At 66.0% G+C, this 57,164-nt stretch carries 55 protein-coding genes, 1 tRNA gene and 1 other RNA gene (2 of these 57 only partly in view); 28 read left to right on the forward strand and 29 right to left on the reverse strand.

The features are described 5' to 3' along the window. Both cobT and ACWW36_RS26275 read left to right on the forward strand, forming a co-directional pair. Positions 1-47, forward strand: the 3' end of a protein-coding gene (gene cobT, locus ACWW36_RS26270; RefSeq protein ID WP_456138861.1) for a nicotinate-nucleotide--dimethylbenzimidazole phosphoribosyltransferase. It extends 994 nt beyond the left edge of the window; 47 of the gene's 1,041 nt are visible here — the last part of the coding sequence; its start codon lies beyond the left edge, outside the window; it ends in the stop codon at positions 45-47. Then, complete coding sequence (locus tag ACWW36_RS26275; protein ID WP_456138862.1) at positions 44-769, forward strand: adenosylcobinamide-GDP ribazoletransferase; 726 nt, start codon at positions 44-46, stop codon at positions 767-769. The genes cobT and ACWW36_RS26275 overlap by 4 nt, the downstream gene beginning before the upstream one ends. Here the strand turns inward: ACWW36_RS26275 and ACWW36_RS26280 are convergent. Then, entirely contained in the window at positions 762-1,868 is a 1,107-nt protein-coding gene (locus ACWW36_RS26280; protein WP_456138863.1) for a branched-chain amino acid aminotransferase, read from the reverse strand. The genes ACWW36_RS26275 and ACWW36_RS26280 overlap by 8 nt on opposite strands. Positions 1,869-1,890: 22 nt before the next feature. Then, positions 1,891-2,985, reverse strand: a complete 1,095-nt coding sequence (gene gcvT / locus ACWW36_RS26285) for a glycine cleavage system aminomethyltransferase GcvT (protein ID WP_456138864.1) — start codon at positions 2,983-2,985, stop codon at positions 1,891-1,893. A 25-nt stretch (positions 2,986-3,010) separates the two neighbouring features. Between gcvT and ACWW36_RS26290 the strand changes: the two genes are divergently transcribed. Next, a complete protein-coding gene (locus tag ACWW36_RS26290; protein ID WP_456138865.1) occupies positions 3,011-4,525 on the forward strand; it encodes a leucyl aminopeptidase in 1,515 nt (504 codons plus the stop codon). On the opposite strand, the gene ACWW36_RS26295 is transcribed toward ACWW36_RS26290, so the two are convergent. Continuing rightward, a complete protein-coding gene (locus ACWW36_RS26295; RefSeq protein WP_456138866.1) occupies positions 4,526-6,289 on the reverse strand; it encodes an SDR family oxidoreductase in 1,764 nt (587 codons plus the stop codon). A gap of 42 nt (positions 6,290-6,331) precedes the next feature. Then, entirely contained in the window at positions 6,332-6,685 is a 354-nt protein-coding gene (locus ACWW36_RS26300; RefSeq protein ID WP_456138867.1) for an oxidoreductase, read from the reverse strand. 148 nt (positions 6,686-6,833) lie between these two features. Here ACWW36_RS26300 and sucB point away from each other — a divergent pair, with 148 nt between their 5' ends. From sucB to ACWW36_RS26325, 5 genes are read left to right on the forward strand one after another with little or no spacing between them, the layout of a single operon-like run. Further along, entirely contained in the window at positions 6,834-8,630 is a 1,797-nt protein-coding gene (gene sucB, locus ACWW36_RS26305) for a 2-oxoglutarate dehydrogenase, E2 component, dihydrolipoamide succinyltransferase (protein WP_456138868.1), read from the forward strand. 4 nt (positions 8,631-8,634) lie between these two features. Then, positions 8,635-9,543: a TIGR01777 family oxidoreductase gene (locus tag ACWW36_RS26310; protein ID WP_456138869.1), complete on the forward strand. Its 909-nt coding sequence runs from the start codon at positions 8,635-8,637 to the stop codon at positions 9,541-9,543. A 38-nt stretch (positions 9,544-9,581) separates the two neighbouring features. Beyond that, complete coding sequence (gene lipB, locus ACWW36_RS26315; protein ID WP_456138870.1) at positions 9,582-10,253, forward strand: lipoyl(octanoyl) transferase LipB; 672 nt, start codon at positions 9,582-9,584, stop codon at positions 10,251-10,253. Further along, positions 10,253-11,185: a lipoyl synthase gene (gene lipA, locus ACWW36_RS26320; RefSeq protein ID WP_456138871.1), complete on the forward strand. Its 933-nt coding sequence runs from the start codon at positions 10,253-10,255 to the stop codon at positions 11,183-11,185. The genes lipB and lipA overlap by 1 nt, the downstream gene beginning before the upstream one ends. Positions 11,186-11,189: 4 nt before the next feature. After that, positions 11,190-11,942: a DUF4191 domain-containing protein gene (locus tag ACWW36_RS26325; protein ID WP_456138872.1), complete on the forward strand. Its 753-nt coding sequence runs from the start codon at positions 11,190-11,192 to the stop codon at positions 11,940-11,942. Here ACWW36_RS26325 and ACWW36_RS26330 read toward each other — a convergent pair. Beyond that, positions 11,939-12,412, reverse strand: coding sequence for an RDD family protein (locus tag ACWW36_RS26330; protein WP_456138873.1), 474 nt, complete (start codon positions 12,410-12,412; stop codon positions 11,939-11,941). The genes ACWW36_RS26325 and ACWW36_RS26330 overlap by 4 nt on opposite strands. Positions 12,413-12,562: 150 nt before the next feature. Between ACWW36_RS26330 and glnA (ACWW36_RS26335) the strand changes: the two genes are divergently transcribed. Both glnA (ACWW36_RS26335) and ACWW36_RS26340 read left to right on the forward strand, forming a co-directional pair. After that, on the forward strand, positions 12,563-13,999 hold the full coding sequence (gene glnA / locus ACWW36_RS26335; RefSeq protein ID WP_456138874.1) for a type I glutamate--ammonia ligase: 1,437 nt from the start codon (positions 12,563-12,565) through the stop codon (positions 13,997-13,999). Positions 14,000-14,070: 71 nt separating this feature from the next. Then, a complete protein-coding gene (locus tag ACWW36_RS26340; protein ID WP_456138875.1) occupies positions 14,071-14,496 on the forward strand; it encodes a DoxX family protein in 426 nt (141 codons plus the stop codon). A gap of 763 nt (positions 14,497-15,259) precedes the next feature. Here the strand turns inward: ACWW36_RS26340 and ACWW36_RS26345 are convergent. Both ACWW36_RS26345 and ACWW36_RS26350 read right to left on the reverse strand, forming a co-directional pair. Beyond that, entirely contained in the window at positions 15,260-15,586 is a 327-nt protein-coding gene (locus ACWW36_RS26345) for a hypothetical protein (protein WP_456138876.1), read from the reverse strand. 183 nt (positions 15,587-15,769) lie between these two features. Next, entirely contained in the window at positions 15,770-16,108 is a 339-nt protein-coding gene (locus ACWW36_RS26350; RefSeq protein ID WP_456138877.1) for a hypothetical protein, read from the reverse strand. Here ACWW36_RS26350 and ACWW36_RS26355 point away from each other — a divergent pair. Next, complete coding sequence (locus ACWW36_RS26355) at positions 16,080-21,131, forward strand: Ig-like domain-containing protein (protein WP_456138878.1); 5,052 nt, start codon at positions 16,080-16,082, stop codon at positions 21,129-21,131. The two genes, ACWW36_RS26350 and ACWW36_RS26355, sit on opposite strands and share 29 nt — an antisense overlap. Before the next feature lie 3 nt (positions 21,132-21,134). Here ACWW36_RS26355 and ACWW36_RS26360 read toward each other — a convergent pair whose 3' ends face one another. Genes ACWW36_RS26360 through ACWW36_RS26395 form a run of 8 tightly spaced genes read right to left on the reverse strand, consistent with a single transcriptional unit; the run spans position 21,135 to position 32,016 of the window. Continuing rightward, positions 21,135-21,995 carry a TIGR03619 family F420-dependent LLM class oxidoreductase gene (locus ACWW36_RS26360; protein ID WP_456138879.1) on the reverse strand — a complete coding sequence of 287 codons (861 nt, stop codon included), beginning with the start codon at positions 21,993-21,995 and terminating at the stop codon, positions 21,135-21,137. Continuing rightward, a complete protein-coding gene (locus ACWW36_RS26365; RefSeq protein WP_456142634.1) occupies positions 21,992-22,621 on the reverse strand; it encodes a PaaI family thioesterase in 630 nt (209 codons plus the stop codon). The genes ACWW36_RS26360 and ACWW36_RS26365 overlap by 4 nt, the downstream gene beginning before the upstream one ends. A 2-nt stretch (positions 22,622-22,623) precedes the next feature. Continuing rightward, positions 22,624-25,581, reverse strand: coding sequence for a bifunctional [glutamine synthetase] adenylyltransferase/[glutamine synthetase]-adenylyl-L-tyrosine phosphorylase (locus tag ACWW36_RS26370; protein ID WP_456138880.1), 2,958 nt, complete (start codon positions 25,579-25,581; stop codon positions 22,624-22,626). A gap of 53 nt (positions 25,582-25,634) precedes the next feature. Next, a complete protein-coding gene (gene glnA, locus ACWW36_RS26375; protein WP_456138881.1) occupies positions 25,635-26,975 on the reverse strand; it encodes a type I glutamate--ammonia ligase in 1,341 nt (446 codons plus the stop codon). A gap of 51 nt (positions 26,976-27,026) precedes the next feature. After that, complete coding sequence (locus ACWW36_RS26380) at positions 27,027-28,556, reverse strand: alpha/beta hydrolase (RefSeq protein ID WP_456138882.1); 1,530 nt, start codon at positions 28,554-28,556, stop codon at positions 27,027-27,029. Positions 28,557-28,615: 59 nt separating this feature from the next. Beyond that, positions 28,616-29,062 carry an N-acetyltransferase family protein gene (locus ACWW36_RS26385; protein WP_456138883.1) on the reverse strand — a complete coding sequence of 149 codons (447 nt, stop codon included), beginning with the start codon at positions 29,060-29,062 and terminating at the stop codon, positions 28,616-28,618. Next, a complete protein-coding gene (locus ACWW36_RS26390; RefSeq protein WP_456138884.1) occupies positions 29,056-30,579 on the reverse strand; it encodes an alpha/beta hydrolase in 1,524 nt (507 codons plus the stop codon). The genes ACWW36_RS26385 and ACWW36_RS26390 overlap by 7 nt, the downstream gene beginning before the upstream one ends. 45 nt (positions 30,580-30,624) lie before the next feature. Further along, positions 30,625-32,016 carry a WS/DGAT/MGAT family O-acyltransferase gene (locus ACWW36_RS26395; protein WP_456138885.1) on the reverse strand — a complete coding sequence of 464 codons (1,392 nt, stop codon included), beginning with the start codon at positions 32,014-32,016 and terminating at the stop codon, positions 30,625-30,627. Between the two features lie 142 nt (positions 32,017-32,158). Between ACWW36_RS26395 and panB the strand changes: the two genes are divergently transcribed. After that, complete coding sequence (panB, locus tag ACWW36_RS26400; RefSeq protein WP_456138886.1) at positions 32,159-32,995, forward strand: 3-methyl-2-oxobutanoate hydroxymethyltransferase; 837 nt, start codon at positions 32,159-32,161, stop codon at positions 32,993-32,995. Here the strand turns inward: panB and ACWW36_RS26405 are convergent. Continuing rightward, positions 32,992-33,771 (reverse strand): enoyl-CoA hydratase/isomerase family protein, encoded by a 780-nt coding sequence (locus ACWW36_RS26405; RefSeq protein WP_456138887.1) that lies wholly within the window; start codon positions 33,769-33,771, stop codon positions 32,992-32,994. The genes panB and ACWW36_RS26405 overlap by 4 nt on opposite strands. Before the next feature lie 97 nt (positions 33,772-33,868). On the opposite strand from ACWW36_RS26405, the gene ACWW36_RS26410 reads away from it, so the two are divergent. Then, positions 33,869-35,356 carry a CYTH and CHAD domain-containing protein gene (locus ACWW36_RS26410; protein WP_456138888.1) on the forward strand — a complete coding sequence of 496 codons (1,488 nt, stop codon included), beginning with the start codon at positions 33,869-33,871 and terminating at the stop codon, positions 35,354-35,356. A 10-nt stretch (positions 35,357-35,366) separates the two neighbouring features. Here ACWW36_RS26410 and rnpB read toward each other — a convergent pair. Then, positions 35,367-35,793: RNase P RNA component class A (rnpB, locus tag ACWW36_RS26415), an RNA gene on the reverse strand. Between the two features lie 61 nt (positions 35,794-35,854). Between rnpB and ACWW36_RS26420 the strand changes: the two genes are divergently transcribed. The 8 genes from ACWW36_RS26420 (at position 35,855) to ACWW36_RS26455 (ending at position 41,622) form a co-directional block, all read left to right on the forward strand. After that, positions 35,855-36,307, forward strand: coding sequence for a helix-turn-helix transcriptional regulator (locus tag ACWW36_RS26420; RefSeq protein ID WP_456138889.1), 453 nt, complete (start codon positions 35,855-35,857; stop codon positions 36,305-36,307). A gap of 10 nt (positions 36,308-36,317) precedes the next feature. Then, positions 36,318-36,749 carry a VOC family protein gene (locus ACWW36_RS26425; RefSeq protein ID WP_456138890.1) on the forward strand — a complete coding sequence of 144 codons (432 nt, stop codon included), beginning with the start codon at positions 36,318-36,320 and terminating at the stop codon, positions 36,747-36,749. 44 nt (positions 36,750-36,793) lie between these two features. Next, complete coding sequence (locus ACWW36_RS26430) at positions 36,794-37,588, forward strand: TetR/AcrR family transcriptional regulator (RefSeq protein ID WP_456138891.1); 795 nt, start codon at positions 36,794-36,796, stop codon at positions 37,586-37,588. A gap of 3 nt (positions 37,589-37,591) precedes the next feature. Beyond that, the gene (locus ACWW36_RS26435; RefSeq protein WP_456138892.1) at positions 37,592-38,113 is read left to right on the forward strand and encodes a methyltransferase family protein; all 522 of its coding nucleotides are present in this window, start codon (positions 37,592-37,594) and stop codon (positions 38,111-38,113) included. 56 nt (positions 38,114-38,169) lie between these two features. Further along, a complete protein-coding gene (locus ACWW36_RS26440) occupies positions 38,170-38,961 on the forward strand; it encodes a DoxX family protein (protein WP_456138893.1) in 792 nt (263 codons plus the stop codon). Between the two features lie 1,147 nt (positions 38,962-40,108). After that, entirely contained in the window at positions 40,109-40,621 is a 513-nt protein-coding gene (locus ACWW36_RS26445; protein ID WP_456138894.1) for a methylated-DNA--[protein]-cysteine S-methyltransferase, read from the forward strand. Next, on the forward strand, positions 40,621-41,337 hold the full coding sequence (locus ACWW36_RS26450; RefSeq protein ID WP_456138895.1) for a 2OG-Fe(II) oxygenase: 717 nt from the start codon (positions 40,621-40,623) through the stop codon (positions 41,335-41,337). The genes ACWW36_RS26445 and ACWW36_RS26450 overlap by 1 nt, the downstream gene beginning before the upstream one ends. Before the next feature lie 3 nt (positions 41,338-41,340). Continuing rightward, positions 41,341-41,622, forward strand: a complete 282-nt coding sequence (locus tag ACWW36_RS26455; RefSeq protein WP_456138896.1) for an Ada metal-binding domain-containing protein — start codon at positions 41,341-41,343, stop codon at positions 41,620-41,622. Here the strand turns inward: ACWW36_RS26455 and ACWW36_RS26460 are convergent. Continuing rightward, positions 41,588-42,211 carry a class I SAM-dependent methyltransferase gene (locus tag ACWW36_RS26460; protein WP_456138897.1) on the reverse strand — a complete coding sequence of 208 codons (624 nt, stop codon included), beginning with the start codon at positions 42,209-42,211 and terminating at the stop codon, positions 41,588-41,590. The genes ACWW36_RS26455 and ACWW36_RS26460 overlap by 35 nt on opposite strands. Beyond that, complete coding sequence (locus tag ACWW36_RS26465) at positions 42,198-43,157, reverse strand: NAD(P)/FAD-dependent oxidoreductase (RefSeq protein ID WP_456138898.1); 960 nt, start codon at positions 43,155-43,157, stop codon at positions 42,198-42,200. Before ACWW36_RS26465 ends, ACWW36_RS26460 begins: the two co-directional genes overlap by 14 nt. 47 nt (positions 43,158-43,204) lie before the next feature. Between ACWW36_RS26465 and ACWW36_RS26470 the strand changes: the two genes are divergently transcribed. Continuing rightward, positions 43,205-43,786, forward strand: coding sequence for a helix-turn-helix domain-containing protein (locus ACWW36_RS26470; RefSeq protein WP_456138899.1), 582 nt, complete (start codon positions 43,205-43,207; stop codon positions 43,784-43,786). Here the strand turns inward: ACWW36_RS26470 and ACWW36_RS26475 are convergent, their stop codons facing one another. From ACWW36_RS26475 to cobC, 4 genes are read right to left on the reverse strand one after another with little or no spacing between them, the layout of a single operon-like run. Then, positions 43,787-44,875 carry a bifunctional RNase H/acid phosphatase gene (locus ACWW36_RS26475; RefSeq protein WP_456138900.1) on the reverse strand — a complete coding sequence of 363 codons (1,089 nt, stop codon included), beginning with the start codon at positions 44,873-44,875 and terminating at the stop codon, positions 43,787-43,789. It lies immediately after the preceding gene. Next, a complete protein-coding gene (locus ACWW36_RS26480) occupies positions 44,872-45,609 on the reverse strand; it encodes a zinc ribbon domain-containing protein (protein WP_456138901.1) in 738 nt (245 codons plus the stop codon). The genes ACWW36_RS26475 and ACWW36_RS26480 overlap by 4 nt, the downstream gene beginning before the upstream one ends. Further along, positions 45,606-46,733 (reverse strand): Nif3-like dinuclear metal center hexameric protein, encoded by a 1,128-nt coding sequence (locus ACWW36_RS26485; RefSeq protein ID WP_456138902.1) that lies wholly within the window; start codon positions 46,731-46,733, stop codon positions 45,606-45,608. The genes ACWW36_RS26480 and ACWW36_RS26485 overlap by 4 nt, the downstream gene beginning before the upstream one ends. Then, a complete protein-coding gene (cobC, locus tag ACWW36_RS26490; RefSeq protein ID WP_456138903.1) occupies positions 46,730-47,752 on the reverse strand; it encodes an Rv2231c family pyridoxal phosphate-dependent protein CobC in 1,023 nt (340 codons plus the stop codon). Before cobC ends, ACWW36_RS26485 begins: the two co-directional genes overlap by 4 nt. 33 nt (positions 47,753-47,785) lie before the next feature. On the opposite strand from cobC, the gene ACWW36_RS26495 reads away from it, so the two are divergent. The 3 genes from ACWW36_RS26495 to ACWW36_RS26505 are packed head-to-tail and all read left to right on the forward strand — an operon-like array spanning position 47,786 to position 49,811. Then, positions 47,786-48,463: an HAD-IA family hydrolase gene (locus ACWW36_RS26495; protein ID WP_456138904.1), complete on the forward strand. Its 678-nt coding sequence runs from the start codon at positions 47,786-47,788 to the stop codon at positions 48,461-48,463. Next, a complete protein-coding gene (locus ACWW36_RS26500; protein WP_456138905.1) occupies positions 48,456-48,950 on the forward strand; it encodes a low molecular weight protein-tyrosine-phosphatase in 495 nt (164 codons plus the stop codon). The genes ACWW36_RS26495 and ACWW36_RS26500 overlap by 8 nt, the downstream gene beginning before the upstream one ends. A gap of 6 nt (positions 48,951-48,956) precedes the next feature. Beyond that, complete coding sequence (locus ACWW36_RS26505; protein WP_456138906.1) at positions 48,957-49,811, forward strand: SURF1 family cytochrome oxidase biogenesis protein; 855 nt, start codon at positions 48,957-48,959, stop codon at positions 49,809-49,811. On the opposite strand, the gene ACWW36_RS26510 is transcribed toward ACWW36_RS26505, so the two are convergent. Continuing rightward, entirely contained in the window at positions 49,765-50,739 is a 975-nt protein-coding gene (locus tag ACWW36_RS26510; RefSeq protein ID WP_456138907.1) for a cobalamin biosynthesis protein, read from the reverse strand. The two genes, ACWW36_RS26505 and ACWW36_RS26510, sit on opposite strands and share 47 nt — an antisense overlap. A gap of 36 nt (positions 50,740-50,775) precedes the next feature. Between ACWW36_RS26510 and ACWW36_RS26515 the strand changes: the two genes are divergently transcribed. Next, the gene (locus ACWW36_RS26515; RefSeq protein WP_456138908.1) at positions 50,776-51,603 is read left to right on the forward strand and encodes an oxygenase MpaB family protein; all 828 of its coding nucleotides are present in this window, start codon (positions 50,776-50,778) and stop codon (positions 51,601-51,603) included. A gap of 52 nt (positions 51,604-51,655) precedes the next feature. On the opposite strand, the gene ACWW36_RS26520 is transcribed toward ACWW36_RS26515, so the two are convergent. Next, the gene (locus ACWW36_RS26520; protein WP_456138909.1) at positions 51,656-51,850 is read right to left on the reverse strand and encodes a hypothetical protein; all 195 of its coding nucleotides are present in this window, start codon (positions 51,848-51,850) and stop codon (positions 51,656-51,658) included. 324 nt (positions 51,851-52,174) lie between these two features. Here ACWW36_RS26520 and ACWW36_RS26525 point away from each other — a divergent pair, with 324 nt between their 5' ends. Then, positions 52,175-52,570 carry a VOC family protein gene (locus ACWW36_RS26525; protein ID WP_456138910.1) on the forward strand — a complete coding sequence of 132 codons (396 nt, stop codon included), beginning with the start codon at positions 52,175-52,177 and terminating at the stop codon, positions 52,568-52,570. Here the strand turns inward: ACWW36_RS26525 and ACWW36_RS26530 are convergent. The 4 genes from ACWW36_RS26530 to ACWW36_RS26545 form a co-directional block, all read right to left on the reverse strand. Next, a tRNA-Val gene (locus ACWW36_RS26530) sits at positions 52,571-52,645 on the reverse strand. A gap of 45 nt (positions 52,646-52,690) precedes the next feature. Further along, positions 52,691-53,155 carry a peroxiredoxin gene (locus ACWW36_RS26535; protein WP_456138911.1) on the reverse strand — a complete coding sequence of 155 codons (465 nt, stop codon included), beginning with the start codon at positions 53,153-53,155 and terminating at the stop codon, positions 52,691-52,693. Further along, on the reverse strand, positions 53,155-53,580 hold the full coding sequence (locus tag ACWW36_RS26540; RefSeq protein ID WP_456138912.1) for a DUF3052 domain-containing protein: 426 nt from the start codon (positions 53,578-53,580) through the stop codon (positions 53,155-53,157). The genes ACWW36_RS26535 and ACWW36_RS26540 overlap by 1 nt, the downstream gene beginning before the upstream one ends. A 90-nt stretch (positions 53,581-53,670) precedes the next feature. Beyond that, positions 53,671-54,174 carry a hypothetical protein gene (locus ACWW36_RS26545; RefSeq protein WP_456142635.1) on the reverse strand — a complete coding sequence of 168 codons (504 nt, stop codon included), beginning with the start codon at positions 54,172-54,174 and terminating at the stop codon, positions 53,671-53,673. A 223-nt stretch (positions 54,175-54,397) separates the two neighbouring features. Here ACWW36_RS26545 and aceE point away from each other — a divergent pair, with 223 nt between their 5' ends. After that, a protein-coding gene (aceE, locus tag ACWW36_RS26550; protein ID WP_456138913.1) for a pyruvate dehydrogenase (acetyl-transferring), homodimeric type crosses the window boundary here: on the forward strand, positions 54,398-57,164 show its 5' portion. The gene runs 23 nt beyond the window's last position; only the first 2,767 of its 2,790 coding nucleotides appear in the window; the start codon lies at positions 54,398-54,400; the stop codon falls past the right edge of the window.

A 57,164-nucleotide genomic window follows, 5' to 3' on the forward strand; every position in this document is an offset into this window, starting at 1 on the left:
CACTGGCATCGATGGCGACCTTTGACGAGGCCGGCGTCACCACGTGATCCGTTCGGCCACAGGGGCATTCGCGTTCGGAACCATCCTTCCGGTGCGGAGTTCCGCCAGCATAGGCCGGGGCGTCATGACGGCCCTGCCGCTCGTCGGCGCCGCGCTCGGCGCACTTGCCGCCGGGGTCATCACGGCATCAGAGTGGGCGTTCGGCGAGGGCAGCCCACTGGCCGGTGCACTCGCGGTGGCGGTTCTTCTGGTGGCGACGCGGGGCCTGCACATCGACGGGCTTTCGGATACCGCCGACGCGTTGGGTTGTTATGGGCCGCCAGAGCGGGCGCTGGAGGTGATGCGCGACGGCTCGGCTGGCCCGTTCGGCGTGGCCGCGGTGGTCGTCGCGATCTTGCTGCAGTCCCTTGCGTTCGCGCAGTTGAGCGCGGTCGCCGCAATCGTCGCCGTGATGGCCGGCCGGGTGGCTGCGGTCGCGGCGTGCCGGCGATCGGTGCCTGCTGCGGCCGGCAGCACGCTCGGCGCGCGCGTTGCAGGCACACAGCCCGCCGCGACCGTGCTGGCGTGGGTGGTCGCTGTCGCGGGGCTGGCGGTGTTCGCCGACGCCCGTCCATGGCAGGGACCACTCGCCGTCGTCGTCGGGCTGGCGTGCGGCGCCGCGCTCGTGGCGCACTGCGTGCGCCGGTTCGGCGGAATCACGGGCGATGTTTTGGGCTCCGCGATCGAGGTGACGACGACGGTGGCCGCCGTCGGCCTGGCTATCAGCTGAGCCGCGCCATCCAGCCGTGCGTGTCGGCGAAGGTGCCTCGCTGGATTCCGGTCAACGTATCCCGCAGGGCCATCGTGATCTCGCCGGGTCCGCCGTCGGCGATGGTGAACTCGCCGTCGGCGTGCCTGACCTTGGCGACGGGCGTGATGACGGCCGCCGTGCCGCAGGCGAACACCTCGGTGATCTCCCCCGCCGCGACCTTCTTCTGCCATTCGTCGACGTCGATCTTGCGCTCCTCGACGGCGAATCCGGCATCAGTTGCCAACTGCAGCAAGGAATCTCGCGTGACGCCGGGCAGGATAGACCCGGACAGCTCCGGCGTGACGAGCCTGGCGGTGCCGCCGCTGCCGAACACGAAGAACAGGTTCATCCCGCCCATTTCTTCGACGTAGCGGCGCTCGGTGGCGTCGAGCCACACCACCTGATCGCAGTCGTTCTCGGCGGCTTGGGCCTGCGCCAACAGCGATGCGGCGTAGTTGCCGCCGAACTTGGCCGCGCCGGTACCTCCTGGGCAGGCGCGCACATATTCGTGAGACAGCCACACGCTGACCGGCTTGATGCCGCCCTTGAAGTACGCCCCGGCAGGAGAGGCGATGACCAGGTAGCGGTATTCGGTCGCCGGACGCACACCCAGACCGGGTTCGGTGGCGAAGATGTAGGGCCGCAGATACAGCGACTCCTCGCCCCCGGCCGGCGGCACCCACGGCTCGTCGACAGCGATCAGCTGGCGCAGCGACTCGATGAACGTTTCTTCGGGCAGCTCCGGGATGGCCAGCCGCCGCGCCGAGGTCCGCAGACGCCTGGCGTTGGCCTCCGGCCGGAACGACACGATCGAGCCGTCCGCCCAGCGGTAAGCCTTGAGCCCTTCGAACACCTCTTGCGCGTAGTGCAGGACGATCGCGGACGGATCGAGTTCGATCGGGCCGTACGGCATCACCCGTGCGTTGTGCCAACCCTTGCCTGCGACGTAGTCGATCGACACCATGTGGTCGGTGTGGAATTGACCGAACGGCGGATCGGACAGAATCGACGCCCGTACCTCATCGCTGGCCGCATTCGGGTTGCGCTCAACGGTGAACTCGAGGGGGCCGTCAGTCATGAGGCGATTGTATATCCGCTAGCTACCGGGTTTTTGCCTCGATAAACGGCGGTTTGACCACCTCACACTCCAGTCCGCGGCCGCGGACGTCGACCGAAACGGTCTGCCCGTCCGCGATGTCTTTATCGCTGTCCAGAAGTGCCAGCGCGATACCGACTTTCAAAGTCGGAGAAAAGGTTCCCGACGTCGTCACCCCAATCGGGGTGTCACCGTCGAGCACGGTCAAATCGGGCCGCAACACACCCCGGCCGGTGGCTTTCAGCCCGCGCAGAAGCCGGCGCGGTCCGGATTCCTTTTCTGCCAGCAGCGCTTCGCGGCCCCAGAATGCATCCTTTTTCCACCCGATGGCCCAGCCGCAGCGGGCCTGCAGCGGCGAGATGTCCAGCGACAGCTCGTGACCATGCAAGGGATAACCCATTTCCGTGCGCAACGTGTCACGCGCGCCCAGACCGGCGAGCTCTCCGTCGGCGCCGCCGACCGCGTCGACCAGGGCATCGAAGACCACACCGGCCTCATCCCATGGCGGGAGCAGTTCGTACCCGTGCTCGCCGGTGTAACCCGTGCGGCACACGCGCACCCGAACGCCGCTGAAATCCGCGTCGGCATATCCCATGTAGTCCATATCGGTCGGCAGACCCAAACCGCCGACCACCTCGGCCGATTTGGGGCCCTGCACCGCGAGTACGGCATAAGACCTGTGTTCGTCGGTGATCGTGATGCCCGCGGGTGCGCGCTCTTTCAGCGCGGCGACGACCGCGGGGGTGTTGGCGGCGTTGGGCACCAAGAAGATCTCGTCATCGGAGACGTAGTAGGCGATCAGGTCGTCGACAACACCTCCGGAATCGGTGCAGCACAACGTGTATTGCGCCTTGCCCGGCCCGATACGGCGAAGGTCGTTGGTAAACGCGGAGTTGACGTAGTCGGCCGCTCCGGGCCCTCGCACCAGCGCCTTGCCGAGATGGCTGACATCGAAAAGCCCGACGGTGTTCCGGGTCGCGGTGTGCTCGCTCACGGTGCCCGCATAGCTCACCGGCATCAGCCAGCCGGAAAATTCGGCGAAACTGGCGCCGAGTTGACGATGACGATCCTCGAGAGGCCCATGCAATGCTTCGCTCACGGTTCACACCTTAGGGTGGACGCTCGTGAGCCCCGCAATTCCCGGTTATCAGGCCCCCAGCGTCACCGTCAGCTCGAAACTGCCGAAAGGCGCGACCGACGCCGTGCTGATCGTTCCCGTTGTCAGCGGTGACGATTCGCCGTCCGTCCTGGCCGGCGAGCCGTATCTGGGCGGGGACGCGATCGGTGAGATCGAGTCGGGGCTGCGTGCGATCGGCGCGTCGGGCGGCGAAGGTCAGCTCAACCGGCTGGTGATCGGGTCGCTGCCGGTGGCGAGCGTATTGGCGGTCGGGCTGGGCGCACCGCGCGACGAGTGGCCCGCCGACAAGATCCGGCGGGCGGCGGGCGTGGCCGCGCGGTCGTTGGACAAGACCGAATCCGTCGTGACGACGCTGTCGGTGGTCGATCTCGGCGCGGCCGTCGAGGGGCTGATCCTCGGCGCTTACCGGTTCACCGATTTCCGCAGCGAGAAGACCGCGCCCAAGGACGCCGGCCTGAAGTCGATCACGGTGCTCGCGGCCGACACCAAGGGCCGGACCAAGGCAGAAGCCGCACGTGGGGCGGCGATCGCGGCCGCGGTGGCCACTGCCCGCGATCTGGTCAACACGCCGCCGAGCCACTTGTTCCCCGACGAATTCGCCAAGCGGGCAAAGGCTTTGGGCGAAGAGGCCGGTCTCGAAGTCGAGGTGCTCGACGATAAGGCGCTCACCAAGGCGGGTTACGGCGGCGTGGTCGGTGTGGGCAAGGGCTCGTCACGGCCGCCTCGGCTGGTGCGCCTGGCATATCGCGGCGCCAAACGCGGCGGCAAGACGGTGGCGCTCGTCGGCAAGGGCATCACGTTCGACACGGGCGGCATTTCGATCAAGCCGGCGGCCAACATGCACCACATGACCTCCGACATGGGCGGTGCGGCCGCCGTCATCGCCACCGTCGTACTGGCGGCCAAGCAGAAATTGCCGATCGACGTGATCGCGACCGTGCCGATGGCGGAGAACATGCCGTCCTCGACCGCACAGCGTCCCGGCGACGTGCTGACCCAGTACGGCGGCATCACCGTCGAGGTGCTCAACACCGACGCCGAGGGACGGTTGATCCTGGCCGACGCGATCGTGCGGGCCTGCGAGGACAATCCCGACTATCTGATCGAAACCTCGACGTTGACAGGCGCCCAGACGGTGGCTCTCGGTGCACGCACACCCGGCGTCATGGGCAGCGACGAGTTCCGCGACCGGGTTGCGAAGCTGTCGCAGGACGCCGGCGAGAACGGCTGGCCGATGCCGCTGCCCGAGGAGCTCAAGGACGACCTCAAGTCGACGGTGGCGGACCTGGCCAACGTCAGCGGCTCCCGCTACGCCGGGATGCTCGTGGCCGGCACCTATTTGCGCGAGTTCGTCGCGGACGGAGTGCAGTGGGCGCATATCGACATCGCCGGGCCCGCCTACAACACCGGCGGCCCATGGGGTTACACCGGCAAGGGCGGTACAGGCGTGCCGACCCGCACGATGTTCGCGGTGCTCGAGGATGTCGTCGCGAACGGCTAGCTACATCACGCTGGCGCGCGCGGAACTGCGCATCGCCTGCGGCAGCAGGTGCGCGACGCCGTAGACGAAATACGCCTCCGGCGCCACGGGCCGGATGGGCTTGTTCTTCTTGACGGCCGACACGATCGCCTTGGCCACCTTGTCGGGCCCGTATCTGCGTGCGGCGAAAGCCTTTTCAAGCTGCGCGCGACGCGCCTCCACTTTGGCTTGCATTGCGACAGGAACGTCGAATCTCGTGGTGTGCACGATGTTCGTGTTGATCACGCCGGGACACACAGTTGTGAGCCCAACCCCGGCGCGGTCGAGTTCGGCGCGCAGGCAGTCGCCGAACATGAACACCGCGGCCTTGCTGGTGGAGTACGCATTCATCGACTGCTGCGGCGAGTAGGCGGCCATCGACGAAATGTTGACGATGTGCCCGCCGGTGCCACGGTCGACGAGTCGGCGGCCAAACGACCTGCAGCAGTTGACGACTCCGCCGAAGTTGATCGCGAGGACGCGGTCGAACTCTTCGCGCGGGGTGTCGAGGAACAGCCCTGCGTGGCCGACACCTGCGTTGTTGACCACAATGTCGGGCACGCCGTGGGCGACACTGATCTGCTCGGCGAACTGCTCGACGGCGTCGGCGTCGGCGACGTCCAGCCGGTAGGCGTGCGCGACTCCGCCGCGTGCGGTGATCTGCGCAGCGGTCTCCTTGGCGACGGCCTCATCGATGTCACTGACAACCACCTCTGCGCCCTCACGCGCAAACGCCAGCGCGGTCTCACGGCCGATGCCGCTGCCCGCGCCGGTGACGGAAACCAATGTGTCACCGAAGTATTCACGCGGACGGCCGACCTGCGCCCGCAGCAGCGCACGCGTCGGCGGCTCGCCCTCGAGGAAGTCGACGAGTTCGGTGACCGATGCGGCAAGCACGTGAGGATGCGACATCGGTGACCAGTGGCCCGCTTTGATGTTGCGACGCCACAACCGCGGCACCCATTTGGAGGTGTCGTCGTAGACGTACGGCCGCACATACGGGTCGTTGGTGTTGACGATGACCTGCACCGGCACGTCGACGTAGTGGTCGGTGCGCGCACTGGTCATGGTGCGCAGGTAGTTGGCGCCGTACACCTTCATGCTGTTGGCGGCGTCGATGGCGAAGGTGTCCGAATGATGGATCCTGTCGGCCGGTATGCCGTCGCGCGACCTCAGCATGCGATCCATCAGCCCAGCGCCGAACGCGGCGCGGACCAGAACACGCGGCAGCAGCGGTATCGAGAAGAAACCCATGTAGGTGAAGCGCAGCAGCTGGCTCAGCCCGCGCAGGAACAATCGCGGGCGATATGGCCGCTTGAGGTTTTCGATGATGTAGCGGTTGATGTGGTCGCCACTGGGGCCGGACACCGAGGTGAACGAGGCGATTCGATCGCGGGCGCTTGGCCGCGCCAGGTATTCCCACATCCCCGCCGATCCCCAGTCATGAGCGAGCACATGAACCCGCTCCCCTGGCGCTACCGCATCCACCACGGCGGCGAAGTCGTCGGCGTAACGGCCCATCGTGTACTCCGAAACCGCTTTGGGCACAGACGATTTGCCAACCCCCCGGTTGTCATAGCGCACGATCCTGAACCGGTCGGCCAGCAGCGGCACCACACCGTCCCACAGCACATGCGAATCGGGCCAGCCGTGGACCAGTATCAACGTGGGCCCGTCGGGATTGCCCTCCTCGTAGACCGCGATCCGGACATCGTCACCCGCGTCCACGAAATGCTGCGTTGCCATCGCATACCCTCCACACAATTTAGTGGGACCGCAGGTACCGTATCAGCGCTCCTCGAGCTCCTCGCGGATGGCGCGTTGCCGTTCGATACGACGGCGGGCGTCGTAGTCGCGCATCCGTTGCGGGTAGCCCACCTTCTGCACGTCGTAGACCGGGATGTTGAGGCGCTCCGACAGCCGCCGGGCGCCGGCATCGCCGCCGGCGCGGCGCCGGGTCCATTCGCCGTCGGCGGCAACCAGCACCACCGTGACGTCGGTGACGGTGGTCTTGGGTTCGACGAACGCTTCCACGCCCGTGCGTTGCGCGATCCACTGGCGCAGATAGCGCAGATCCGCTGCCGGATCGTGGCCGTCGGAACCTGCGCCGCCGCGGCCACGGAACCTGTCGAACAGTCCCACCTCGGCCCTACTCCTTTCCGGCTCTACCTCCTTCGATAGTGCCAGAGCCGCGAGACCTCAGGTCTGCGACGAACAGTCGGTCCGGACGTGACAGGATGGAACCGACATTCGACCACCTGCGCCTGATCGTTCGAGGGAGCCCACGCACATGGCCATCTCCGTCCAGATGCCCGCACTCGGTGAGAGCGTCACAGAGGGGACTGTCACCCGCTGGCTCAAGCAAGAGGGCGACACGGTGGAGCAGGACGAGCCATTACTCGAAGTCTCCACCGACAAGGTCGATACCGAGATCCCCTCGCCGGCCGCGGGGGTGTTGCAGAAGATCGTCGCCCAGGAGGACGACACGGTTGAGGTCGGCGGCGAACTCGCAGTGATCGGCGACGCTGGTGAATCCGACGGCGAGCAGCCGGCCAAAGAGGAGCCCGCCGCCGAAGAGAAGCCGGCCGAAGAAGAGAAGCCCGCCGAGGAACCGTCCGCTCAACCCGAACCGGCTTCCGAAGAAGAGGAGCAGCCGGAGCCGGAGACCGAATCCCAGCCTGCCGCACAGTCCTCCGGTTCAGGCGAGGCCACGTCGGTGAAAATGCCCGAGCTGGGTGAGTCGGTCACGGAGGGCACCGTGACCCGGTGGCTGAAGAAGGTCGGCGACAAGGTGGAGGTGGACGAGCCGTTGGTCGAGGTGTCCACCGACAAGGTCGATACCGAGATCCCGTCGCCGGTGGCCGGCACTCTGCTGTCCATCACCGCCGAGGAGGACGACACCGTCGCAGTGGGAGGCGAACTCGCCAAGATCGGCGACGAGGGTGCGGCCCCGGCCGAAGAGCCGCAACCCAAGCCCGAACCGAAACCCGAACCCAAACAAGAAGCGCCCGAAGAAGAAGCGAAACCGGAACCGAAGGCAGAGCCCAAGCCCGAGCCGAAGCCAGAACCCAAGCAAGAGGCAAAGCCTGAGCCCAAGCCGGAGCCGAAGCAAGCCCCCGAACCATCGCCGACGTCGGCCGAAGCCGGTCCATATGTGACCCCACTGGTGCGAAAGCTTGCCGCCGAGAACGACATTGACCTGGCGTCGGTGAAAGGCACCGGTGTCGGGGGCCGCATCCGCAAGCAGGACGTGCTGGCCGCAGCGGAGGCCAAGAAGGCACCTCCGACGCCGGAGCCCTCGAAGGAGGCACCGGCCAAGGCGCCCGCCGCGGCAGCGCCGACGCCCGCTCCCGGCCTGGCGCATCTACGGGGCACCACCCAGAAGGCCAGCCGAATCCGGCAGATCACCGCGAAGAAGACACGCGAATCCCTGCAGGCCACAGCGCAATTGACGCAAACCCACGAGGTCGACATGACCAAGATCGTGGCGCTGCGGGCCAAGGCGAAGACATCGTTCGCCGAACGCGAAGGCGTCAACCTGACGTACCTGCCGTTCATCGCCCGCGCGGTGATCGACGCGCTGAAGATCCATCCGAACGTCAACGCCAGCTACAACGAGGAAACCAAGGAGATCACCTACTACGACGCCGAGCACCTCGGCGTCGCGGTCGACACCGAACAGGGTCTGCTGTCGCCGGTGATCCACAACGCTGGTGATCTGTCGCTTGGCGGTCTGGCTCGCGCGATCGCCGACATCGCAGCGCGGGCCAGGTCCGGTGACCTCAAGCCGGACGAACTGTCCGGCGGCACGTTCACGATCACCAACATCGGTAGCCAGGGAGCGCTGTTCGACACCCCGATCCTCGTTCCGCCACAGGCGGCGATGCTCGGCACGGGCGCGATCGTGAAGCGGCCCCGGGTAATCGTCGACGAGAACGGCAACGAGTCGATTGGTATCAGGTCGGTCAGCTATCTGCCGCTGACCTACGACCACCGGCTGATCGATGGTGCCGACGCCGGCCGCTTCTTGACCACGATCAAGCGTCGTCTCGAAGAAGGCGCGTTCGAGGCAGATCTGGGACTGTAGAGGAGTGGCCAACCCGGTCGTCGCAATTGCCGGTTCGTCCGGTCTGATCGGCTCGGCGTTGGTGTACGCGTTGCGGGCCACCGACCGCAAGGTGCTCCGCATCGTGCGCCGCGCGCCGTCCAATGCCGACGAGGTGTTCTGGAATCCCGACACCGGCGAGTTCGATGCGTCGACGTTGCGTGGAGTCGATGCTGTTGTGAATCTTTGCGGCGTCAACGTGGGCGAGAAGCGCTGGTCGGGCGCGTTCAAGCAGAGCCTGCGGGACAGCCGTATCGGACCGACCGAGGTGTTGTCGGCCGCGGTGGTCGAGGCCGGGGTGCCGGCGCTGATCAACGCCAGCGCGGTCGGCTATTACGGCGACACCCGCGGCCGCACCACCGACGAGACCGCGCCGCCTGGCGAGGGCTTTCTCCCGCAGCTGTGCCAGGACTGGGAGGCCGCGACGGCCCCCGCCCGGTTGGACGGGGCCCGGGTGGTGCTGGTGCGCACCGGGCTGGTGCTCGCGCCCGCGGGCGGCATCCTGTCCCGCATCAAGCCACTGTTCTCGTTGGGCCTCGGCGCACGGCTGGGCAACGGCCGCCAGTACATGCCGTGGATCAGCATCGAGGACGAGGTCCGCGCGTTGCTGTTCGCGATTTCGCACGACGAACTGTCGGGCCCGGTCAACCTGACCGGGCCCGCACCGGTGACGAACGCCGAGTTCACCGCCGCGCTCGGCCGTGCCGTGAACCGGCCGACTCCGTTGATGGTCCCCGGTTTCGCGCTGCGCACGCTGTTTGGCGAGTTCGCCGACGAGGGCCTGCTCGGCGGACAGCGCGCCATTCCGGCGGCCTTGGAGCGCGCGGGTTTCACCTTCCACCACAACACCATCGGCGAGGCGCTGGCGTTCGCGACCGCTAAGAACGTTTCATGACTGGGGTCCCCGCGCAGCTGGGGAGTAGCGTTTTGCCTATGGCGGCATCCATCCGGTCGGCCACCTCGCCCGTCGAGGTACGGCGGCTCGGCACCGTCGACTATCAGGCGGCCTGGAAGCTTCAGCGTGAGCTGGCAGACGCGCGGGTCGCCAGCGGACCCGACACCCTCCTCCTACTCGAGCACCCCTCCGTGTACACCGCCGGCCGTCGCACACTTCCGCAGGAGCGTCCCGTCGACGACACCCCGGTCGTCGACACCGATCGCGGCGGCAAGATCACCTGGCACGGGCCCGGACAGCTGGTCGGCTATCCGATCATCGGTCTGGCTGAACCGTTGGATGTGGTGAATTTCGTTCGCCGCCTTGAGGAATCAATGATCAAGGTGTGCGCGCAGTTGGGGCTCGAGGTGGGACGCGTCGAGGGCCGCTCCGGCGTCTGGGTGCCCTCCGATGGTGTGCGCCCGGCGCGCAAGGTCGGCGCCATCGGCATCCGGGTGTCCCGCGCTACGACGCTGCACGGGTTCGCTCTCAACTGCGACTGCGACCTGAGCGCGTTCTCCGCAATCGTGCCGTGCGGGATTGCGGACGCAGGCGTGACATCGTTGACCGCCGAACTAGGCCGCCGCGTCGGCGTGCAGGACGTCACGACGCAAGTGGCCGAAGCCGTGTGTGACGCGCTCGACGGCCGCCTATCAGTAGCATTGACATAGTGACAGTCACTCCGGAAGGTCGCAAACTCCTGCGTCTCGAGGTGCGCAACGCCGAGACGCCGATCGAGCGCAAGCCGCCGTGGATCAAGACCCGAGCCAAGATGGGCCCGGAGTACAAGGAACTCAAAGCGCTGGTGCGCCGCGAAGGTCTGCACACCGTGTGCGAAGAGGCCGGTTGCCCCAACATCTTCGAATGCTGGGAAGACCGCGAGGCGACGTTCCTGATCGGCGGTGAACAGTGCACCCGTCGCTGTGACTTCTGCCAGATAGACACCGGTAAGCCAACCGAGCTCGACCGTGACGAACCGAGGCGCGTCGCCGAGAGCGTCCAGGCCATGGGGCTGCGCTACTCGACCGTCACGGGGGTGGCCCGCGACGACCTGCCCGACGGCGGCGCGTGGCTGTACGCCGAAACCGTGCGCGCCATCCGCCGGCTCAACCCGAACACCGGTGTCGAGTTGCTGATACCGGACTTCAACGGCGAACCGGCGTTGCTTGAGCAGGTTTTCGAATCGCGGCCAGAAGTGTTGGCCCACAACGTCGAAACCGTGCCACGCATCTTCAAGCGGATCCGCCCCGCGTTCCGCTACGACCGCAGCCTTGCGGTGCTGACCGCCGCCCGTGAATCCGGACTCGTCACCAAGAGCAACCTGATCCTGGGTATGGGTGAGACGCCCGACGAGGTGCGCACGGCGCTGACGGATCTGCATGACGCCGGCTGCGACATCGTCACGATCACGCAGTATCTGCGGCCGTCGGTGCGGCATCACCCGGTGGAGCGGTGGGTCAAGCCCGAAGAGTTCGTCGAACACGAGCAGTTCGCCTTGGCGCTTGGCTTCGCCGGGGTGCTCGCCGGGCCGCTGGTCCGATCCTCGTATCGCGCGGGCAGGCTGTACGCCAAGGCCGTCGCGTCTCGTCCGGCCGTATCCTGACGTAATGGCGAAATCCAGCAATCCTGCACAGGCGAAGGCCGCCAAGGCCGAGGCCAAGGCGGCGCGCAAGGCGGCCTCCAAGCAGCGGCGCAGCCAGCTGTGGCAGGCGTTTCAGATACAGCGCAAAGAGGACAAGCGGCTGCTGCCTTACATGATCGGCGCGTTCGTGCTGATCGTGGCGGCGTCGGTGGTCTTCGGGACCGTCGCCGGCGGCTTCACCGGTTGGATGATGATCCCGCTGGGCGTCGTGCTCGGCGCCCTCGTGGCGTTCGTCATCTTCGGCCGCCGCGCGCAGAAGTCCGTCTACCGCAAGGCCGAGGGCCAGACCGGAGCAGCGGCTTGGGCGCTGGACAACATGCGCGGCAAGTGGCGCGTCACTCCTGGCGTGGCCGCGACCGGCCACTTCGACGCGGTCCACCGGGTGATCGGCCGACCGGGTGTGATCCTGGTCGGCGAAGGGTCGCCGACACGCGTCAAACCGCTGCTGGCTCAGGAGAAGAAGCGCACCGCCCGCCTGGTCGGCGACATCCCGATCTACGACATCGTGGTCGGCAACGGCGAGGGCGAAATTCCGCTGGCCAAGCTGGAACGCCATATGACGAAGCTGCCCGCCAACATCACGGCCAAGCAGATGGATTCGTTGGAGTCGCGGCTCGCCGCGCTGGGCACCAAGGTCGGCCCGGCCGCGATGCCGAAGGGCCCGCTGCCGACGCAGGCCAAGATGCGCGGCGTGCAACGCACTGTGCGCAGGCGCTAGCGTCTGACGACCGCGGTGTTGGTTACCCGATCCTGCAGCCCACGCAGGTCGCGGTCGGTGATCAACGGCGGAATGACGATAGCGATCAGCACTCCTCGCGCGAGTGCCCGGCCGAAGCCAACGTGCAAGCGGCCGTCGACGGGCACCACCATCAGGCCCAGTGCAAGCTGGCCGGGGGTGAATCCGAACAACCGCACCGACACCGCACCCAACACGAACCAGATCACCAGCACGGCGGTGGACAGCGTCGAGATCGACACCAAGCCGAACGACATCGCCAACGCAGCGAGCCCGTAGGCGATCAGCCAGTCGACAAACAGGGCGGCGATGCGACGTCCCATCCGGGCCAGTGATCGCGGGCCTGTCTGCGGCAAACCGAGCCGCTGGCCCGGATAGTCATTGGGTGCTTGGTCCGGGCTGTCAGAGCCCGGTTCGGGACCCGACAACCAGGACCCAATCGAGCGGACCATACTGTCAGGATAAGCGGGGCCTTTTCGGCCCCGACTGCCGCCGCTGCAGCTAGATTGCGTAACTTCGGCGCAACATGCGGTTGACGACGGTGCAACATCGTGTCCATAGCGTCAACCCGCGGGTTTACCAGATATAAGGAGAGTACTTACGTGGCAGAAAAGACCGCCGACGACATCATCAAGCAGATAAAGGACGAAGACGTTCAATACGTCGACATCCGGTTCTGCGATCTGCCCGGTGTCGTCCAGCACTTCTCGGTCCCGGCTTCGGTGTTCGACGAGAGCGTCTTTGAAGACGGGCTGGCGTTCGACGGCTCGTCGGTGCGCGGCTTCCAGTCGATCCACGAGTCCGACATGATGCTGCTGCCCGATCCCGACACGGCGCGCATCGACCCGTTCCGCGAAGCCAAGACGCTGAACCTCAACTTCTTCGTGCACGACCCGTTCACTCGCGAGGCGTACTCCCGCGATCCGCGTAACGTGGCCCGCAAGGCGGAGAACTATCTGGCCAGCACCGGCATCGCCGACACTGCTTACTTCGGCGCCGAGGCCGAGTTCTACATCTTCGACTCGGTGTCCTTCGACTCGCGGATGAACGGCACCTTCTACGAGATCGACTCGGAGTCCGGCTGGTGGAACACCGGCGAACCGGTCGAGTCCGACGGCAGCGCCAACCGCGGCTACAAGGTCCGCCCCAAGGGCGGTTACTTCCCCGTCGCACCGTACGACCACTACGTCGACCTGCGCGACCAGATGTGCACCAACCTGCAGAACGCAGGCTTCGTGCTGGAGCGCGGTCACCACGAGGTGGGCACCGCGGGGCAGGCCGAGATCAACTACAAGTTCAACACGCTGCTGCACGCCGCCGATGACTTGCTGCTGTTCAAGTACATCATCAAGAACACCGCGTGGCAGGCGGGCAAGACGGTGACGTTCATGCCCAAGCCGCTGTTCGGCGACAACGGCTCCGGCATGCACTGTCACCAGTCGCTGTGGAAGGACGGCAGCCCGCTGTTCCACGACGAGTCCGGCTACGCGGGCCTGTCCGATACGGCGCGGCACTACATCGGCGGCATCCTGCACCACGCCCCGTCGCTGCTGGCGTTCACCAACCCGACGGTGAACTCCTACAAGCGTCTGGTGCCGGGCTACGAGGCGCCGATCAACCTGGTGTACAGCCAGCGCAACCGTTCCGCGTGTGTGCGTATCCCGATCACCGGCAACAACCCGAAGGCCAAGCGCCTCGAGTTCCGTTGCCCGGACAGCTCGGGCAACCCGTACCTGGCGTTCGCGGCGATGATGATGGCCGGCCTGGACGGCATCAAGAAGAAGATCGAGCCGCAGGCCCCGGTCGACAAGGACCTCTACGAGTTGCCGCCGGACGAGGCCGCCAACATTCCGCAGGCGCCCACGTCGCTCTCGGCGGTGATCGACCGTCTCGAGGAGGACCACGAATACCTCACGGAGGGTGGCGTTTTCACCGAGGACCTGGTCGAGACCTGGATCAGTTACAAGCGGGAGAACGAGATTCTGCCCGTGCAGATCCGTCCGCACCCGTACGAGGTCGCGCTGTACTACGACGTTTAATTCATACGTCGGACAACGCGGGGCGAGGATTCCCTTCGCCCCGCGTTGTTGTTTCGTCGTAAAGTCGGCCCATGACGACCCTGGACGCTCGACTCAACACGTACTCCCCCGCCGTTCTGAGCCTGTTCCGTGCCGTATTCGGTTTCTTCTTCGTAGTTTTCGGCACGTCGAAGCTGTTCGACTGGCCGATCGCTTTTCACGTTCCGACCGGTAGTTGGCCGGTGTGGTACGCCGGCGTGATCGAGCTGGTTACCGGTCTGCTGATCATGGTGGGACTGTTCACGCGCATAGCGGCGTTCATCGCGTCTGGCCATATGGCCGTCGCCTACTTCTGGCAGCACCAGCCGCATGGGCTCTGGCCGATCGTCGGCCCTGAGATGGGTGGCAATGGCGGCCTGCAGGCGATCCTGTTCTGCTTCGCCTTCTTCCTGCTGGTGTTCACCGGACCAGGCGCATACTCGCTCGACACCACGCTCCGCCGCCGCAGGCGCCGCTGATCCGCGACCTCCGCGGTCTGTGACCCGACCCCCGTCGCTGAAGGCCCGGGTGGCAAATCGGTTTACCTGATATGCGTCGACGCCAGCTATTCCGATTGCCATCGGGGGGCCTCTGCGGTCATGCACTGAGCCAATAGCGGCGTGTTCGAGACGCTTCTCTGTTGGTGGAATCGCAATTCGATTCGGCGCCAAGGGAAGTCACGACGATGCAGTCGGCCCCGGAGTTAAGGGGCGACTTCAAGAGCCGGTTGTCGATCGACGGTTGCCGCGACAGCATCAGCGTTGCGCCAAATCGACAGCACCTAGTTGCGAAGGGAAACAAACGCTGCGTCGCTGATACTCGCATTAGCCACGGTGCAGATGGTCGCCGGCACGACCTCCGTGAATCAATATCGACGCCGCGGACGACCCACCCCGTCTGACCCATGACCAGGTTTTTTCGGGCGAATGTCGTCGACCCGGACAACGACAGCGGGACGTGGACGGCGACGCAACCGTGCGTGGTGCCGTTCACCGATTCGCGGTCCGGAAGATGCCGTCTACCACGTGACCATCACGGCCAAGGATGGGCACAGCGCGGCAGTCACCAAGACCGTCCGGCTGACCTCGACCCAAAAAGTTGCCGCCAGCAAACCTCGGGGGATCGAGTTAAGCAAACCTTAGGGTTTCACCCGATATCTTTTTAACAACTCGGGAAATAAGCTGAGTTATGCATTGCCGCCGGGGAGGCGGATCGGGGAGGCACGACAATGGGGTATGCGCGTCACGTCGGACGGGTGGGAGCACTAGCGGTTGCGTTAGGAGTCGGTGCGGCGATCGCGTCGAATCCAGCGACAGCCTTCGCCGACACGACGGATTCCACTTCCTCGTCGGGTACGACAACGTCGGGGACGACAACGTCGACGGGGTCAACGACCACGGGGTCAACGACCACGGGGTCAACGACGACGGGGTCAACGACGAACCCCTCCGGTTCGACGCCGGTCGCCGGCACAGACAGCACGGGCACCACTACACCGTCCACTGATGAGGCCACGGACCCTTCGGCCGAGCCGACGCCGTCACCCACACCGACGACCGGAACGCGCACGACAACCCATAAGTCTTCGCGGTCGGCCGACCATCAGCGAGCATCCGACCTAGGTCCAGGTGGCGGGCGTTCGGACCAGTCAGAACGCAAGACCACTACAACCCCCCGTGCGACCGACCGGTCTGCAGGAGGAGCTTCGGATTCGGATAGGCCTTCGCGCGACAATCGCTCGACGGCGGCTGCTCATACGCCGGCTGCGGATGCCTCGGCTGACTCCTCGTCCGCGACCAGCTCGGTCACCGTGTCCAAGAATGTCGTGACCACACCGGCAGTGGCGGCGATCAAGACCGCTGAGACTCCGGCGACTGTGGCAAGGCCGCTGAACGTCGCGCAGATGATTGCGGGCCTGTTCGGTTGGACCGCGGTGAATCCATTCGCTTCGGATTCGCCGTCAACGCCTGCCGCGCCCGCATCGATGCTTGAACTCGCATGGGCAGCGTCGCGCCGCAATAGCTTGGTCACGAATGACACCACGGCGGCTCGCACCGCCGGTGTGACCACCACCAGCCAGACACTCTCCACGACCCAGACGTTCAGCACGCTCGCCGTCGCCGCCAACAGCGACCCGCAGGTGCAGTCGGTCACCGTCGGGACGCCTGGCGCGACCGATGGCGTGGTGCAGGGGTCAGTGAATGCGACTGATGCTGACGGAGATTCGTTGTCGTACTCGGTGACCACCACCCCGTCAAAGGGTTCGGTGTCGATGACCGGCAATCAGTTCACGTATACGCCGACGTATGCCGCGCGCCATGCCGCAGCGGCCACCACCGCCACCGCTGCTGATAAACAAGACTCGTTTACGGTCACCGTCTCTGACGGGCATGGCGGACAAACCACTACCGCGGTCACCGTGTCGCTGGTGTCGACGCCGGCGCCGGTGGTGGGCTCGACCACGGTGGGGTCTGCGCCGATGGGGGTGGTGTTCAGCCCTGATGGCTCCCGCGCCTATGTGGCCAACTTCGGGTCCAACACCGTTTCGGTGATCAACACCGCCACCAACACCGCCACTGCCACTATCACCGTGGGCGTCCAACCCATTGACGTGGCCGCCGCCCCCGATGGCTCCCGCGCTTATGTGGCCAACTACGGGTCCAACACCGTTTCGGTGATCAACACCGCCACCAACACCGTCACCGGCACCATCACCGTGGGCACCAACCCCGAAAGGGTCACCCTCAACGCCGCCGGCACCCGGTTGTATGTCACCAACACCGGCGCCAACACCGTCTCGGTCATCGACACCGCCACCAACACCGTCACCGCCACCGTGAACGTAGGCGTCGCCCCGGTAGGGGTGGCCATCAGCACCGACGGCACCCGCCTTTACATCGCCAACTACGGCTCTAACACCGTCAGCGTCCTCAACACCACCACCAACACCGTCGCCGCCACCTTCACCACCGGCACCGTCGCACCCATCGCGATCACCGCCAGCCCCGACGGCACCCGCCTTTACATCGCCAACTACCGCTCTAACACCGTCACCGTGGTCAACACCACCACCAACGCCACCACCGCCACCATCTCGGTGCCGGCCCTGCCCTACCGACTGGCCCTCACCCCCGACGGCGCGCGCCTGTTCGTCACCAGCCTCGGCACCGGCGCCGGCACCGGCACCGTCACCGTGCTCGACACCACCACCAACACCACCATCGCCGCCCTGCCCAACAACACCTACAGCTGGGGTGCCGCGGTGGCACCCAATGGCACCTACACCTACCTCACCAACACCAACACCAACACCGTCACCAAAGTCGCCAACACCTCCACCGCCAACCAAAACCCCACCGCCACAACAACCGTGGGCACCCCCAACGCCACCACCGGAGTCGTCCTCGGCACCGTCAACGGCACTGACCCCGACGGCGACACACTGACCTACGCCGTCAGCACCCCCGCCGGCAAAGGGTCCATCACCATGACCAGCCCCGGCCAGTTCACGTATACGCCGACGTATGCCGCGCGCCATGCCGCAGCGGCCACCACCGCCACCGCTGCTGATAAACAAGACTCGTTTACGGTCACCGTCTCTGACGGGCATGGCGGACAAACCACTACCGCGGTCACCGTGTCGCTGGTGTCGACGCCGGCGCCGGTGGTGGGCTCGACCACGGTGGGGTCTGCGCCGATGGGGGTGGTGTTCAGCCCTGATGGCTCCCGCGCCTATGTGGCCAACTTCGGGTCCAACACCGTTTCGGTGATCAACACCGCCACCAACACCGCCACTGCCACTATCACCGTGGGCGTCCAACCCATTGACGTGGCCGCCGCCCCCGATGGCTCCCGCGCTTATGTGGCCAACTACGGGTCCAACACCGTTTCGGTGATCAACACCGCCACCAACACCGTCACCGGCACCATCACCGTGGGCACCAACCCCGAAAGGGTCACCCTCAACGCCGCCGGCACCCGGTTGTATGTCACCAACACCGGCGCCAACACCGTCTCGGTCATCGACACCGCCACCAACACCGTCACCGCCACCGTGAACGTAGGCGTCGCCCCGGTAGGGGTGGCCATCAGCACCGACGGCACCCGCCTTTACATCGCCAACTACGGCTCTAACACCGTCAGCGTCCTCAACACCACCACCAACACCGTCGCCGCCACCTTCACCACCGGCACCGTCGCACCCATCGCGATCACCGCCAGCCCCGACGGCACCCGCCTTTACATCGCCAACTACCGCTCTAACACCGTCACCGTGGTCAACACCACCACCAACGCCACCACCGCCACCATCTCGGTGCCGGCCCTGCCCTACCGACTGGCCCTCACCCCCGACGGCGCGCGCCTGTTCGTCACCAGCCTCGGCACCGGCGCCGGCACCGGCACCGTCACCGTGCTCGACACCACCACCAACACCACCATCGCCGCCCTGCCCAACAACACCTACAGCTGGGGTGCCGCGGTGGCACCCAATGGCACCTACACCTACCTCACCAACACCAACACCAACACCGTCACCAAAGTCGCCAACACCTCCACCGCCAACCAAAACCCCACCGCCACAACAACCGTGGGCACCCCCAACGCCACCACCGGAGTCGTCCTCGGCACCGTCAACGGCACTGACCCCGACGGCGACACACTGATCTACGCTGGCTCAGCCCTCACCAGCAAGGGATCCGTCAGCGTCAACGCCGACGGGTCTTTCGCTTACACTCCAACGGCCACCGCCCGCCACAACGCCTCGGCCACCAACGCCACCGCCGCCGACAAACAAGACACCTTCACCGTCGCCATGAACGACGGCCACGGCGGCATCGTTTCTGTCCCGGTGACGGTCACCATCAGCCCCACCAACACCGCACCGACAGGTGCGACGTCCAACGTGGGTTCGCCGAACCCCACCACCGGCGTCGTCACCGGCACCGTCACCGCCACCGACGCTGACAGCGACACCCTGACTTACGGCGGTTCGACAACCACCACCAAGGGCTCCGTCACCGTCAACTCCAACGGCACCTTCACCTACACCCCGACCGCCGCCGCGCGCCACGCCGCTTCGGCCACCACTGCCACCGCCGCCGACAAACAAGACAGCTTCACCGTCACCGTCAACGACGGCCACGGCGGACAGACCACCACCGCGGTGACCGTGACGATCTCGCCTAAGAACTCCGCGCCGACCGCGACGACCACTGTGGGCACACCCAACGCCAACAGCGGTGTCGTCAACGGCAGCGTCAACGGCACCGATGCCGACGCCGACACGCTGACCTACAGCGGCTCCACGACCACAACCAAGGGCAGCGTGACCGTCAACTCCAACGGCACCTTCACCTACACGCCGACCGCCACCGCCCGCCACAACGCAGCGGCCACCAACGCCACCGCGGCCGACAAACAAGACACCTTCACCGTCGCCATCAACGACGGGCACGGCGGCACGACCAATGTCCCCGTCACCGTGACTATCGGCCCCGCCAACAACGCACCGACGGGGACGGCCCTTGCGGGCATACCCGACGGCACGACCGGAGTCGTCACCGGCACGGTGTTCGCCGTCGACCTCGACTTCGATCCGCTGACCTACACCGGCAGCACCACAACAAAGGGAACGGTGAGCGTCAACTCCAGCGGCGCATTCACCTACACCCCGACGGCCGCCGCGCGGCACGCCGCAGCAGCCGATACCGCTACGGCCGCTGACAAACAGGACACCTTCAACATCACCGTCAGCGACGGGCACGGCGGAACGCTCGCCATCCCGGTCACCGTGACGATCGTCCCCAAGAACATCGCACCAACCATTCCCAACCAGACCGTCGAAGTTCATACCCCGATAACAGGAACCGGGTATTACGACGTGGTCGGCACCGACGCCGACGCCGACACCCTGACCTACACAGTGGCGACACAACCCGCACATGGAACCATCTTTAATTCCGGCGGCGGCCTTCTCACCTATACCCCGAATACCGCCTACTACTCCGGGATGACCTCGGGGACCGACACATTCACTATCACGGTGAACGACGGCCACGGCGGCACCGTCAGCCAAATGCTCACCTACAACTGGTCTCCCCTGACGACTCCGACCAACACGATCAACACGTCGAATACGACGGTCGGGTTCGCCGATTCGGGCCTGTACTTCATGTCGCAGGCCGACATCAACAAGACGCTCGACCAGATGCAGGCCATGGGCGTCAACAACGTCCGGATCATGATCCCGTGGGCCGGCGTCGAGGCTTCGAAAGACGTCTACACCTGGACCAATGTCGACAACGTCGTCAACGCCGCCTACGCGCGCCACATGGGTGTGCTTGGGATCCTGAACTCGACACCGGACTGGGCCGCTACGCCCGGTCAGCCGGCGTACGCGGGTGCGCCGACCGACGTCGCGCAATACGCTGAGTTCGCCGGCTTGGTGGCCGCACGCTACGCGGGCAAGGTCACGGCCTACGAGATCTACAACGAGCCCAACACCTCCGCTTTCTGGGCGCCGACACCAGATGCGGCCGCTTATACCGCGGTGCTGAAGGCGGGCTACACGGCCATCAAGGCCGCCGATCCGAACGCGACTGTGCTTGGCGGAGTGCTCATTTCGATCGCAACCTGGCCACCTTATTACGTCAATCCGGTGGACTATCTGCAGCAGATGTACGACGCCGGTGCGGCGGGGTATTTCGATGCACTGTCCTTCCACCCGTACCACTACACGCTGCCGTTCTCCCAGGGTGGGCCCTACGGCAATTTGTCGCCGATCAATCAGATGGCACTGATGCACGACATCATGGTCGCCAACGGCGACGGCAACAAGCTGATCTGGTCGACTGAGTACGGCGAACCCACAGCGGTAGCCAGCGAGGCGACCCAGTCCGCCTACATCCAGGACTACCTGAACAGCTGGAGCCAGATCCCATATGCGGGACCGTCCTTCATCTATACGACACGCGACACCTCCACCAACAGCGGATGGGTCGACTACACCTTCGGTGTGCTGCGCGACGACTGGACCCTGAAGCAGTCCGCATACAGCATGGCGCTGTGGGCCGCCACGAACCCACAGTTGGCGTCGGTCACAGTCCTCGCGTGAGAGTCAGCCGTCGAGCGCGAGATCCTTACGGAATTTGCGCATACCGTCGATCTTCTCGGCTGTGGTCGACTCGGCGCCCGTGTAGAACATCCACGGCATCGTCAGAATGTGGGTGATGTCCGCGGCCTCGGCACGCTCGTAGTCCGGGATCGTAAGCGCGTCGGTGAGCGGCGTCAGGATGGTGAAATCGTCCATCGACAAACCGTTTTCGGCCCTCAACTCGCGTAACCGCTGCGCTGCTGCGATGGCCCGGTCGGTGGTGATCAGGTCACCGATCCAGCCGTCGTTGCGCGCCGCCCGCTTCAGCGCGATCTCGCTCAACCCGCCGACGTAGATCGGGATGTGCGGTGGCGTCGGCTCCATCTCCAGCCGGGGGGTCTGGTAGAACTCGCCGTCGAACTCGGTCCAGCCGGGCTGCCAGAGCGCACGGATCAGTTCGAGCATTTCGTCGGTGCGCTTGCCGCGACGATCGAACCGCTGACCCATCAGCGTGAACTCTTCTTCACACCACCCGACGCCGATGCCGAACTCCACCCGTCCGCCCGCTAGATAGGCGGCCGTCCCAACGGCTTTGGCGACCGAGTACGGATCCCGCATGCCGGGGATGTACACCGTCGTCACGAAATGCAGGTGGGTCGTGGCCTGCGCGAGCGCGCCGACCAGCACCCACGGATCGGGCCAATCAGTGAATGGCTGCCACCGGCGCTGGCCGTCCTTGGTGTAGGGATACGGCGTCGCCAGCGTCTCCAGGTTGACGACATGGTCGGGAATTCCAAGTCCGTCGTAGCCCAGATCATCGGCGGCTTTGGCTATTTCGAGGATCTCTCGGGTTTCGAGAAACGCCGGACTGATGTAGTACTTCATCCCGCGTCCCGCGCCCACGTCGGTTGGATGAACACGCCTTCGGCTTCGACGGTGGTGCCGTTGGCATCGCTGAGGTAGCCCCGCGCGAACGTCTTTACACCTTCGATACGTTCGATGAAGGCCTCGGCGCGCAGCGGCCCGAGCGGTGTTCCCCGCAGATAGCGAAGCGTGATGGTGCCGGTGAACTTCGGCTTGGTCAGCCCGTCGCTGGCCGCCTCACCGAGTATGTGGTCGAGCACCAGCGCGCAGATCCCGCCATGCACCCAACCCGGCGGGCCCTCGTATGCGCCGCTCAAATTGAACTCACTCCACGCTCGCCCATCCTCGTCATGATGGATGACCATCGGCGGCGCGATCGCATTGCGCAGCCCGACAGCGGGATTCGCCCAAGCCAATGGACGGCCAGTGGCCTCATGGCGCAACGTCGTCGTGACAGTGCGCCGCTTACTCGCCAGCATCGCTGTCACCGCTTCGATCGCTTCCCGTGCGTCGTGGGCGGTCGCTTCGTCGACGTCTGTGTGGATGCCCGCATCAATGAGCTTGCGGATCGAATCGGTCAGCGGCTCGTAGAGCACACGCTGGCGCTCGTACTCCTCTGAGCTGATCACGTCGAAACCGAAGTCCATGCTCACGCGCCAAACACCTTTCGTACCACCGCTTTTGCCCGGCGGGTCACCCGCAGGTAGTTATCCAGAAACTCTCCGCCGTCGTCGCTGCCCCAACCCGCCGCCAGTGCAACCGCATTGAGTTGACGGCCGGGACCCGGAAGCTGGTCGGTCGGCTTGCCGCGCACCAGCACCAGCGCATTGCGCGCGCGCGTGGCGGTCAGCCACGCCTGGCGCAGCAGTTCCACGTCGCCCTCGGCGATCAGCTCCGCGGCACCGATCGCGTCGAGGGTCTGCAGGGTCGAAGTGTTGTGCAGCGCAGGCACTTTGTGGGCATGTCGCAACTGAATCAGCTGCACCGTCCACTCGATGTCGGCCAGGCCGCCGCGGCCCAGTTTGGTATGCGTATTCGGGTCCGCACCTCGGGGCAACCGCTCGGCGTCGACGCGGGCCTTGATGCGCCTGATCTCCTGAACAGCTTCTGCCGAAAACCCACCGGGCGGGTAACGCGTCTTGTCGACCATCAACAAGAACCGCTCCCCCAGATCCTGATCACCGGCCACCCGGTGTGCCCTCAGCAGCGCCTGAATCTCCCACGGCTGGGCCCATTGCGCGTAATACGCCTCATATGACGCCAGGGTGCGCACCAGCGGTCCGTTACGCCCCTCGGGCCGCAGGCCGGCGTCGACCTCCAATGGCGGGTCGGCACTTGGCGTGCCGAGCAGGGCGCGGACCTGTTCGGCGATGCTCACCGACCACCGCACCGCGACGGATTCGTCGACACCGTCTTCGGGTTCGCAGACGAACATCACGTCGGCGTCGGAGCCGTAACCGAGTTCGCTGCCTCCGAGGCGTCCCATCCCGATCACCGCGATGCGGGCAGGCGCACCCTTGTCGGATGTGTTGGCGCGAATCACTGCCTCCAGCGCGGCCTGCAAAACGGCCACCCATACCGACGTCAGCGCTCCGCACACGTCGGTCACCTCGAGCATGCCGAGCAGATCCGCGGACGCGACCCGAGCCAGCTCGCGCCGGCGCAATGTGCGTGCTGCCGCAATGGCCCGCACCGGATCGGCGTGCCGCGCCGCCGACGCGACCAACGCCCCCGCCACCGATTCGGGATCGACGTCGCACAGTTTGGGCCCCTCCGGGCCGTCTGCGTACAGCTGGATCACTTCGGGAGCGCGCATCAGTAGCTCGGGCACGTATGCCGACGTGCCGAGTACCTGCATCAACCGCTTGGCGACCGCGCCCTCGTCGCGAAGCGTGGACAGATACCAGCGATGGTCGGCTAGCGCTTCGCTGATTCGCCGGTACGCCAGCAGGCCGGTGTCCGGATCGGGTGTGTCGGAAAGCCAGTCCAGCAGTGTGGGCAGCAGCACCCTCTGCACGCGTCCGCGTCGACCGCTATGGCCAGTGAGTGCGGCGAGGTGAGTCAGCGCGCTCTGCGGCCCCTCATATCCCAGCGCGGCGAGCTGTCGTTCGGCGGCATCCGGCGTCATTCCCTCCGAAATACCAACTGCCCCAACTGATTCCAACAACGGCTGATAGAAGAGCTTGGCGTGCAAGCGAGATACGCGCAGGCTTTGGCGCTTGAGCTCCTCGCGCAGCACACCCAACGCGTCGTGCTGACCGTCGGGGCGCATATGCGCGGCGCGGGCCAGCCAGCGCAGCGACTCGTCGTCGTCTGTCGCGGGCAGCATGTGAGTGCGCTTGAGCCGCTGCAGCTGCAGGCGGTGTTCGAGAAGCCGCAAGAACTCATACGATGCGGTCATGTTCGCGGCGTCGTCGCGGCCGATGTAGCCGCCCTCGCCGAGCGCGGCCAGCGCATCGACCGTCGACGCGACATGCAGCGACTCGTCGTTGCGTCCGTGCACCAACTGCAATAGCTGCACGGCGAATTCGACGTCGCGTAAGCCGCCGGTGCCCAGCTTGATCTCGCGGGCACGCTCACCCGCCGGCACCAGCTCCTCGACGCGCCGGCGCATGGCCTGCACCTCGGGCACGAAATCCTCACGCTCGCTGGCAGTCCACACCATCGGCATCAGCGCGGCGATGTACGCACGACCGAGTTCGGCATCGCCCGCCGCGGGCCGCGCCTTCATCAGCGCCTGAAATTCCCATGTCTTGGCCCATCGCTGGTAGTAGGCGATGTGCGAGTCGAGTGTGCGCACCAGCTGGCCGTGCTTGCCTTCCGGTCGCAGCGCCGCATCCACTTCGAAAAAGGCGTCCCCGGCGAACCGCATCATCTCGCCGGCCACCCTCGTGGCGATCGCGTCGGCGGTATCGGCGACGAAGATGACGTCGACGTCGCTGACGTAGTTCAGTTCCCGGGCACCGCATTTACCCATCGCGATGACGGCGATCCGCGGGCACGTACCGTCGTCGCCGCATACGCTGCGCGTCGCGATATTCAGTGCGGCGCCCAGAGCGGCGTCCGCTACGTCGGACAAATGCTCGCCGACCGTCTTGAAGGGCAGCACCGGTTCGTTCTCGACCGTCGGCGCCAGGTCGAGTCCGGCGAGCACCAGCAGACGATCGCGATGAAGTGTGCGCAGCGGCAACAGCGCGGCCTTTGCGTCCGTTGCCTTTTCGGCCGCCTCGACGAACTCGACGCGCAGTTCCTCCGCGGACGGCAGCGTCACATGACCCGCGAGCAGGTGCCACGACTGCGGGTGTGCGACAAGCTGATCCCCCAGCGCCAGCGACGAACCGAGCACGCCGAAAAGCCGGCCCCTCAGAGCGCGGTCCTTGAGCAAGCGCGCATTGAGTTCGCGCCAATCGTCTGCGGCGTCTGCCAGTCTCACCATCGCCTGCAGGGCAGTGTCGGCGTCGGGCGCCCGCGACAGTGACCACAGCAGCTCGACGTGGGCGTCGGTGTTCCAGCCCAGCCGGTCGAGATACGCCTGGGCCTGGGGTTCGACCAGCCCGAGCCGGCCTACGCTTGGCAGCTTCGGACGCTGCGTCGCAGGTTTGGCCACGCAGCCACGGTAGCGCAGCCGCTATTGCACGACCGCGCGCGCACGGCCCGCAGCTAGAGCGACAGGTAGTTCTTCAATTCGAACGGGGTGACGTGGCTGCGGTAGTTCTCCCATTCGGTGCGCTTGTTGCGCAGGAAGTAATCGAAGACGTGCTCCCCCAACGCTTCTGCGACCAGCTCGGAGTTCTCCATCTCGGTCAGCGCGACGCCCAGCGACGACGGCAGCTCCTTGTAGCCCATCGCCCGGCGTTCCTCAGGGGTGAGGCTCCACACGTTGTCCTCGGCCTGCGGACCGAGCACGTAGTTCTTTTCGACGCCCCGCAGACCCGCGGCCAGAAGCACCGCGAAGGTCAGGTACGGGTTGCACGCCGAGTCGGGGCTACGCACCTCGATGCGGCGCGACGAGGCCTTGCGCGGGGTGTACATCGGCACCCGCACCAGCGCCGAGCGGTTGGCCGCACCCCAGGACGCGGCCGTCGGGGCCTCACCGCCGTGCACGAGCCGCTTGTAGGAGTTCACCCACTGATTGGTGACCGCGCTGATCTCGATGGCGTGCTCGAGAATCCCGGCGATGAACGACTTGGCGACGTCGGACAGCTGCAGCGGGTCGTCCGCGCTGTGGAAGGCGTTGGTTTCCCCTTCGAACAGGCTCATGTGGGTGTGCATGGCCGACCCGGGATGCTCGGCGAACGGCTTGGGCATGAACGACGCGCGCACGCCGTCGCCGAGGGCGACCTCCTTGACCACGTACCGGAACGTCATCACGTTGTCGGCCATCGACAGCGCGTCGGCGTAGCGCAGGTCGATCTCCTGCTGGCCAGGCGCGCCTTCGTGGTGGCTGAACTCCACCGAGATGCCCATCTGCTCGAGCGCGTCGATGGCGTGCCTGCGGAAGTTGGGCGCCGCGTCGTGCACGGCCTGATCGAAGTAGCCGCCGTTGTCGGCAGGCACCGGCGGCGTGCCGTCGTCCGTGCCGGGCTTCAGCAGGAAGAACTCGATCTCGGGGTGGACGTAGCAGGAAAAGCCGAGGTCGCTGGCCTTGGACAGCTGGCGGCGCAGCACGTGGCGCGAGTCGGCCCAGGACGGCGAGCCGTCGGGCATCGTGATGTCGCAGAACATCCGCGCCGAATGGTGATCGCCTGCACTGGAGGTCCACGGCAAGATCTGGAACGTCGACGGATCGGGCCGCGCGACCATGTCGGCTTCCGACACTCGGGCAAACCCCTCGATGGACGAACCGTCGAAGCCGATGCCCTCCTCGAAGGCGCCTTCGAGCTCGGCCGGTGCGATGGCTACGGACTTGAGGTATCCGAGCACGTCGGTGAACCACAACCGGACGAAGCGGATATCGCGTTCTTCCAGCGTGCGCAGCACGAATTCCTTCTGCCGATCCATGACCGCAGCGTAGGTTCCGGCTGTTAATTCTGTGTTACACGCCTGCTAGCTCTAGCATCGCAAATCGGCAGGCGTCGCGACTGAGTCGACCAGAAAGTTCACCACCGCGGTGTCGACGCATTGGTCGCCGTTGAACACCACCGTGTGCTGGGTGCCGTCGAACGTGATCAGCGCTGCACCCATCTGACGAGCTAAGTCGACGCCAGCCTGATACGGCGTGGCCGGGTCGTGGGTGGTCGACACCACCACCACCTTGCCGGGCCCGGGCGACGCCGCGGGCCGTGGGGCCGAGGTCGGAGGCACCGGCCACAGCGCGCAGATGTCGCGCGGGGCAAACCCGGTGAAGCTGCCGTATGCCGAGAACGGGGCCACCTCGCGGATCTGCCGGTCGGCGTCCGCCCACACCGCCGGGTCTGTGGGGTACGGCGAGTCGACGCAGCGGATCGCGGTGAACGCGTCCTGCAGATTCTGGTAGTGCCCGGACTCGTCGCGGTGCTGGTAGTCGTCCGCAAGCAGCAGAAGGTCACCCGCGTCGGTGCCGCGCTGCAAGCCGAGCAGCCCGCTGGTGAGGTATGTCCAATAGCGCTGCGTGTACAGCGCGTTGACGGTGCCCGTCATCGCATCCTGATAGCTCAGCCCGCGCGGGTCCGACGTGCCGCCCGGCTTGGCCACCAGCGGATCGACCAGCTGGTGAAAACGCTCGACGAACTTCGTCGGATCGGTCCCCAACGGGCAGCCGGCCGACTGGGCGCAATCGGCGGCGTAGTCATTGAAAGCCGTTTGGAAACCCGCCATCTGGCGGATGCTCTCGGCGACCGGATCCAGGCTCGGATCGACCGCGCCGTCCAGCACCATCGCGCGTACCCGGTCGCCGTATCGCTCGGCGTACGCCGCGCCGAGCTGGGTGCCGTAGGAGAATCCCAGATAGTTGATCTGGTTTTCACCGAGCGCGGCACGCACGACATCCATGTCCCGAGCCGACGATGCGGTGCCGACGTTGGCGAGGAAGTCGGTGCCCATCTTGTCGGCGCACATCTGCGCGACTTGCTTGTAGAGCTGCTCGATGTGTGCGACGCCTGAGGGGCTGTAGTCGGCCATCGGCTCGCGGCGGTACGCGTCGAACTCGGCGTCGGTGCGGCAGCGCAACTCCGGGGTGGAATGCCCGACGCCGCGCGGGTCGATGCCGACGAGGTCGAAGCGGCGGGTGATGTCGGTGTCGGCCAAGGAAGCGCCCATGCTGGCGACGGTCTCGACGGCTGACGCTCCCGGTCCGCCCGGGTTGACCACCAGCGTGCCGAGCCGGTCGCCGGTGGCGGGTATCCGAATGACGGCCAATTCCGCTTGTGCGCCTTCGGGTTTCGCGTAGTCGACGGGGACGGCCACCGTGCCGCACTGCGCGGTGGGGATCGCGGTGGTGTCGCCGATGAACCGCGCGCAGCTTCCCCAGATCGGTGGCTGACCATAGAGCTGGGTCGACTCACCTTCCGGCGTCGCCAAGGCGACCGGGCACGTCATCGCGGACACCGTGAAGAGGGCGAGCGGCAGCGCCGTCCACCGTCCCGCCCGCCACATGGCAGCCATGGTTGCACGCGGACCCCGCATGGGTCTGCCCCTGGAATACAACGGTGACCTTGCTGTGATCAGGCGTCGAGTTCGTACGTCAGCCAGGTCGACTTCTGCGCCCCGATGCCGTCGTAAAGTCGTTGGGCTACAGCGTTGTCCGGCGCCGTCTCCCACACCAATTTCTCGGCGCCACGTTCGCGGCACAACTGGCGGCCGCGCTCGATCAGTGCCCTGCCCGCCCCGGTGCCCCGCGACGCCGGCACCACGAACAGGTCGTTGAGCACGCCGACGCGGCCGGCGTGCAGTGTCTGCCATGTCCAGTAGATCGTCGCGAATCCCAGTGGTGTTCCATCGCTGTCGCGAGCGATCATCTGCACTCCCTCGGCTGGGTTGGCGATCAGCGCATCCGCCAATGCCTTCAACCGATCGTCGGGCGGATCGACGCGATAGAAATCGCAGTAGGCCCGCAGCATCGGCATCAGCTCGGGCAGATCGCCCGGCCCCACCGTGCCGATGGTCAGCATCGTGTGTTCGGCGGTGGCACGGTCACGTCGACAAGGTAGCGCGCCGCGATGTCGTCGACGCAGCCGTTTCCCTGGAAGACAACGGTGTGCTGGGTGCCGTCGAAGGTGAGAAGTGTGCCACCGAGTTGTTTGGCCAGATCGACGCCGGCCTGATACGGCGTCGCGGGGTCGTTGGTCGTCGACACCACCAGGATCGGCGGCAGCCCATTGACTTTGATCGAGTGCGGCGTGCTGGTCGGCGGCACCGGCCAGAACGCACAGGTCTCCAACGGCGCGTGGCCGGTGAACTGGCCGTAGCTCATGAACGGCGCCAGCTCGCGGCTGCGCCGGTCTTCCTCGACGGTCTTCGCGCGGTCGGTGACAGGCGGTTGGTCCACGCAGTTCACCGCGACCCGCACATCGGTGGAGTTGTTGTAATGGCCTTGGGCGTCGCGACCCATGTACAGGTCGGCCAGCGCCAGCATGGTGTCGCCCTTGCCGTCATGGAGTTCAGACAGTGCCTGGGTGAGGTGGCGCCACAGGCTCGGCGAGTACAGCGGCAGAATGGTCCCGACGATCGCGTCGCTATAGCTCAGCCCGCGAGGGTCCTTGGTCTTCGCCGGTTTGTCCACCAGCGGGTCGACCAGATTGCGGTAGACCTCGACGGCCTTGGCCGGATCGGTGCCCAGCGGGCAGTCAGGACTCTTGGCGCAGTCGGCGGCATAGTCGTTGAAGGCCTGCTGGAACGCGGCGGCCTGGCGGAGATCGGCCTCGATGGGATCGGCGTTGGGGTCGACTGCGCCGTCGAGGATCATGGCCCGCACTTTGTCCGGGAACGCCTCCGCGTACGCAGAGCCGATCCTGGTGCCGTACGAATAGCCAAGGTATGTCAGCTTCTCGTCGCCGAGCGCCGCTCGCATCGAGTCGAGATCCTTTGCCACGTTGGCAGTTCCGACGTTCTCCAGGAACTCTTTGCCCATCTTGTCCACGCAGCGTTGGACGAAGTCCTTGGTTTCCTTCTCGATGTGCTCGACACCCGCGGGCGAGTAGTCGACCTGCGGGTCGGCGCGCAGCCGGTCGTTGTCGGCGTCGGAGTTGCACCACACCTCCGGCGTGGAGTTCGCGACGCCGCGCGGGTCGAAACCGACCAGATCGAACCGGTCGCGCACCGATTGCGGCAGCGTCGGGATGAGTGACGCGGCGGCCTCGACACCTGATTCGCCGGGGCCGCCAGGGTTGACGATCAACGAGCCGATCTTCTCGCCCGTCGCCTTGAACCGGATCATCGCGATCTGCGCGACGTCGCCGTCGGGCTTGGTGTAGTCGACCGGCACGGAAAGCATGCCGCACTCGGCGCCCGCAGGGATGTGGGACTGGTCCGGGCCGGAAGGCTTGCACGGCGCCCATTGGATCGGCGTGCCCGGCCGGGGCGCCGAGATGACGGCGCGACCGTCAACCAGCTTGCTGCAGCCCGTAAGGGCTAACAGCGAGACAGCGACGAGCACACCGGATCGAAAGACCCCGGTCTTGAGGTTCATGGGACCACATGCTGCCATGAACCCGCATCGGCGCTGGCGAGGCGGCTATCGCGTGGCGTCGAGCAGTTCGTCCAACGCTGCGGTGAAGTCGTCGGCCATATCCCACAGATCGGGCAGCAGCTCGGGGCACGAAACGATTCCGACGTCGAGTTTGCCCGTCAGCGACATCACGGTGATGTTCAGGCCGGAGCCGTGGAAGATCGGGCCGAGCGGGTACATCGCCTTGACCTCGCAGCCCAAGTAGTACAGCGGCACCTGAGGTCCAGGCACGTTCGACACAACCAAGTTGTGCACGGGTTTCGCTCCGCTGAGGCGGCTCGCCGCGTAGACCCGCATGGCGATACCGAACACCGCGGGCGCGGCGAACTGCGACCAGTCCTGCAACAGCGTCGCGCCGATCGCCGAACTATGTTGTTTGGCAACGGAATTCGCTGCCGCAATGGCCTTGAGGCGCTCGCCGGCATCGTCGATATGCGTTTCGAGTCGAGAGAACATGCCGGAAACCTGATTGCGGCCTGGCCGGTCGGACTTTTCGTGGACCGAAACCGGAATCATCGCGACCAGGGTGTTGTCCGGCAGCTCACCGCGGTCGTAGAGGAACTTGCGCAGCACCCCGGACACCAGCGCCATGACGACGTCGTTGACCTTGACACCGAAGTGGTTCTTGACCGTCTTGATGTCCTCCAGGTCCAGCTGAGCGAACGCGATGTTGCGGTGACCCGTCACGTTGGTGTTGAACGACGTCTGGGGCGCGCTGAATGGACTGGCCATCGTCAGTCCGCTGCGGGCGCGTTTGACGGTGTCCAGCACCGACGACACCGTCAGCGGCAAGACGTTGACCAGCTTCAACGGCCGGGTCGCGAATTTGACCGCGCCGCTGACCGCGATCTCCAACCCGCTCGCACCGCCGACACCCTCGACAGGGTCGGGCGGCGGTGCGTCAGGTTCGGTGCTGCACAGCTGCGACATCAGGTTGGCCCCGGTGACGCCGTCCACGCCGGCGTGGTGGACCTTGGTCATCACCGCCAGCCGGCCTCCGGCGTGGGCATCGGTGCCCGCGATGTTCTCGATCACCCACGTTTCCCACAGCGGCCTGCTGCGATCCAGCGGCAGGGACGCGATGTGGCCGCAGATGTCGGCGAGTTCTCGCTTGCCCCCCGGCGACGGCAGGCCAATGCGGTGCAAGTGCCGATCGACGTCAAAATCCTTGTCCTCCACCCACACTGGATGATCGAGGTTCAACCGGGAGTCGGCGAGCTTTTCGCGGAACTGCGGCATCGCCTTGATGCGCAGGGTCAATGCGTCGCGCAGCCGATCGAACGTATAGCCACCAGGCATGGTCGAGGTGTCGAGCTCAAGGATCGAACACACATGCAACGGCTGCTTGGCGGTTTCGAGATACAGGAAGCTGGCGTCGAGTCCGCTGAGCCGTTGCATGGGCCGATCGTAATGTGAGGAAATCCACTTAACCTGAAGTTCAGGTTCTTGTGACGGGGTGGCAGACTGACAGTGTCAGACGAAACCCGGGGACCATCTTGGCCTCGAGGATTCGACCCGACCCACCCTATGGGGGACAACGATGTCTGAGCAGACCGTTTACGGTGCTGCGGAGGTAAAACCTCGCAGCAAGGTTCGCACCCATCACCTGCAGAAATGGAAGGCCGAAGGCCACAAGTGGGCCATGTTGACGGCCTACGACTACTCCACGGCCCGGGTCTTCGACGATGCGGGCATTCCGGTGCTGCTGGTCGGCGATTCGGCCGCCAACGTCGTCTACGGCTACGACACCACGGTGCCGGTCAGCGTGGATGAGCTGATTCCGTTGGTCCGCGGCGTCGTACGCGGCGCCCCGCACGCGTTGGTGGTGGCCGACCTGCCGTTCGGCAGCTATGAAGGAGGCGCTGCGCAGGCGCTTTCTACGGCGACCCGGTTCCTCAAGGAAACGGGCGCGCATGCGGTCAAGCTCGAGGGCGGTGAGCGCGTCGCCGACCAGATCGCGATGGTGACCGCGGCCGGCATTCCGGTCATGGCGCACATCGGGTTCACCCCGCAAAGCGTCAACAGCCTCGGTGGGTTCCGGGTTCAGGGCCGCGGCGATGCCGCCGAGCAGACGATCCACGACGCGATCGCCGTGCAGGAGGCAGGCGCCTTTTCGGTGGTGATGGAGATGGTGCCCGCCGAGTTGGCCACCCAGATCACGGGCAAGCTGACCATCCCCACCATCGGGATCGGCGCAGGGCCCAACTGCGACGCGCAGGTGCTGGTGTGGCAGGACATGGCCGGGCTCACCAGCGGCAAGACGGCCAAGTTCGTCAAACGCTTCGGCGACATCGGAGCTGAGTTGCACCGTGCCGCAACGCAATACGCCGACGAGGTGGCGTCAGGAGCATTCCCGGCCGAAGAGCACAGCTTCTAGGAAAACTCGGCTTTACGTTTCGCCAGGAACGCGTCGATTCCTTCGCGCCCGTCGGCGGACTCGGCACGTTCTGCGATCAGGCGGCCTTCAAGTTCCATCTGCTCTTCCAGCCCGCTGGAGAATGTGGAGAGCAGAAGGGCCTTTACAGCGCCGTTCGATCCCCCTGCGGTAGTGGCCATTTGCCCGGCGAGCTTATCCGTGCGAGCAGCAAGCTCGTCGTCGGGAACTACCTCGGTCACCAATCCCCACTGCGACGCTTCTGGTGAGGACAGCGTGCGGTTGGTCAGCATCAGCTCCTTGGCCTTGGTGATCCCGACGAGCCTCGGAAGGAAGTAGGACGAGCTGCCGTCGGGGCTCAGCCCGGCGCGGGTGTAGGCCATCGTGAACGACGCCGACTCCGCGGCGAGTACCAGGTCACCGGTGACCGCGAGCGAGAAGCCTGCGCCCGCGGCGACGCCGTTCACCGCGGTGATCAGCACGGCGTTCATGCGCGCGAACGTCGAAATCGCCCGGTGCAGGTCGTCGGCGACGCCCTTGATGAACAGGCCCCGGCTCGGCGCGGTCGCGAACGACTTCAGATCGCCTCCGGCGCAGAAGAATCGCCCTGATCCAGTGATCACGACAACCTTGGTGGCAGCGGTGTCGCAGCGCCGGGCAGCATCGGCCAGCTCGCGAGTCATGGTGTCGTTCATGCCGTTTGCGGCATCGGGCCGATTGAGCGTGATCCGGGTGATGGGGCCGGATTGCTCGAACTTGATGGTCTGATATTCGGTCACACGTGGACTGTATCTGCGTTGATGCCGGACCGTTCACATTCCTGTGGCAGGCTGGGCTGTCCGAAATCCGAACAGAACGCCTCGATCGAAGGGAACCATGGCGGCCAAAACGCCCGAAACTTCCAGGTACAGGGAAGTCGAGCGCAAATTCGAGGTGGTCGAGTCCACCGTGTCCCCCTCTTTCGAAGGGTTATCGGCCGTGGCCCGGGTGGAGCGGTCGCCCTCCCAGCGGCTCGATGCCGTCTACTTCGACACCCCCGGGCGTGACCTCGCGGCCCGCCGCGTCACGTTGCGTCGCCGCACCGGAGGTTCCGACGAGGGCTGGCACGTCAAGCTGCCGGCCGGGCCCGACGCGCGCACCGAGGTGCGGGCACCGCTCAACGAGCCCGGCGAAGGCGTGCCCGAGGCGTTGCTCGATGTCGTGTTGGCCATCGTGCGGGACCGCCCGCTGAGCCCGGTCGCGCGGATCACGACCGACCGAACCGTTGACATGCTTTACGGGCTGAACGGCGTCGCACTCGCCGAGTTCTGCGACGACCTGGTCACGGCCAAGGGCGAACCCGACGGTGAGGAGCAGCGCTGGCGCGAATGGGAACTGGAGCTGGCAGACGGCGCCGACGCGTCGCTACTGGACAGGCTGTCGAACCGCTTGCACGACGCGGGTGCGCAGCCGGCGGGGCACGGGTCGAAGCTCGCGCGCGTCTTGGAGTCGGCCGGCGGTCCTGAAGCCGAAGCCGTCGCGCCTGCGGCCGATCCGGTGCACCGCGCGGTGGCCGAACAGGTCGAGGAACTGCTGAAATGGGACCGCGCAGTGCGCGCAGACGTCTACGACTCGGTGCACCAGATGCGGGTGACGACGCGCAAGATCCGCAGTCTGCTTCAGTCGTCGGAAGACGCGTTCGGAATCTCCGACGACGCGTGGATCCTCGACGAGTTGCGCCAATTGGCAGCCGTTTTGGGCGTCGCGCGGGATGCCGAGGTGCTCGCCGAGCGCTACGAACGGGCACTGGACGAACTGCCCGAGGAACTGGTGCGGGGGCCCGTGCGGGACAGGCTCGTCGACGGCGCCAAACGGCGCTATCAGTCGGGACTGCGCAGGTCGTTGATCGCGATGCGGACGGCGCGGTACTTCAGGTTGCTCGACGCGCTCGAAGCGCTCGTAGCCGCCGAACCCGCGCAGACCCTGCCGGGCGACGAGCGAGCACAGCTGACCATCGACTCGGCATACAAACGGGTACGCAAGGCGGCCAAAGCCGCCGGTGAGGCCGCCGACGCTGATCGGGACGAGGCACTGCACCGAATTCGCAAGGGCGCCAAGCGACTTCGCTACACTGCTTCGGCCACGGGCGCCGATAAGGTGTCCGATCGGGCCAAGACGATCCAGACCCTGCTCGGTGACCATCAAGACAGCGTGGTCAGCCGCACGCATCTGAGTCACCAAGCCGAGGTCGCATACGCCGCGGACGAAGACACCTTCACTTACGGCCTGCTTTACCAGCAGGAGGACGACCTCGCGCAGCGATGCCGCCAGCAGTTGGACGATGCGCTGAAGAAGCTGGACAAGTCGGTTCGCAAGGCGCGCTAGCCCTGCGGGGCGGATGAGTTGGCCTGTAAGCCGGATTCTGTTCCGTACCGCCGCGATTAATCACGGCGGCAAGGCGGCGACCATCCATCTGGACACACCGTTGCCGGGTGCCTCAAGCGGCCTACCCGCAGGCTCGGGCGAGCAGCCCTCGGGCGCCTGCGCTGCCACATCCCCTCATGCGACATTCTTGGCCTTGCTTCGGGTGGGGTTTGCCTAGCCATTCCGGTCACCCGGAATGCTGGTGCGCTCTTACCGCACCGTTTCACCCTTACCACCGTCACCGATGGCGGTCTGTTTTCTGTGGCACTTTCCCGCGAGTCACCTCGGATTGCCGTTAACAATCACCCTGCTCTGCGAAGTCCGGACTTTCCTCGAACCACCGCAGACCCTTTCCCCCGTGGGCCTGCAAAATGATCCGCGGCCGCCCAGCCAACTCATCCGCGCATATAAACGTATCGCTTCAGGTGCCGATTCCGCGAACAGGCCATACTTGACGGCATGCCGCGCCTACCTGCGGCCCGCTATCTTCAGCGGGCCAAGGATCTGGTCGACGCGCGCTACGCCGACGCGATCACCGTCGATGATCTGGCCGCCGCGGCCGGGCTGTCACGGGCCCATTTCAGCCGGATGTTCACCCGCACCTTCGGCGAATCACCGCGCTCGTATCTGCAGACCCGACGGCTCGAGCGGGCCGCGGCACTGCTGCGCTACACCGATCGCTCCGTGGCCGATATCTGCGTGATGGTCGGCCTGCAGAGCGTCGGGTCGTTCACGACGACCTTCGCGCGGGTGTACGGAATGCCGCCGGCCGCGTACCGGGCCAGCCTGCCACCCGCGTCGGCGTACGCCCGGGTGCCGAGCTGCATCTTGGCTCGGGACACCAGGCCGCAGGCGGACAGCCGGACCAAGACAGCACACTGGGAGAAGACGGGCACCGGCATGCGCTCGTAGCGTCGTGCCCATGGTGAAAATCGCAAGCGCCCACCTGTGGGTACATGACCAAGAAGTGGCACTGAAGTACTGGACCGAGAAGGTCGGTTTGGAAGTGCGCCAAGATGTTTCGTTACCGGATCTCCAGTTCCGATGGCTGACCGTCGGGCCGCCGGGCCAAGACGACGTGTCCATCGTGCTGATGGCGGTGCCCGGCGAGCCGGTGATGGACGAGGCCACGCGTAAGCAGGTGCTCGACCTGACGGCCAAGGGCTTCGCGGGCACGGTCTTCCTCACGACCGACAACTGCCAGGCCACCTACGAAGAAATGACGTCCCGGGGTGTCGAGTTCACCGAGGAGCCCCATCAGATGCCGTACGGGATCGACTGCGGGTTCCGGGATCCCTCCGGCAACAGCGTGCGACTGACCCAGCTCGCCGACGTGTCCGAGTGGGCGAGTTGAGCCGGAGCTAGCCTGACACAGCAGTACATGCTACCTTGAGTAGCATGTCATCGGCTGATGAATTAGGCGTTCTGGTGGCGGCCGCAATTCAGGTCGCCGAACAGGCCGGCAAGGACGTCGCCGATGTGCCGCTCGCGACGATCGCGCAGGCGGCGGGCGTGTCACGCAGCACGTTGGTGCGACGGCTGAACGGCTCACGGCAGGCGCTGGACGATGCGGTGCGGGCCGCCGGGATCGACCCCGGCGGCCGACCGGTCCGGGTACGCGCCATCGAGGCCGGGGCACAACTGGTCAGTGATAGCGGTTTGGCGAATGTCACGCTGGAGTCCGTCGCGGAGGCCGCGGACTGTTCTGTGCACAGCTTGTATGCCATCTTCGGCACTCGTGACGAGCTGTTCGCCGCCATCTACGAGCGATACAGCCCGCTGAACGACGTGCTCCGGCTCGGTGCCAACCCGTCGACGAGTCTCGAGGCCAGCGTCGCCGAGTTCTATCGGACGCTGGCCATCACCCTCACCCGCGAACCGCATGTGGCCGTGGCAATGCTGTCGGATTTGTTGGGAAATCCGCGGGGCATTGCGGCCCGAATCTTCGCCCGCTACTTCCCTCGGGTGAGGGCGTCGCTGGGCGGCTGGCTGCAGTCGCACGTCAGCGCAGGGCGGATCCGCGACATGCCGGTCCCGTTGCTGATGCAGCTGCTCGTCGGCCCACTGGTGGCGCATGTTCTGATGCGGCCCGCGATCGCTCACGAAGTCGATCTGGAGCAGGCGTGCGCCGAGTTCACCGCCGCGTTCGTGCGCGCAGTCGGCCCGAATCAGCCGGATACGGAAGGGAGTTAGATCATGCAGAGGTCAACGGCCGCGATCACCTCGGCGGCGTTCTTTGTGGTGGCACCGGGCACCGTCGTGGGCTTGTTGCCGTGGCTGATAACCCGTTGGGAGATAACGGGTTCCGGCCTCGGATGGCGGGTGCTGCAGGCGGTCGGTGTGGTCTTGATCGTCCTTGGGCTCATCCCACCCGTGCACGCGTTCATCCAGTTCGTCAAGGCGGGCGGCACGCCCATCCCGATTGCGCCGACCCAGCGCCTGGTGGTCACCGGGTTCAACCGGTTTGTGCGCAACCCGATGTATTTCGGTTTGATCGTCGCGATGCTCGGTCAGGCGTTGTTGTTCGGCAGCCTGCCGCTGGCGGCGTGGGCCGCGGCGTTCTGGATCATCACAGCGTCATTCGTGCGGTGGTATGAGGAACCGACGCTCGTCGATGAATACGACGGCGAATACGAGACGTATCGCCGCAATGTGCATGCCTGGATCCCGCGGCTGCATCCGTGGAGCCCTGGGGTCGAGCGCCAGCCACAGGCCTAGCTGTCATATCGGAGCTCCGTTCCTCGTCATACCTCTGATGACGAAAGGAGCTCGATATGGCCGCCGCCTACTGGACCACCACTTCGATACTCGCAACCGAATGCCTTGTGGGCGGAGTGATGGGTGCACTCCAGCTGTCGCCGTTCCGCGACACGGCAACGCATCTGGGCTACCCCGCCTACTTCATGTCGATCCTCGGCGCCTGGTACATCGCGGCGGGCGTCGTGCTGCTGGCGCCACGGCTTGTCCGGCTCAAGGAATGGGCATACGCGGGTCTGGTCATCAACTACACCGGTGCCGCCGCGTCACACCTGTGGACTGGCGACCGTGTCCAAACACTCATCGGCCCAGCCGTTTTTCTCGGGATCACCGTCGCCTCATGGGCGCTACGGCCACCGCCGCGCCGTGAACTTCCCTCTGCGACAATCGCTTTCACCCGTGGCCGTCGTATCACCTATTGGGTCGCCACTCTCGCCGTCGCGTCCGAACTCGCTGTCGGCGGTGTGTGGGATCTGATGCGTATCGAATATGTCCGCAACGTGGTCGAGCACCTCGGGTATCCCGCCTACCTGCTGACCATCATGGGCGCATGGAAAGTCGCCGGGGCGGTGGCACTGCTGATCCCCCGCTACCCACGCCTTGCACAGTGGGTCTACGCCGGCGCAGTGATCAACTACGCCTCTGCCGTCGCTTCGCACACCATCGTCGGAGACGGCTTTCCCGCGATCGTCGCGCCGCTGGCGCTACTCGCACTCACGGTGACGTCCTGGGCATTACGCCCGGCTACACCGACCAAAGTGAGAAGCGGTCGGAGGCAAGCCAGCCGCGTCAGCGATGCGGAGCTTTGACGGTTGGCACTGCCTTCTCGGTAGCCAACGCCGTCGGCGGAATCGTCGTGGTGGCTGTGTCGCCCTGAGTCATCGGGCCGACCAGGACTGGGTGGGCCACAGGTAGAGGGTCCGAGCTACCCCCAGCGCCCATGGCGAAGGAGAATCCCGCCATCGCCACCACTGCGCTGCCACCGAATATTGCCAACACGAGTTTTGTACGTTTAACCGTCGTCGATTGCGCCATGCTGCCCCCAAATCTTTGGCGTTCGTGACTTGCTCCCCCCGATCCCCTACGAGTGGACGCCTCGAGTCTTGGGCAAAGCTGTCAGCGGGCTACGAGTTAGCTGGGTGCGCGGACCTGTCCCGGACCCAGTTGTCCACAACACGTGACGGGGAAGGCCACTCCCACCTGGCGGACGCGCCGTGCCGGGTGGCCCCGACGAGGCTGGGGCCCGGCGACACATCGGGAAGGGATCTGAAGATTCTGGTACTGCCGTAGTAGCTCGGTGATAACCTTTTTTACGCCCAATGCTGTTCAGCTTGGGTTTTGGGGGCCACGGCAGAATTGCCGAATTTTTCTGGGGGGCAATATGGCTCAGTCGACAGCCGTTAAACGCACGAAGCTTCTGTTCGCGCTGGTCGGTGGCAGTGCGGTGGTGGCGATGGCGGGATTGTCGGTAGCTATGGACATGGGTGACAGCTCGGACCCGTCCCCTGTGGCCAGTCCAGTCTTGGTTGACCCAATGACGCCGGGCGAGACAGTTACCACTTCTAGTGCGCCGACTGCATTGCTGACGAAGAAGGCCGTACCGACAGTCAAAGCTCCGCGCTTCGGCGGCTAGCAGCCTTCGGCCGAGTATCTATCGCAGCGCGGCGGTCCTTCTGCGCTCGAACGTCCTCAACGCGCGTGCTGTAACGACGCATCCGTGGTGCTTGCACCTCTGAATGATGTCGAGCATGCCGGACGCGGACACGCGGAAGTGTCCCTCGGGCGGGCCGCAGCCGAATACACGGGTGATGGGGCTGGAGCTTTCGAAACCGCTGCTGCATGGGGCCGATACCCGGATCCAACTACGCGCCCGCCGCCGGGGCTCGATTCGAAGTTGGTCGGCGATCGCGGCCGCTGACGATCTCACACACCGGCTCGCCGCGGCGTCTACTAGGTATGAACACCAGACATGCGGTAATCGACAGCCCACTGGGCGAGCTCACTTTGGTCGCGGACGGTGAAACGCTGACCGGCCTGTACTTCCGGCACCAGTGGTATCGGCCGAGCCGCGATACATTCGGTGCCCGCGTCGACGCCGATTCCGACGCCCTGCTCGCGAAGGCGAAGGCTCAGGTGACCGACTACTTCGCCGGCGCCCGCAACGACTTCGACCTGCCAATCAGACTGCGCGGCGACGACGCACAGCGACGCGTCTGGCAGCTGCTTGCCACCATCCCCTACGGCGAAACCGTCACCTATGGCGAACTGGCCACGACTCTCGCCGACGGCACCACCGCCCAAGAGGTCGGCCAGGCTGTCGGCCGCAACCCGCTGTGCATCGTCGTACCGTGCCACCGCGTCGTCGGGAAGCAGGGCCAACTAACCGGCTACGCGGGCGGGCTCAAACGCAAGCAGTTCCTGCTCGAACTCGAAGAGCCCGTCGAAGCGCAGGCGGCGAGGTTGTTTTGATGGCCCCGTCGAAATGGCAGACACGCGTCGACTCGGGCGACTGGGACGCAATCACCGCTGAGGTCAACGACTTCGGCGGTGCATTGCTGCCTCGCCTGATCACCAAGTCCGAAGCGGACAAGATCCGAAAGCTCTATCCCGACGACGATCGCTTCCGCGCGACCATCGACATGCGCAGGTACCGCTTCGGCGAGGGCGAATACCGGTACTTTCGGCAGGCTTGTCCCGAGACCATCGAACAGCTCAAGCAGGCGCTTTATCCGCGGCTGTTGCCGATCGCGCGAGACTGGTGGACCAAACTCGGACGCAAAGCGCCGTGGCCGGACACCCTCGACGACTGGCTGGAGGCGTGCCACGCCGCAGGTCAGAAGAAGTCGACAGCCATCCTGCTCAAGTACGGGCAGGGCGATTGGAACGCGCTACATCGAGACCTCTACGGCGACTTGGTGTTTCCGCTCCAGGTGGTCATCAACCTGAGCGAACCCGGTGTAGACCACACCGGAGGCGAATTCCTGCTCGTCGAACAGCGGCCGCGAGCCCAATCCCGCGGCACCGCAACGCTGCTGCCCCACGGACATGGCTTCGTGTTCACCACCCGTGAGAGGCCGGTGCAGTCGGCACGGGGCTGGTCCGCGTCGCCGGTCCGGCACGGCGTGTCGGCCATCCGCTCCGGCGAGCGCTACACGCTCGGACTGGTATTCCACGACGCCGCGTGAAAAATGAAGCAGTACACCCTGTTCGGTCCCGACAGAACACCACATAGGTCGCCAACGCCTGGCGTGTTCGGCGGCCACAAAGCGACCCGAATCTACGGACGCCTGGACTGCCGCTCGGCGCTACGCGCCATCGCCAAAGGTGGCTACGTCGCACAGCGTGTGTTCTTCGCCGACGAAGCCACCGCCATCGCCGCCGGTTACCGACCGTGTGCCCGTTGCCTGCCCGAGCACTACCGCGCCTGGAAACGTACTAACGCCGACGCAGAACGATCACGTTGTCGATGAGCGGGCCGGTATGCCCGTCCGGCCCGCTGGCTTCCCGCTCGGCGACCTCCGCCCGAAGCGTTTCCCATTCGGCCGCATCGAGTTTCAGCGAGTCGAGCACTTCCTCCACAGTGGGGAACTCATGGTCATGTGCCATCTTCCACGCCCACGGCGGAGGCCCGGCGTGGTCGACGATCAACAACAGGCCGTCGGAAGCGACGGCCGCGAGGGCCTGCTCGAAGATCCGCGGCCTGTCCAGATGCGCCATGGAATGCAGGTACTGCGCCGATACCAGGTCGAAGGTGCCGACGGGAAAGCTCTCGGATAAGTCATGCTGCTGGAAGTCGATTCGATCACCGAGCCCACGGACGCGAGCGTCCTCGGCGGCGCGCTGCAGAGCGGTTTCAGAGATGTCGACAGCGACGACGCGCCAACCGCGCTCGGCGAGCCAACACGCGTCGGCGCCCTCCCCGCACCCCAGATCCAGTGCGCTGCCGGGTTTGCGCGTCGACGCCACCTCGGCGAGGCGAAAGTTGACCCGGCCACTCCAAATCCGGTTCCGCTCGCTGTAGCGCTCCTCCCACGTGGACTTGGCATCAGGCGTTGACATGTTCACTCCAATCCGGGACCGGTAGTCCGCATTCGTCTGACAGCAGGCTTTGCACCACCGACACGGCCGCCAGCGAGCCCGCCGCGATCGCCGACGCCACCTGCGGTGGCAACTGTGTGCTCAGATCACCCGCGGCGAAGACACCCGGCGCGGTGGTTCGGCACAGCGAGTCGACCTTCACCGGGGCTTCGCCGAACGGCGTCACCTCCCCTGGCTCCGCGCCAAGCTTTTCGGCCAGCCGGGAGCGCTGATGCAGCGTCGTCGCGGCAAGCATGCCCCGGCATTCCAGCCGACCACCATCGGTGAACCGCACAGCTTCCAGTTCGCCCTCGCGCCCAATGAGTTCAGCCACCGGCCGCTCGTCGATCTTCACCCCGGCCGAAGCCAGCCGGCCGCGATCCTCATCATCGAGGTCGGCGGGACCATCGGTCAGCAGCACCAAGTCGTCTGTCCAGCCAAGCAGTAACAACGCCGAATGGATGGCTTTCTCGCCCCGCGCCAGCACCGCCAGCGGTTGATCGCGCAACTCCCAGCCGTCACAAAACGGGCAATGGAACACCGATGTGCCCCAACATTGCATCAGCCCCTCGACGTCCGGCGGCCGGTACTCCATGCCGGTGGCCAACAGCACCCGACGTGCCCGCTCGACACCGCCGTCGGCGAGCGTCAACTCGAAGGCATCGCCGTCGCGGGCACCGTCGAGCACCTCACCGGTCCGCAACTCGACACTGGGGTAGGCGGCAATCTCGCGCCTGCCGGTTTCGTACAGCTCGGCCGGTGCTCGACCGTCGTGACCCAGCAGGCCGCCGATGCCATGTGAGGGCAGGTTGCTCTGCCTGCCCGCGTCGACCAGCAGCGTGCGCCGCCTCGCCCTGCCCAGCACCAGACCGGCACTCAAGCCCGCCGCGCCGCCACCCACCACGACGCAATCCCATATCGAATCCATGACCCGAGCTTGCCCATAATCGGGCTGTTCAACCAAACTGATTTGCCATGCAGGCAAAGAGCCCGGGTGAGGACGACGTCGACGTGCGGGTGCGCCAGCGCCTGAGGCAGCTGCGCATGGAGCGTGGGCTGACCCTTGAAGAGGTGGCCAGCCGGTCGAACATCGACGTGTCGACACTGAGCCGGTTGGAGTCGGGCAAACGCCGCCTCGCACTCGACCATCTCCCCCGGCTCTCGGCAGCGCTATCCGTCAGCACCGACGAACTACTGAGGGCGCCCGAGGCCGAGGACCCGCGCGTTCGGAGCGGCCCGCACACGCATAAGGGCGTGACTTATTGGCCGCTGACCCGGCACGGTCCGGCAGGAGGCCTGCACGCCTTCAAGATTCGGGTCAGCGCCCGCAGACGCACCCCGCCGCCGGAGCTACCGGTACATGAGGGCCAGGACTGGATCTATGTGTTGTCCGGTCAGTTGCGGCTGATACTCGGTGACCGCGACTTCACCATCAAACCCGGTGAGGCCGTGGAGTTCTCGACATGGACACCACATTGGTTCGGCGCCGTCGACGGCCCCGTCGAGGCGATCACGTTGTTCGGAGCGCACGGCGAGCGGCTTCACCTGCAGAGCTGATTACAGGTATGCGGTCTGGTTCACCAACCGCACCGATGCCACCCCGTCCGGGTAGAACTCGGCGATCGACAGCGACGCCAAGTCGAGGTGAAGCCGGTACAGGATGCCCGCGCCGGCGTCCAGCGCGAGCCGCAGCAGCGTCTTGATCGGTGTCACGTGGGAGACCACCAACACCGTCTCCCCGCCGTGTTCGTTGATGATGCGCGCCTGCGCGCGCCGCACGCGGATCGCCACGCTGTCGAAGCTCTCGCCTTCGGGCGGCGTGATGCTCGTGTCCCGCAGCCAGCGCCGGTGAACGTCGGGATCGCGTTCGGCCGCCTCGCCGAACGTCAATCCTTCCCACGCGCCGAAGTCGGTCTCGATCAGGTCGTCGTCGACGGTGACGTCGAGGCCGAGCGCCTTGGCCGCAACCGCCGCCGTGTCATACGCCCGCTGCAACGGTGACGTGACGACGGCGGCGATGCCGCCTTTGCCCGCCAGATAGTGCGCGGCTGCGTCGGCCTGACGGCGACCGACATCCGTCAGCGCCGGATTACCGCGGCCGGAATACCTTCGCTGCGTTGATAATTCGGTCTGGCCGTGGCGCAACAGCAGAAACCGTGTCGGCGCACCACGCGCGCCTGTCCAGCCCGCGGGAGATGTCTGTGCCGCAGTCGTCTTGGGTGCCTCTGCCGGCACCTCGATCTCGGCCGCGGCGTCCATCGCTTCGTTCGCCAGCCGGTCGGCGTGGCTGTTACGGGCGCGCGGAATCCACGAGTAGCTGATGCGGTCGAACCGCGTCGACAGCGCCGTGGCCTGCTGATGCAGCGGGGTCAGATCCGGATGCTTGACCTTCCAGCGGCCCGACATCTGTTCGACCACCAGCTTGGAGTCCATGAACACTTCGACGTCGCTGGCGCCCAGCTTCACCGCTTCTTCCAGCCCAGCGACCAACCCTCGGTACTCGGCGACGTTGTTGGTCGCGCGGCCGATGGCCTGCTTGCTTTCGGCCAGCACTGTGCCGCGATCAGCCGACCAGACCACCGACCCGTAACCGGCCGGGCCGGGGTTACCACGCGACCCGCCGTCGGCCTCGACGATGACCTTCACTGGCCAGAGCCCTTGACACGCAACAGGATCGCCCCGCATTCGGGGCAGCGCAGCACCTCATCCTCGGCTGCTGCCGATATCCGGGCCAGCTCGCCGCGGTCGATCTCGATCCGGCACGCACCGCAGCGCCGGCCCTGCAGCAGCCCGGCACCGGCACCCCCGCGTGACCTCTGGCGTTCGTACAACGCGACCAGGTCGCCGTCCAATTGGTTGACCAGTTCATCGCGCCGCGACAGCAATTGGTGCCGCAGTTGATCGATTTCGTGGCGAGCATCGTCGCAGGCTTTCTGCGCATCTGAGAGCTTCGTCTGCAATTCGTCGATCGTCGTCAGCTCATCGGACTGCTGTCCGGCCAGCTGCTCGCGCCGCTCCATCACCTCCAACAGCGAGTCCTCCAAACTGGATTGGCGACGTTGCAACGTCTCCAGCTCGTGCTGCAAGTCGGTGAGCTGTTTGGCGTCGATGCTTCCCCCATCCAGCAATGACCGATCGCGGTCCTCACGCTGGCGCACCGAATCGATCTCGGATTCGAACTTCGCCGCCTGGGCGTCAAGATCGTCGAGCGCGATCTGCAGTGCGGCCAAGCGGTCGTTGGCGTCACGGTGGCTCGCTTGAACCTCCTCGACCTGGCGCTGCTCGGCGAGATTCTTGGCTCGATGCTCGATGCGGCTCAGGTCGGCGTCCAGTTCGGCCAGCTCTAGCAACGAACGTTGTTGGACTACTTCAGCTTTCATGTCTCAATTCTCTCGATATTCCACGGATCGGTGCGTATCGCCGACACCCGCACCGGCAGCGAATCCCCAAACCGATCCCGTAGCAGTTCTGCCGCCTGTGTACACCACGGATATTCGCTCGCCCAGTGCGCGACGTCGATGAGCGCGACGTCCGACGCCCGCCGGTGCTCGTCGGCGGGATGGTGCCGCAGGTCGGCGGTCACATATGCCTGCACCCCTGCGGACGCGACCACGTCGAGTAGCGAGTCACCGGCTCCCCCGCACACCGCTACCTTCGACACGATAGCCTCGGACTCACCCGACGCCCGAACGCCCCATGATGTGGCGGGCAGCGCGTCGTGCACGCGAGACACGAACGCCGACAACGGTTCCGGCCGCGGCAGAGAGCCGACGCGGCCCAGCCCGACATCGCCAGGCAGTGGCGCCAAGGAATAGATGTCGAACGCGGGCTCCTCATACGGGTGCGCGCCGCGCAACGCGGCCAGCACATGAGCGCGCAGCCGCGACGGCGCGATCATTTCCAGGCGATCCTCGGACACCCGCTCGACGCTTCCCACTTTGCCGATCGTCGGCGACGCACCGTCATGCGGCAGGAACTGGCCGGTACCCGACACGCTCCAACTGCAGTGCGAGTAGTCGCCGATGTGGCCTGCCCCGGCGCCGAACATCGCTTCCCGCACCGACTCCGCATCGCCGGCGGGGACGAACACCACCCACTTGTCCACGTCGGCCCCGACGGAGACCGGCGCGAGCACCTCCTCGACCGTCAAGCCGAGGGCGTCCGCCAGTGCGTCGGACACGCCGGGTGAGGCGGAGTCGGCGTTGGTGTGCGCCGTGAACAGCGCCTTGCCGGTACGGATCATCTGATGCACCAGAGAGCCCTTGGCCGTGCTGGCGGCGACGGTGTCGACCCCGCGCAGCAGCAGGGGATGATGTGCGAGCAGCAGGCCTGCGTCGGGAACCTCGGCGACGACGGCCGCGGTGGCGTCCACGGCGACGGTGACGGTCTCGACCGTTTCAGACGGGTCGCCGCAGACCAGTCCGACGGAGTCCCAGTCCTGGGCGAGCCGCGGCGGATACGCGGCCTCGATCACGTCGATGATGTCGGCCAGCCGTGCGCTCATCGCAACGCCTCGCGGATGGCGTCGACCAACACCGGCCAGTCCGGACGCACCGCTGCCCGCAGAAATTCGCCGTCAAGGCCCACGAACGTGTCACCACGCCGGACAGCGATTCCCTTGTTGCCCAGATGTTTTCGCATCAACTCGGCATCGGGAACGGTGAAAAGCACAAAGGGTGCACAGCCGTCGACAACATCGACACCGATGCTAGTCAGAGCGGCAACCATATCCGCACGCAGCGTCGCGAGTCGGCGTGCAGCTCGATCGGCCTCGGCCACGGCGTCGGGTGTGCTGCACGCCGCGATGGCCTCCAATTGCAGTGTGCCCAGCGGCCAATGCGCCCGGTGCGCGGTCAGCTTTTCGAGGACGTCGGGGTCACCGAGCGCGTAGCCGACACGCAGTCCGGCCAGCGACCACGTCTTCGTCAGGCTGCGCAACACCACCACATCGGGCAGACGTAGCTGCGCCAGGGAAGCCGGCTCACCGGGAATCGCGTCGGCGAACGCCTCGTCGACGACCACGATGCGTCCGGGTTTGCGCAGCGCCAGGACCTGTTCGCGGGTATGCAGCACCGCGGTCGGGTTGGTTGGGTTTCCGACGACGACCGCGTCCGCCTCGTCGGGCACCTCGGCGCCGGTCAACTCGAACGGCGGCGTCAACACGACGTGCCGAAACGGCACACCGGCCGCAGCCAGCGCCGCCTCCGGCTCGGTGAACGACGGCGCGATCAGCGCGGCCAGGCGGGGTCGCATGTCGGCGAGCAGCGCGAACCCTTCGGCCGCCCCGGCAAGCAGCGCCACCTCGTCGGCGTTGCGCCCGTGCCGCGCTGCGACGGCCGCCACGGCGCGTTGTTCGTCGGTGGCACTCGGGTAGCGACCGAGGTCGGTGAGCCGGGCGGCGAGGCGCTCGACCAGCCACGACGGCGGCTCGGCCGTGCGCACGTTGACCGCGAAGTCCAGCATTCCGGGGACCGCGGCCTGATCGCCGTGGTAGCGCGCGGCCGCACGGATATGACTCGCCACATCACGACACTAGACGTCGGGGACAATGGACTGGTGACAGAAACTCTGGCCCGCACCGTCGCGGCTCGCCCGCAGTTGGTGATCTTCGACCTCGACGGCACCCTGACCGATTCGGCCGAGGGCATCGTGTCCAGTTTCCGCCATGCGCTCGGCGAGGTCGGCGCCGTCGTTCCGGACGGGGACCTGGCCAGCCGCATCGTCGGCCCGCCGATGCATCACACGCTGCGTGAGATGGGACTCGGCGACGAGGCGGACGCCGCGATCGCCGCTTACCGCGCCGACTACATGACCCGCGGGTGGGCGATAAACCGGCTGTTCGACGGCATCCCCGGGCTACTCGAGGACCTGCGCGCGGCCGGGGTGAGGATGGCGGTCGCCACGTCGAAGGCGGAGCCCACCGCGCAGCGGATCCTCGCGCATTTCGGGCTCGACGCGCACTTCGAAGTCATCGCAGGCGCGAGTGTCGACGGAACACGGGCCGCCAAGGCCGACGTGGTCGCGCACGCGCTGGCGCAGCTGCACCCGCTGCCCGATCGCGTGCTCATGGTCGGCGACCGCTCCCACGACGTCGAAGGCGCCGCCGAGCACGGCATCGACACCGTCGTGGTCGGCTGGGGCTACGGCAGCGGCGACTTCGACGAACCCGACTCCGCTGCTGCGCTGGCGCATGTCTCGACCGTCGACGACCTTCGTGAGGTCCTTGGTGTCTGATCCCCTGCACATCACCTTCATCTGCTCGGGCAACATCTGCCGCTCGCCGATGGCAGAGAAGATGTTCGCCCACCAGATCAAGGAGCGCGGCCTGACCGAGGCGGTGCGGATCACCAGCGCCGGAACCGGCGGCTGGCACGCCGGTGAACCGGCCGACCACCGAGCCATCCACGTGCTGCGCGAGCACGGCTATCCGAGCGCACATCGCGCCGCGCAGATCGGGGATGACCACTTGTCCGCCGATCTGGTTGTCGCGTTGGGGCGCAACCACGTCCGGATGCTGACCGAAATGGGCATTCCTCCCAACAGGATTCGGATGCTGCGGTCATTCGACCCACGCTCCGGCGCGCATGCGCTCGACGTCGAGGATCCGTACTACGGGACACACGATGACTTCGAAGACGTGTTCACGGTCATCGATGCCGCGCTGCCGGGGTTGCACCAATGGGTGGACGAACAACTCGCCGGCCCGGGAATCGCGAGCTAGACGGCGATGAACGAAGCGAAGAGCCGGAATCGGCTTCCGCGCTGGGCCTTCATATTCCGGCCGGCATGGCTGGCCCTATTCGTGGTGGTCGTCGCGTTCGCCTACCTGTGCTTCACCGTGCTGGCCCCATGGCAGCTCGGCAAGAACACCAAGACGTCGCGGGAGAACTCTCAGATCTCCCGGTCGCTCACCGCTGACCCGGTGCCCGTCACAAGCCTTCTGCCACACCAGGATTCGTCGGCTCCCGACGATCAATGGCGCCGGGTGACCGCCACGGGGCACTACCTGCCGGACGGCCAGGTGCTGGCCCGCCTGCGTGTGGTCGACGGCGATCCGGCGTTCGAAGTGCTGGTGCCGTTCGCCGCCGACGGCGGCCCCGTGGTGCTGGTGGACCGGGGATATGTACGGCCCGTGCAGGGTTCACGAGTGCCGGCGATTCCGCCACCGCCGACCGGCACGGTGACGATCACGGCGAGGCTACGCGATTCAGAACCGCTCGCGCAGGGCAAGGACCCGTTCCGCCAGGACGGTACGCAGCAGGTGTATTCGATCAACACCGTCCAGATCGCGACGCTCAGCGGAGTGCCGTTGACAGGCTCCTACCTGCAACTGGTCGAGGACCAGCCCGGCGGACTCGGCGCGATCGCCCTGCCCCACCTCGACGCCGGACCGTTCCTGTCGTACGGAATCCAGTGGATCTCCTTCGGAATCATCGCCCCGATCCTGTTGGGCTACTTCGTCTATGCCGAGGTCCGTCAGCGCCGGCGTGAGAAGTCGGCGGCCGACGCCGCGTCGGACGCCCCTTCGGCACCCCTCACGACCGAGGAGAAGCTCGCCGACCGTTACGGCCGACGGCGCTGAGCGACACGGCGAGCACGGCCGCCGCGCCCTGCACCGCCCGTGACAAGCGCACCGCCCGCGACAGATCCGACACATCGGGATGTCGACCCTCGCCGAGCGTGGGCCGGATCTCGAGCTCATGGGCGTACTGAGTCGGACCGCCGAGCCGCACCCCGAGCGCACCGGCGAACGCCGCTTCCACGACGCCGGCATTGGGGCTGGGGTGGCGGGCGGCGTCACGGTGCCACGCACGCATGGCGCCTGCAGGCGATCCGCCGACCAGCGGTGCGCACATCACGACCAAGATCGCTGTCACCCTTGCCGCCACAAAGTTGACCGCGTCGTCGAATCGTGCTGCCGCCCAACCGAATCGGGCGTAACGCGACGAACGGTTACCGATCATCGCATCCAGGGTGTTGGCGCCACGGTAGACCAGCACCGCGGGTATGCCCGCCACCGAGCCCCACACCAGCGGCGCGACGTTGGCGTCGGAGGTGTTCTCGGCGACCGATTCGAGGGCCGCTCGGGTCAGGCCCTCCGCGTCGAGGGCGGCGGGGTCGCGTCCGCACAGCGACGGCAGCAGGCGCCGGGCACCGTCAACGTCCCCCGCGGTGAGCAGATCGGTCATCTGTTCACCGGTGCGGCATAGCGAGGTACCGCCCAGCGCGACGAACGTCGATGCCGCCATGGCGGTCGCCGCCCACAGGCCACCCCGACGGTCGGCGGCCCTGTCGACGAAGAGCCCCAGCGCGGTGAGGGCTGACAGCAACGCCGCTGTGTGCACAGCGCCCGCAGCGCGGGAATCGGCGTAGCTCAGCCGCTCGAAAGCCGCTGCGCCGCGGCCGAAAACCGCGACGGGATGCCCGCGCCTGGGGTCGCCGAACGTCAGATCGGCCGCGTAGCCGACCGCTATCCCGGCGGCGCGGGCCCGCCGCGCTGACGCAAACACCTCGGGAGCCTCTCACAAGGTGGTTCACTGAAAATCATGAGGCTGGGCCCGCCGCGGCGGCCGACGCGTGTCGTCGATCTGCTGAACCCCGCCGCGGTGTTGCTGCCCGCGGCGAATGTGATCATGCAGCTGTCCTGGCCTGCCGTGGGATACGGCGTGCTGGAGAGCCCGGTCGACAGCGGAAACGTTTACAAGCATCCGTTCAAGCGGGCTCGCACCACCGGCACCTACTTGGCTGCGGCCACGCTGGGCACGGACGCCGACCGCGCGCTGATCCGCGGTGAGGTTGACCGGGTGCACTCCGTTGTGCGGTCGTCGAAGTCAAGCCCGGTGCCGTACAACGCGTTTGATCCGCGACTGCAGCTGTGGGTGGCCGCTTGTCTGTATCGCTATTACGTCGACCAGCACGAGTTCCTGTACGGCCCGCTCGACGACGACGCGGCCGACGCGGTGTATCAGGACGCCAAGAAGCTGGGCACCACATTGCAGGTCCGCGACGACATGTGGCCACCCGACCGCGTCGCGTTCGACGAGTTCTGGAAGCGATCGCTGGATGAACTCCGAATCGACCCGCCCGTGCGCGAGCACCTGCGCGGCGTGGCCGCGATGGCCTTCCTGCCTGCACCATTGCGCCTACTCGCGGGACCGTTGAACCTGTTCGCGACCACCGGTTTCCTGCCCTCTGAGTTCCGCTCCCGGATGGGACTGCGGTGGACGACGGCCCAGCAGCGGCGATTTGAGTGGTTGCTGACAGCGTTGCGGGTCGCCGATCGCGTGATCCCGCGCGATGTCTGGATTCTGGGCTATCAGCTGTACCTGCGCGATATGCGATCGCGGGCGCGCCGCGGCAAGCGAGTCGTGTGACCCGCCCGCCGCGACTCCCCCCGATCACCCGACGGAGCGTGATCCGCTGCCGCTAGTGCTGCCCGATGTCGAGCCGGTGCTGCCGCTGGTACTGCCCGACGTCGAACCCGTGCTCGTCGCACCGGTGCTCGTGCTTGACGTGCCTGTCGGTGCCGTCGTGCTTCCGGTTGGCGGCGTCGCGGTTGCGGTCGCCGTTGGCGCTGTTGTTGTTTCGGCGGTCGGCGCGTCCCCTCTTCGTTTGCCGCACGAGTATCCCCATTTCGTGTCCCATTCCTCCCCGGTCCCCGCACCGGGCTCATCGATACACCGCAGTTATTCCCGGCCACGACGACACTTAACCGCCTGGACCTGCATATATGGTGGTTCACGCCCTGAGCGCCAAGCCCGTCGCACGTACATGGCAAAGTGGAAGTTACTTACCTTTGTGAACTAAACTGCGCGAATTTCGTGCGGAAATTCGTTTGCTGGACATCGCAAACAATTGTCGCAACGGTAATTGGCAAATCGCGAAAGCGTGCGCGTTGGCCTCCGGAAAAGCCGATGATCACAGGTGAACAGTGAGGAGTCCACAATGACGTTCCCGGCGCTCAACCATGTCGCGGTCACGGTCCGTGACCTCGAGGTCAGCGGTCCCTGGTACAAAGCTCTGATCGGCAGCGAGCCCGCGCTCGACGAACACACCGACACCGGGTTTCACCATCTGGTCTGGGCGTTCGACAACGGCACACTGTTCGGGATCCACCAGCACGACCGGTCCGCCCCAGACGATCCGTTCACCGAATTCAGAACCGGGCTCGACCACGTCGGATTCGGGTGCGCGAGTCGCGCCGAGCTGCAGTCCTGGGTCGAGCGGCTCGAATTGCTCGGCATCGAACACGGCGGCATCGTCGACGCACCCTACGGATCGGGGCTGAGCTTCCGCGATCCCGACGGCATCGCTTTGGAGTTCTTCGCTCCGCCGGAGTGATGGTGGGCGCGGACGGTATCGAACCGCCGACCGCTGGTGTGTAAAACCAGAGCTCTACCACTGAGCTACGCGCCCCTTGCCGGGCAGGATAGCGGCCTGCGACGGGCAGGTGGAAATCCGTCAGCCAGATTGCAGGGCAGCCAAGGCGTCGGTCCACACCGATTGATCGCGCGGCTCCCCCGGCTGCTTCATCTCGGCGAACCGGACAATTCCGGAACGATCGACGACGAACGTGCCGCGATTGGCGAACCCGGCGTCGCCGTTGAACACGTCGTACGCCTGGGCCACCGCGCCGTGCGGCCAGAAGTCGGACAGCACCGGAAAGGTGAAGCCGCTCTGTGTCGCCCAGATCTTGTGTGTCGGTGGCGGACCCACGGAGATGGCCAAGGTGGCGGTGTCCTCGTTCACATATCGCGGCAGGTTGTCGCGAATCTCGTCGAGCTCGCCCTGGCAGATACCCGTGAACGCCAGCGGGAAGAACACCAGCAGCACGTTCTTGGAGCCTCGGAAATCGCTCAGCGTGACCGACTGACCGTTCTGGTCCTTGAGCGTGAAGTCCGGGGCCTCGGCACCGACCTCCAGCATTAGCGCCGCCCCGCCGCCTTGGACTTGGGCTGCACAAGCCTGCTGGCGATCCAGTCGCCGAGATTGGCCGACGACGTCTGCATCAGGCCCGCTGTCGGCGCCGATTCGGCGATTTCGGCAGGCACCACGTGGCCCGGCTGGCCGGTCTTCGGGGTCACCACCCAGATCACCCCGTCGTCGGCCAGCGGCGTGATGGCGTCCATCAGCGCGTCGACGAGATCGCCGTCGCCGTCACGCCACCACAACAGCACGACGTCGATGACCTCGTCGGCGTCCTCGTCAAGTAGCTCGCCTCCGCACGCCTCTTCGATGTCGGCCCGGATGTCGTCGTCGACGTCCTCGTCCCAGCCCACCTCCTGCACAACCTGATCTTTTTGGATGCCCAGTCTGCGGGCGTAGTTCGGGGCGTCATCCGCCGCGACCACGGTCGGTCCTCCTTCAGCCAGCTCGACGCACTGTGCGCTTGCCCTATCGTCGCACGCCGAGGCTCGATCGCTGACGTCTGCCGGTCAGGTTCATCGATATGCCCTGTCGCACAGGTCCAGCGCGGCGGTCTTCGTGTCGTTTAATTTGGTGATCGCCGCGTTGAATTCGTCGGGTCCGTAATTCCCCGCGACGGCGGTCGCGACACCTCTGGCGGCGTCAACCCAAGCATTCAACGCATCCCTCAACTGCGCGGTCAGCGCGTCGGAGAGGCTGTGCGCGACGAGGTCGGCGCTGTGGTTCAGCGCGTCGATGGCAGGTCCGGCCTTGGCTGCCACGTCGGCGGCGTTCTTGTTGAAGGCGTCGACGTAGTTGTTCACCGCGGTGACCGCGTCCACGCTGCTCGAACTGAGCGCTTCACACGACGAGTGGACCGCCTGCGTGGTCAGCGACGCCTGCCGTTCCGACTCACGCGTACTGGAACTGGCGGCCGACTCCTCGATCGACGCCGACACCGACGCGCGGTACACGGGGCCGTCGGCCTTGTCGACCGTCGCGGTGCCCTGCGTGACGCTGGTGCAGCCGACGATGATCATCGCCGTGGCAGCCAGGCTGCCCACCACCAAGGCGGCGATCCGCAGCCGCTTGCGACCCAGCCCCGCGCTCAGCACGGTCTGCAGACGTTACCGGTTTGTTCACCCAATCGCGGGTTCATTCCTCTGGCCACCCCCGACGGTGCAAGTGGGGCAGGATGAGAGAAGTATGGAGGCCGCTACGCCGATCGCGTACGCACCTATACCGCCTAACAAGGAGCGGAAGTTGACCACCGAGTTCGTGCGCCAAGACCTGGCCCAAAACTCCAGCACCACAGCAGAACCCGACCGGGTTCGCGTCATTCGCGAAGGCGTCGCGTCATACCTGCCAGACATCGACCCCGAGGAGACCGCCGAATGGCTTGAGTCGTTCGACGAGTTGCTCGAACGCTCCGGTCCGTCGCGGGCGAGGTATCTGATGTTGCGGCTGCTGGAACGCTCCGGCGAACAGCGGGTTGCCATCCCCGCGCTCACATCGACCGACTACGTCAACACCATCCCGACAGAGCTCGAGCCGTGGTTCCCCGGCGACGAGGACGTCGAGCGACGCTACCGCGCCTGGATCCGGTGGAATGCCGCGATCATGGTACATCGCGCGCAGCGGCCGGGAGTCGGTGTGGGAGGCCATATTTCGACCTATGCGTCCTCCGCGGCGCTGTACGAAGTCGGCTTCAACCACTTCTTCCGCGGCAAGGCCCATCCCGGCGGCGGCGACCAGGTCTTCATCCAGGGGCACGCATCCCCGGGCATCTACGCCCGGGCGTTCCTCGAGGGCCGGCTAACCGCCGATCAGCTCGACGGCTTCCGTCAAGAGCACAGCCACCCTGGAGGCGGGCTGCCGTCCTATCCCCATCCGCGGCTGATGCCGGACTTCTGGGAATTCCCGACGGTGTCGATGGGCCTTGGCCCGATGAACGCGATCTTCCAGGCCCGCTTCAACCACTACCTGCACGACCGGGGGCTCAAGGACACCTCCGATCAGCACGTGTGGGCGTTCCTTGGCGACGGCGAGATGGACGAGCCGGAAAGCCGTGGGCTGATTCAGGTGGCCGCCAACGAGGGGCTCGACAACCTCACGTTCGTCGTCAACTGCAACCTGCAGCGCCTCGACGGCCCGGTGCGCGGCAACGGCAAGATCATTCAGGAACTGGAATCGTTCTTCCGAGGCGCCGGCTGGAACGTCATCAAGGTGGTGTGGGGCCGTGAGTGGGATGCCCTGCTGCACGCCGATCGCGACGGCGCGCTAGTGAACCTGATGAACACCACACCCGACGGCGATTACCAGACGTACAAGGCCAACGACGGCGCCTACGTCCGCGATCACTTCTTCGGCCGTGACCCGCGCACCAAGGCGCTGGTCGAGAACATGTCCGACACCGAGATCTGGAACCTCAAACGCGGCGGCCACGACTACCGCAAGGTGTACGCCGCCTACCGCGCGGCGACAGAACACAAGGGCCAGCCGACGGTCATCCTGGCCAAAACCATCAAGGGCTATTCGCTGGGTGCGCACTTCCAGGGCCGCAACGCCACGCATCAGATGAAAAAGCTTGCGATAGAAGACCTCAAGTATTTCCGCGACGCCATCCGTATCCCGGTCAGCGACGAGCAGCTCGAGCAGAATCCGTATCTGCCGCCGTACTACCACCCGGGCCCTGAGGCTCCTGAAATTCGGTACATGCTCGAACGGCGCCGGGCGCTGGGCGGTTTCGTGCCGGAACGCCGCACCAAGTCCAAGGCGCTGACGCTGCCGGGCCGCGACGCCTATAAGGCCCTCAAGAAGGGCTCGGGCAATCAGGAGGTGGCTACCACCATGGCCACCGTGCGCACGTTCAAGGAACTGTTGCGGGACAAGGAGATTGGACACCGAATAGTCCCCATCATCCCCGACGAAGCCCGCACGTTCGGTATGGACTCGTGGTTCCCCAACCTGAAGATCTACAACCGGCTCGGCCAGCTGTACACGTCAGTGGACGCCGAATTGATGTTGGCGTACAAGGAAAGTGAAGTCGGCCAGATCCTGCACGAGGGCATCAACGAGGCGGGGTCGACGGCCTCGTTCACCGCCGCGGGTACGGCGTACTCCACACACAACGAGCCGATGATCCCGGTCTACATCTTCTACTCGATGTTCGGCTTCCAGCGCACCGGCGACGGATTCTGGGCCGCGGCCGACCAGATGGCCCGCGGCTTCGTGCTGGGCGCCACCGCCGGGCGCACGACGCTGGTCGGTGAAGGCCTGCAGCACGCCGACGGGCACTCGCTCCTGCTGGCCGCGACCAACCCCGCCGTCGTCGCCTACGACCCGGCGTTCGCCTTCGAGATCGCCCACATCGTCGAGAGCGGGCTGCACCGCATGTACGGCGAAAACCCAGAGAACGTCTACTTCTATATGACGATCTACAACGAGCCCTACGTGCAGCCGGCCGAGCCGGAGGGGCTCGACGTCGAGGGCCTGCTGCGCGGCATCTACCGCTACCGGCCCGCGCCGGAGGGGCGCTCGAACGTGGCACAGATCCTGGTGTCGGGCGTTGGCATGCCGTCGGCACTGAAGGCTGCCGAACTGCTGGCCGACGAATGGGACGTCGCCGCCGACGTGTGGTCGGTGACCAGCTGGGGTGAGCTCAACCGCGACGGTGTGCAGATCGAGAAGGAGCGCCTGCGCCACCCCGAACGCCCAGCGGGCACTCCGTACATCACCAAGGTGCTCGCCGACGCTGCCGGTCCTGTCGTGGCGGTATCGGACTGGATGCGGGCCGTACCGGAGCAGATCAGGCCGTGGGTGCCCGGCACCTACATCACGCTCGGCACCGACGGGTTCGGCTTCTCCGACACTCGTCCGGCCGCGCGCCGGTACTACAACACCGATGGCGAATCCATCGCGGTCGCCGTGCTCGAGGGGCTGGCCAGGGACGGAAACATCGACCAGTCGGTCGCCGTCGACGCCGCCAACAAATACAAGATCGACGACGTGATGGCTGCGCCGGAGCAGA

It is taken from the genome of Mycobacterium sp. MMS18-G62 (assembly GCF_053877835.1).

Excerpts from the sequence above, each read along its gene's own strand:
- ACWW36_RS26365 (WP_456142634.1), bottom strand. The coding sequence starts at position 22,621 with ATGGACTTCGGTTTCGACGTGATCAGCTCAGAGGAGTACGAGCGCCAG.
- ACWW36_RS26470 (WP_456138899.1), top strand. The coding sequence starts at position 43,205 with ATGCAGGCAAAGAGCCCGGGTGAGGACGACGTCGACGTGCGGGTGCGC.
- sucB (WP_456138868.1), top strand. The coding sequence starts at position 6,834 with ATGGCCATCTCCGTCCAGATGCCCGCACTCGGTGAGAGCGTCACAGAG.
- ACWW36_RS26380 (WP_456138882.1), bottom strand. The coding sequence starts at position 28,556 with ATGGCTGCCATGTGGCGGGCGGGACGGTGGACGGCGCTGCCGCTCGCC.
- ACWW36_RS26535 (WP_456138911.1), bottom strand. The coding sequence starts at position 53,155 with ATGCTGGAGGTCGGTGCCGAGGCCCCGGACTTCACGCTCAAGGACCAG.
- ACWW36_RS26505 (WP_456138906.1), top strand. The coding sequence starts at position 48,957 with ATGAACGAAGCGAAGAGCCGGAATCGGCTTCCGCGCTGGGCCTTCATA.
- ACWW36_RS26360 (WP_456138879.1), bottom strand. The coding sequence starts at position 21,995 with ATGAAGTACTACATCAGTCCGGCGTTTCTCGAAACCCGAGAGATCCTC.
- ACWW36_RS26295 (WP_456138866.1), bottom strand. The coding sequence starts at position 6,289 with ATGGCAACGCAGCATTTCGTGGACGCGGGTGACGATGTCCGGATCGCG.
- ACWW36_RS26480 (WP_456138901.1), bottom strand. The coding sequence starts at position 45,609 with ATGAAAGCTGAAGTAGTCCAACAACGTTCGTTGCTAGAGCTGGCCGAA.
- ACWW36_RS26435 (WP_456138892.1), top strand. The coding sequence starts at position 37,592 with ATGCAGAGGTCAACGGCCGCGATCACCTCGGCGGCGTTCTTTGTGGTG.
- ACWW36_RS26525 (WP_456138910.1), top strand. The coding sequence starts at position 52,175 with ATGACGTTCCCGGCGCTCAACCATGTCGCGGTCACGGTCCGTGACCTC.
- ACWW36_RS26455 (WP_456138896.1), top strand. The coding sequence starts at position 41,341 with ATGAAGCAGTACACCCTGTTCGGTCCCGACAGAACACCACATAGGTCG.
- ACWW36_RS26445 (WP_456138894.1), top strand. The coding sequence starts at position 40,109 with ATGAACACCAGACATGCGGTAATCGACAGCCCACTGGGCGAGCTCACT.
- ACWW36_RS26325 (WP_456138872.1), top strand. The coding sequence starts at position 11,190 with ATGGCGAAATCCAGCAATCCTGCACAGGCGAAGGCCGCCAAGGCCGAG.
- ACWW36_RS26460 (WP_456138897.1), bottom strand. The coding sequence starts at position 42,211 with ATGTCAACGCCTGATGCCAAGTCCACGTGGGAGGAGCGCTACAGCGAG.
- ACWW36_RS26390 (WP_456138884.1), bottom strand. The coding sequence starts at position 30,579 with ATGAACCTCAAGACCGGGGTCTTTCGATCCGGTGTGCTCGTCGCTGTC.
- ACWW36_RS26340 (WP_456138875.1), top strand. The coding sequence starts at position 14,071 with ATGACGACCCTGGACGCTCGACTCAACACGTACTCCCCCGCCGTTCTG.
- ACWW36_RS26430 (WP_456138891.1), top strand. The coding sequence starts at position 36,794 with ATGTCATCGGCTGATGAATTAGGCGTTCTGGTGGCGGCCGCAATTCAG.
- ACWW36_RS26330 (WP_456138873.1), bottom strand. The coding sequence starts at position 12,412 with ATGGTCCGCTCGATTGGGTCCTGGTTGTCGGGTCCCGAACCGGGCTCT.
- ACWW36_RS26465 (WP_456138898.1), bottom strand. The coding sequence starts at position 43,157 with ATGGATTCGATATGGGATTGCGTCGTGGTGGGTGGCGGCGCGGCGGGC.
- ACWW36_RS26440 (WP_456138893.1), top strand. The coding sequence starts at position 38,170 with ATGGCCGCCGCCTACTGGACCACCACTTCGATACTCGCAACCGAATGC.
- glnA (WP_456138881.1), bottom strand. The coding sequence starts at position 26,975 with ATGGATCGGCAGAAGGAATTCGTGCTGCGCACGCTGGAAGAACGCGAT.
- ACWW36_RS26425 (WP_456138890.1), top strand. The coding sequence starts at position 36,318 with ATGGTGAAAATCGCAAGCGCCCACCTGTGGGTACATGACCAAGAAGTG.
- ACWW36_RS26515 (WP_456138908.1), top strand. The coding sequence starts at position 50,776 with ATGAGGCTGGGCCCGCCGCGGCGGCCGACGCGTGTCGTCGATCTGCTG.
- ACWW36_RS26485 (WP_456138902.1), bottom strand. The coding sequence starts at position 46,733 with ATGAGCGCACGGCTGGCCGACATCATCGACGTGATCGAGGCCGCGTAT.
- ACWW36_RS26385 (WP_456138883.1), bottom strand. The coding sequence starts at position 29,062 with ATGCTGACCATCGGCACGGTGGGGCCGGGCGATCTGCCCGAGCTGATG.
- ACWW36_RS26410 (WP_456138888.1), top strand. The coding sequence starts at position 33,869 with ATGGCGGCCAAAACGCCCGAAACTTCCAGGTACAGGGAAGTCGAGCGC.
- ACWW36_RS26280 (WP_456138863.1), bottom strand. The coding sequence starts at position 1,868 with ATGACTGACGGCCCCCTCGAGTTCACCGTTGAGCGCAACCCGAATGCG.
- ACWW36_RS26450 (WP_456138895.1), top strand. The coding sequence starts at position 40,621 with ATGGCCCCGTCGAAATGGCAGACACGCGTCGACTCGGGCGACTGGGAC.
- ACWW36_RS26395 (WP_456138885.1), bottom strand. The coding sequence starts at position 32,016 with ATGCAACGGCTCAGCGGACTCGACGCCAGCTTCCTGTATCTCGAAACC.
- ACWW36_RS26420 (WP_456138889.1), top strand. The coding sequence starts at position 35,855 with ATGCCGCGCCTACCTGCGGCCCGCTATCTTCAGCGGGCCAAGGATCTG.
- panB (WP_456138886.1), top strand. The coding sequence starts at position 32,159 with ATGTCTGAGCAGACCGTTTACGGTGCTGCGGAGGTAAAACCTCGCAGC.
- ACWW36_RS26545 (WP_456142635.1), bottom strand. The coding sequence starts at position 54,174 with ATGATCATCGTCGGCTGCACCAGCGTCACGCAGGGCACCGCGACGGTC.
- lipB (WP_456138870.1), top strand. The coding sequence starts at position 9,582 with ATGGCGGCATCCATCCGGTCGGCCACCTCGCCCGTCGAGGTACGGCGG.